Genomic DNA, 55644 nt, shown 5'->3' with positions numbered 1-55644 from the left:
GTACGCACGCACCATCTTCACGGCGGTATCAGCACACTCGGAACCGGAGTCGGTGAAGAACACGTGGTTCAGGTTACCCGGGGTCAGGTCGGTAATCTTTTCTGCCAGCTGGAAGGACAACGGATGACCGTATTGGAAGCCCGGCGAGTAGTCCAGCGTACCCAGCTGCTTGGAGACCGCTTCCTGGATTTCCTTGCGAGTGTGCCCGGCGCCGCAGGTCCACAGACCCGACAACGAGTCATACACCTTGCGCCCCTTGTCATCGGTCAACCAGCTGCCTTCGGCCGCCACGATCAGGCGCGGGTCACGATGGAAGTTACGGTTGGCGGTGTACGGCATCCAGTGCGCGTCCAGCTTCAGTTGGCTGGCCAGGGTGGACGGAGCGTTTTCGGGCATGTTCATGAGCAAAACCTCGCAAGGCGAAAGGCAGCGTAGGGATTTGAAAAGCGTTGTTGCAGCTAAATTGCCACGGGGATAAAGTCGGTGAAATCCAACTCTTCTAACCTTCAGTCAGGCCTTCACTAAACTATGAGCAGCCGTCGACCCGACCCTCTGGCCCAAGTCAGCGACTTCGATATCCGCCTGTTGCGCATCTTTCGCAGCGTGGTGGAGTGCGGTGGCTTCTCGGCGGCGGAAACCGTTCTGGGGATTGGTCGCTCGGCCATCAGCCAGCAAATGAGTGATCTTGAGCAACGCCTCGGCCTACGCCTGTGCCAACGCGGGCGCGCAGGTTTTTCCCTGACCGAGGAAGGGCGCGAGGTGTACCAGTCGGCGTTGCAGCTGCTCAGCGCCCTGGAAAGTTTCCGCACCGAGGTCAACGGCCTGCACCAACACTTGCGTGGCGAACTGATCATCGGCCTGACCGACAATCTGGTCACCCTACCCCACATGCGCATCACCCACGCGTTGGCACAGCTGAAGGAGCGCGGCCCGGACGTACAGATCCAGATCCGCATGATCGCCCCCAATGAAGTAGAACAAGGTGTGCTCGACGGCCGCCTGCACGTCGGCGTAGTCCCCCAGGCCAGCGCCCTGTCGGGGCTTGAATACCAGCCGCTGTACAGCGAACGCTCGCTGCTCTACTGCGCAGTCGGCCACCCGCTGTTTTACGCCGACGACAAGCAACTGGACGACGACCGCATCAACAGCCAGGACGCCATCGCCCCGACCTTCCGCCTGCCCGCCGATATCCAGGCGCACTACCAGGCACTCAACTGCACCGCCAGCGCCTCGGACCGCGAGGGCATGGCCTTCCTGATCCTGACCGGCCGCTACATCGGCTACCTGCCCGACCACTACGCCAGCCTGTGGGTACAACAAGGCCGACTGCGTGCGCTGAAACCGGCTACACGTTTTTACGATTTGAGCCTCGCTTCGGTCACGCGTAAGGGCCGCCGCCCTCATTTGGTGCTGGAAAGTTTTCTCGAAAGTCTGGCCGCAACGCGCTAACACGGGCCTTACAGAAAAACCTGAGCAACTGGACAGCTTTTTGCAAGGCAAGGGGATCTCGAACCATCAGCCATGAGCTCCCCACCATGCCGCCAGAATCCGAAAACCCCAGCGACCTGATCTACGGCCTCAACGATCGGCCCAAACCTTTGCCTGCATTGCTTGCCGCGTTGCAGCATGTATTGGCCGCGTTTGTCGGCATCATTACTCCACCGCTGATCATCGGTTCCACCCTCGGTCTCACCGCCCACCTGCCCTACCTGATCAGCATGGCGTTGATGGTTTCCGGTGTAGGCACATTCATCCAGGCGCGTAGGCCGTTTGGCATTGGTGCCGGGATGATTTGCCTGCAGGGCACCAGCTTCGCGTTTCTCGGCGCCGTATTGTCGGCCGGGTTTCTGGTCAAGCAACGCGGCGGCAGCCCGGAAGACATCCTGGCGATGATCTTTGGCGTGTGCTTCTTCGGTGCAGCCGTGCAGGTGGTGTTGAGCCGCTTTATCGGCCAACTGAGAAGAGTGATCACGCCCTTGGTCACCGGCATCGTCATCACGCTGATTGGCATCAGCCTGATCAAGGTCGGCATCACCGACTTGGGCGGTGGCTTCAACGCCCCGGACTTCGGCGCCCCGACCAACCTGGCACTCGGTGTGTTCGTGGTAATGACCATCATCCTGCTCAACCGCTCGAACACCCCATGGGTTCGCCTCAGCGCCATCATCATCGGCCTGGCATTGGGCAGCCTCGCCGCCTGGTTCAGCGGCAAACTGGTGCCCCAAGCCCTGCCTGACTTGCCGTTGATCAGCCTGCCCACACCGTTCCATTTCGGTTTCAACTTCGACTGGAGCGCTTTCCTGCCGGTGGCGCTGATTTATCTGATCAGCACCATCGAAACCGTCGGCGACCTTACCGCCAATTGCATGATCGCCCGCCAACCCATCAGCGGCCCTTCCTATATAAGCCGGCTCAAGGGCGGCGTGCTGGGGGACGGCATCAGTTGCATGATCGCCGCCACCTTCAGCGCCTTTCCCAACACGACCTTCGCCCAAAACAACGGGGTGATCCAACTGACGGGCGTCGCCAGCCGTTACGTTGGCCTGTACATCGGCGTGGTGCTGTTTTGCCTCGGGCTGTTTCCGCTGATTGGCGCGGTGCTGCAACAAATTCCCAAGCCGGTACTCGGTGGGGCAACCCTGGTGATGTTCGGCAGCGTCGCCGCCGCCGGCGTGCGCATCCTCGCCCAGGCCCCGCTGGACCGGCGCAGCATGCTGATCATCGCCACCTCGTTCGGCGTCGGCCTGGGAATCGCGGCCCAACCGAACCTGCTGCACCTGATGCCAACGCTGGTGCAGAACCTGTTCGACTCCGCCATCACCAGCGGCGGTCTGACCGCCATTGTGTTGTGCCTGTTACTGCCCGAACCCAAGGCCACCCCGGATGCCGCAAACCGGGCCCTGGAAAGCGACACTCTGGAGCCGCTTTGACGGTTTTATCGTATCGGGACTTGTCTGGGGCTTGAGGGTGGGTTATCTGTGCACACGTCGTATTCATCGATCTGCACGGAAACCTCCATGAGCCTCGAAGTTCCTGCCCACAGCAACCACGCCGGAAAACCTGCAAGCCGCATTCGGCAAAAGAACGAACAAGCGATTTTGCAGGCTGCCGAAGACGAGTTCGCCCGTCATGGCTACAAAGGCACCAGCATGAACACCATCGCGGCGAGTGCCGGGTTGCCGAAAGCCAACTTGCACTACTACTTCACCAACAAGCTGGGCCTGTACATTGCCGTACTCAGCAACATCCTCGAACTCTGGGACAGCACCTTCAACACCCTGACCGCCGAGGATGACCCCGCCGCAGCGCTGACCCGCTACATCCGCACCAAGATGGAATTCTCCCGCCGCCAGCCACAAGCCTCGCGGATCTTTGCGATGGAGATCATCAGTGGCGGCGAATGCCTGACCGAATATTTCAGCCAGGACTACCGCGCCTGGTTCAGCGGCCGTGCGGCGGTATTCCAGGCCTGGATCGACGCCGGCAAGATGGACCCCATCGACCCCGTGCACTTGATCTTCCTGCTGTGGGGCAGCACCCAGCACTACGCCGACTTTGCCACGCAAATCTGCCGCGTGACCGGGCGTACCAAGCTGACCAAGCAGGACATGGAAGAAGCTGGCACCAACCTTATCCACATCATTCTCAAAGGCTGTGGCATCAAGCCGGCCCTCTAAACGAAGTTACCCATGCCTTTCACGCTTACCGGCTTTTGCGAGTTTCGAGAAGAAATTCGCAAAAGCCGCTTCATTACCCTCGCCGCCCCCATCAGCAGCCCCAAGGACGCCCAGGCCTTCATCGACCAGCACAGCGACCTGAATGCCACGCACAACTGCTGGGCGTGGAAACTGGGGGATCAATACCGCAGTAACGATGATGGCGAGCCCGGCGGCACGGCCGGGCGCCCGATCCTGGCCGCGATTGAAGCGCAGGACTGCGACCAGGTCGTGGTGCTGGTGATCCGCTGGTACGGCGGCATCCAGCTGGGCACCGGCGGCCTGGCCCGGGCCTATGGCGGCGGCGCCAACAAGTGCCTGCAAGCGGCCGAACGCGTCGAGCTGATCAAACGTGTGCCACTGAGTTGCTCCTGTGGTTTTGCCGAGCTGCAGTTGGTGAAACTGCGAGTGGCCGAACTGGACGGGCTGGTGATGGAAGAAACCTTCACCGCCAATGGCGTCGACCTGCAACTGGCCCTCGGCGAAGCGCATATCGACACCTTGCAAACCCAGCTCGCCGACCTGAGCCGCGGGCGCATTCTACTGGAGCGCTGAAACTGCCCACATCTGCTGTGCACCCGCCTGTGGATAACCTGAGCACACTCGCCTGTAACCCTTCTGTCACAAGGGTTTCAGGCAGTTGTTCAGTTTTTGCTCAGCCCGCCACACTAAAGTATTAATCCGGCTCAAAAACAGTCAGTTAGGCGGGTTATGTCCTTTAGAACAAAGGGCTGCAGCGCTTATATCCACCGATCACGCTTGCGCACAATTACTGTGGAGCAACCTGTGGATAACCCGTGCAAGAGTGAGCCGGCGGCAGAGCCCACAACGCCCCGGCATAACTGAGCATTTTTTGATCAACTTGCCGCCCTGCGCACCGGCATCAACTGCGCCACCGCCCACAGCACTTCAAACACCACGACAATCACCAGCACTAAACTTGCGCCGTGGGCCAGCGCGTAAATCTGCCAAGTGGCAAATAACACCCGGCCGGCCGCGTCATAACGGCCAAATATCGCTTGCGGGTCGCGGATTCGCAGTACCGACCACACGCACACGATCGAGCCCATCAGGTTGGCCATCAACATATGCACAGGCGCGAACGGCGGCAGTTCGCCGGGCAGATTCAACGCCACCAAGGCGTTGTGCAGCAGAACAAAGGTCCAGGGGGTGACCAGCGCCGCGGTGACGATCAAGTCGTACCAGCCGCTGGCCCGAACCAGTTGACGGTATTGATGTGCAGTCCACATAGCAGCAAGCTCCTTCAATTCAAGAAGCCAGCACGCTAAAGCCTGGAGTATGCTCCAGGGTCAAGCCCCTTCGAGCCCTCTGCATGCGTATCGGCGAATTAGCCCAGGCCAGCCAGGTCAGCCGCGACACCCTGCGCTTCTACGAACAACGCGGGTTGATTGCCGCGCAACGCAGTGCCAACGGTTACCGTGACTATCCCGCCGACATGGTGCAGTTGGTGCTGTACATCAAGACCGCCCAGCGCCTGGGCTTCAGCCTGGGTGAAATCGGCAACAGCGTCGGCGCACTATGGCAAGCTCCAGACCCCGACAGCGCCGTGACCCAACTGCTGCAAGACAAGCTCAGCCTGATCGAAACCCGCATCGCCGAACTCGACCAACTGCGCCAGGAGTTGCAGCAAAGGCTCGGCCAGCGTTGTCCACTGAACCCGTGAACCTCCATCGTCAAAGGAAGCCATTCATGTCCACTTCAAAAACCGCACTGATTATCGGCGCCTCCCGGGGCCTGGGCCTTGGCCTGGCCAAGCAACTGCTGGCGGACGGCTGGGACGTGACCGCCACCGTACGCGATCCGCAAAAGGCCGATGCCTTGAAAGCCCTGGGCCCGGTGCAGATCGAAAAGCTCGACATGGATGACCAACAGGCCGTGATCGCCCTGAGCCAGCGCCTCAAGGAAAAAACCTTCGACCTGCTGTTCGTCAACGCCGGCGTCAAAGGCCCGGCCAATCAGGAACCGGGCCACGCCACCCTGGCAGAAGTCGGCCAACTGTTCTTCACCAACGCCGTGGCGCCGATCAACCTGGCCCAGCGTTTTGTCGGGCAGATCCGCCCGGATACCGGCGTGCTGGCCTTCATGAGCTCGATCCTCGGCAGCGTGACCATCCCCGACGGCTCGGACCTGGCCCTGTACAAAGCCAGCAAGGCCGCCCTCAACTCCATGACTAACAGTTTCGTTACCCAGTTGGGCGACCAGAAACTGACCGTACTGTCGTTGCACCCGGGCTGGGTGAAAACCGACATGGGCGGCGAAAACGCACACATCGATGTGCCTACCAGCGTGCGCGGCCTGATCGATCAGGTGAATGCCTACAGCGGCAAGGGCGGCCATCACTTTGTGGACTACAAAGGCGACACCATCGCCTGGTAAACAACCCGGGATCGTTATCGGCCGATTGCCGTCGATAACGATCCACACGTAAACTGCGCACCTCGCCCTTCCCGGCGACCCTGGATCAGCAGACAGGGCAACACTGAGCTGGCAAACCTGAACCCATCATTCAGAGGAGCCGGCCAATGCCTGCGACCCGTATCTGGTTAAAAAACCCCCTCGCGATTTTCACTGCCAATGGCCTCGACGCCCGTGGCGGCCTGGTGCTGCAAGACGGTGTGATCACCGAAGTGCTGGGCTGGGGCCAAGAACCCGCAGTGCCCTGTGGACAAGTATTTGATGCCCGCGAGCATGTTGTCCTTCCTGGACTCATCAACACCCATCATCACTTTTATCAAACCCTGACCCGCGCCTGGGCGCCGGTGGTGAACCAGCCGCTCTTTCCCTGGTTGAAAACCCTGTACCCGGTCTGGGCCCGACTCACCCCGGAAAAACTCGCCCTGGCGAGCAAAGTGGCCCTGGCTGAATTGCTGCTCTCAGGCTGCACCACAGCGGCAGACCATCACTACCTGTTCCCGGAGGGCCTGGAACATGCGATCGACGTACAAGTCGACAGCGTGCGCGAACTGGGCATGCGCGCCATGCTCACCCGCGGTTCCATGAGCCTGGGTGAAGCGGACGGCGGGCTGCCACCGCAGCAAACCGTGCAACAGGGCGAAGTGATTCTGGAAGACAGCCGCCGTCTGATCCGCCAGTACCACGAGCGCGGCGACGGCGCGCAAATCCAGATCGCCCTGGCGCCCTGCTCACCGTTTTCCGTCACCCCAGAAATCATGGAAGCCAGCGCCGAACTGGCCAACACCCTCGACGTGCGCCTGCACACCCACCTGGCAGAAACCCTCGACGAAGAAGACTTCTGCCTGCAGCGTTTCGGCTTGCGCACTGTGGATTACCTCGACAGCGTCGGCTGGCTCGGCCCGCGCACGTGGCTGGCCCATGGGATTCACTTCAACCCGGAAGAAATCGCGCGCCTCGGTGCGGCCGGAACGGGGATCTGCCATTGCCCGAGCTCCAATATGCGCCTGGCATCGGGGATTTGCCCCACCCTCGACCTGCTCGCCGCCGGCGCACCGATTGGCCTGGGCGTGGACGGTTCGGCGTCCAATGATGCGTCGAACATGATCCTGGAAACGCGCCAGGCCCTGTACATCCAGCGCCTGCGTTACGGGGCAGAGAAGATCACCCCGGAGCTGGTGCTGGGTTGGGCGACGAAAGGCTCGGCACAGTTACTCGGCCGCAGCGATATCGGCGAACTGGCCGTAGGCAAACAGGCTGACCTGGCGTTGTTCAAACTGGATGAGCTGCGCTTTTCCGGCAGCCACGATCCAATCTCCGCACTGCTGCTGTGCGGCGCCGACCGCGCGGATCGGGTGATGGTCGGCGGCAAATGGCGGGTGATCGACGGGCAGGTTGAGGGCCTTGATTTGAAAGGTTTGATTGCCGATCACAGCCAGGCGGCGCGCGCGCTGATCAGCGGGATCTAAGCCAAGCACAGATCAAATGTGGGAGCCGGGCTTGCCCGCGATGCAGGCGCCTCGGTCTTTCAGTTGCACCGAGGTGATGCTATCGCAGGCAAGCCAGCTCCCACATTTGATCAGAGGTGTACCCAGGATTGGTTACAGTCCAAGCAGCGACAGCATGATAAACGTCGCAAACAACACAAAATGGGTCATCCCTTCGATGGCATTGGTTTCGCCATCGTTGAGGTTGATCGCACTGACAATCAGCGTGATAAACACCATCACCGTCTGCACCGGCGTCATTGCCATCTGAAACGGTTGGCCGGTGTACAAGGCCATGGCTTCCATCACCGGCACTGTCAGGATCACCGTCGACAGCGACGCACCCAGCGCAATATTCACCACCGACTGCATGCGGTTGGCCAGCGCCGCGCGCAACGCAGTCAAAATCTCCGGCGCAGCGGAAATCGCCGCCACGATGATCGCCGTGATCACCGGCGGGGCACCCGTTCCTTCCAGGCCCAGGTCGAGGGTCTTGGACATCACCTCAGCCAACGCGCCAATCACGATCACGCCAAACACCAAAGTCCCGATGGAAAACGCCAGGCTGATCGGCGGCGACTCTTCTTCCGGCTGTTTCTTACGACGTTTTTCCGGGTAGCTGTAGCTGAAGAAATAACTGTGAGGCCCCACCTGCATCCGCAGGAACAACGTGTACAGCACCACCATCGCGCCAATGGTGAAGGCCGAGTAAATTTTCCAATCGGCCTCGGGGATGAATTCCGGCACCACCATCGACACGCCCATGGCGGTAAGAATCATCACGCTGTAGGTGCGTGCCGAATCGTCGTTGTAGGACTGTTCGCCATGCTTGATCCCGCCCATCAGCGCCGCCAGGCCGAGGATGCCGTTGATGTCGAGCATCACTGCGGAATAAATGGTGTCGCGCACCAGGGTCGGCGACGGCTCGTTACTCATCATGATCGCCAGGATCACCACTTCCACCAGCACGGCGGCGAGGGTCAGGATCATGGTGCCGTAGGGATCGCCAACCTTTTCCGCCAGTTGCTCGGCGTGATGGGCCACGCGCATCGAGGCCACGACGATAAAGCCGATCAGCGCGATGCCGCTGAGCAGCGCCACCATCTGCCCGCTGCCCAGCATCCAGTGCTCCAGCGGGTAAGCGGCGATGGCGGCAATCAGCGCCAGCAGCATGAATTTTTCTTGCTTGATAGATGTGAGCATTGCAGGCCTTTTGAACGCGGCGAATCCGTTATTGATGGGGTACAGACTGCACCGCGCCGCTAACGTTTCGTTACACCTTAGTTCACTCATCGCTTGCACGACGATCGCGGATGCTCACCGCTTGGTCAGGTTTTGCCGATTATTTCGGCGTGCGCCTGTAGAATGCCGCCATTGCACCTGATGAGAATTTATAAATGTACGATTGGCTCAACGCCCTGCCCAAGGCTGAATTGCACCTGCACCTGGAAGGCTCCCTGGAACCTGAGCTGCTGTTCGCCCTGGCCGAACGCAACAAAATCGCGCTGCCGTGGAACGACGTCGAAACCCTGCGCAAGGCCTACGCCTTCAACAACCTGCAAGAGTTTCTCGACCTGTACTACAAGGGTGCGGATGTACTGCGCACCTCCCAGGATTTCTACGACCTGACCTGGGCCTACCTGCTGCGCTGCAAGGCGCAGAACGTGATCCATACCGAACCGTTCTTCGACCCACAGACCCACACCGACCGTGGCGTCCCCTTCGAAGTGGTGCTCAATGGCATCGCTGCCGCGTTGAAAGACGGCGAGCAACAACTGGGCATCACCAGCGGTTTGATCTTGAGCTTCCTGCGCCACCTGAGCGAAGAAGAAGCCGAAAAAACCCTCGACCAGGCGCTGCCGTTCCGTGATGCGTTTGTTGCCGTGGGTCTGGACAGTTCGGAAATGGGTCACCCGCCGAGCAAGTTCCAACGCGTGTTCGACCGTGCCCGTCACGAAGGTTTCCTGACCGTCGCCCACGCCGGCGAAGAAGGCCCGCCGGAGTACATCTGGGAGGCCATCGACCTGCTGAAAATCCAGCGTATCGACCATGGTGTACGCGCCATTGAAGACGAACGCCTGATGCAGCGGATCATCGACGAGCAGATCCCGCTGACGGTGTGCCCGCTGTCCAACACCAAGCTGTGCGTGTTCGACGACATGTCCCAGCACAACATCCTCGACATGCTCGAGCGTGGGGTGAAGGTCACGGTGAACTCGGATGACCCGGCGTACTTCGGCGGTTATGTCACCGAGAACTTCCATGCGCTGTACACCTCCCTGGGCATGACCCAGGACCAGGCCAAACGCCTGGCGCAAAACAGCCTGGATGCACGGTTGGTCAAGCCTTAATCACCGACCGGTCTGGCGAGCCGGGCAATTTCCAGTTGCCCGGCTTCACTGACCTGCAGCGCCTGGGACTCATTGATCACACTGACCCAGTTCGACTGCAAACACAGCTGCAACAGCGCGACCCCCAACGCACCGCCCAGGTGCGGCTGCTGTTCGCTCCAATCAAAACAATCGCACACGATCGGCTGAGCCAGTGCCTGGGTAAAAATCCCCAGCGCTGCGAGTTTGCGTGCGCCAAGGGGCGTCACTTCCGTGCGCTGCTCTGCACGCTCGATCCACCCTGCCGCCATCATCCGTTGATACAACCCCGCCGCCAATTCACCACCGAGGTGCCCCTGGCAAAGCCTGGCCCGCCGTAAAGCCGCAGGCGCAATCAAGGACTGGGAATGAGCGGGCGTGCTGCGGGCGATTCTGGCCATGGTGGTACAGGCCAGGGCATCCACGGCGGCCCCTACGTCGGCAGCGGCCACACGGAAAAAGCGTTTACCGCTACGGGCTTCGACGCGCAGCAGGCCGCCGGCCGTCAATCGCGTCAGGTGAGCATTGGCCGAGGCCGGCGACAGCCCCGCCAGTAGAGCCAATTCATCGGAGGGTTTGGCCGAGCCATCCATCAACGCCCAGACCATCGCGGTACGTTTCGGGTCGGCCAGCAAAGTGGCGATCTGACTGATGCAAGGTGCCTGTTCCATGTGCTCATTCACTCCCTGTTGAATCATTCGTCTGCTGCGGTTCGCAGAAAAGTATAAGCGTGAAAACGCCCGGTTCCGTGCCGTCTTACAGCGCAACCAAGGACAGAGGCTGAAGGAAATTTCCCGATATTCCCGGAGTCAGGGTGTAGAGGCCGACCGCTCCGGCAACTGCGCAGTCAATGTCGCACAACGCGCAACGAGCATTTCCCGCAGAAGATTGATCGGCTTGCTCAGTTGCGCGCGATGGGCGCACAACAGGTTGAGCGGCGTGCGCTCGCCCCGCAGCTCCGGCAGGATCAGGCGCAGGCGCCCGGCCAACACATCAGAGCTCACATCCAGCCAGGATTTGTAGGCGATACCCACCCCGGCCACCGCCCAACGCCGCACCACATCGGCATCATCACTGAAGCGGTCGCCGGTCACGGTCAGGCTGACGTCGCGCTTGCCATCGTTGAAACCCCAATGGTCATGCACCCGGCTGCCGAGCATATACAGCAGGCAATTGTGTTGGGTGAGCTGTTCCAGATGGCGCGGTTCGCCATGCCGCGCCAGGTAGCTGGGGGCGGCGCAGAGCACACGGTAGTTGTCCGGGGCGATGGGCAGCGCGATCAGGCTGGAGTCTTCGGGCTCGCCGTAGCGCAGGGCGATGTCCACCGGCTGGCGGAACAGGTCGGCAATCCGGTCGCCCAACAGCAGGCGTACGCTCAGGTCGGGGTATTCGCGCTGGAACTCATCCAGCCAAGGCAACAGTTGATTACGCCCAAAGTCCGACGGCGCCGACAGTTGCAGCACCCCGCTGACCTGGTCCTGGCCACTGGCCAATAAGCGCCGGCCTTCATCCAGGCTGCTCAGGGCAGCTCGGGCGTATTCCAGAAAGCCTTCACCCTCGGCGGTCAGGCGCAGGCTGCGGGTGGAGCGCGCCAGCAAACGTGCGCCCAGTTGCTGCTCGATACGCTTCAACGCCGCGCTGGCCACCGCCGCCGACATGTCCATCACCCGTGCTGCAGCCGAAAGGCTGCCCAGGTCTGCCGCACGCACAAACAACTGCAAGTCATCAAAACGCAGCACCCTGACCGCCCATTATCAAAAAAACATTGAAAGAGACTGCTCTTTTAGCGGGTTTTATCTTCCAGAGAAATAGCCAATCATCTGTCCATCCCGTTCATCACGTGTCTGGAGTCGAATATGTCCGCTGCCTTTAACGTCATCGCCACGCTGATCGCCAAACCCGGCCAACAGGCCACCCTGGAAACCTTGCTGCGCGAACTGCTGGAACCCACCCGCATCGAAGCCGGCTGCCAGCAGTACGACCTGCACCAGGACCTGCAACACCCCGAGACCTTCTACATGCTCGAACGCTGGAGCGACGACGCCGCACTGGCCGATCACGACCAGAGCGCCCATATCCAGAATTTCCGCGCCAAGGCTGCCGACGTGCTCGAGCATTTCGAACTCAAGCGCCTGAAGTTTCTTGCCTGATCAACCGCCCCCTTTTTGGAAACCCTCATGAAAGCCATTGCCTACTACGCTGCATTGCCCATCAACGATCCAAAATCCCTGCAAGACATCGAACTGCCAGAACCGGTCGCCGGTCCTCGCGACCTGCTGGTGGAAGTCAAAGCCATCTCGGTGAACCCGGTGGACACCAAGGTGCGCCAGAACGTCGCCCCGGAAAACGGTGCCGCCAAAGTGCTGGGCTGGGACGTGGCCGGTGTGGTCAAGGCCGTGGGCAGTGAAGTGAGCCTGTTCAAGGTCGGTGACAAGGTGTTCTACGCCGGCTCCCTGGTACGTCCCGGTGGCAACAGCGAACTGCACACCGTGGATGAGCGCATCGTCGGCCATATGCCGAAAACCCTGGGTTTCGCCGACGCGGCCGCCCTGCCGCTGACCGCCATCACCGCCTGGGAGTTGCTGTTCGAACGCCTGCAAGTGCGTGAAGGCAAGACCGATGAAGGCCAGAGCCTGCTGATCGTCGGCGCATCGGGTGGTGTGGGATCGATCCTGACCCAACTGGCGAAACAGCTTACCGGCGTGAAAGTCATCGGCACCGCCTCCCGGCCTGAAACCCAAGCCTGGGCCAAGGACCTGGGTGCCGACCTGGTGATCGACCACAGCAAACCGCTGAGTGAAGAGCTGAAAAAGGCTGGCCATCCGCAGGTGAACTACGTCGCCAGCCTGACCCAGACCGACCAGCACCTGGACCAACTGGTGGAAGCGCTGATTCCCCAGGGCAAACTGGCGCTGATCGACGACCCCAAAGCGCTGGATATCAGCAAGCTCAAGCGCAAGAGCCTGTCGCTGCATTGGGAGTTCATGTACACCCGCTCGATGTTCGAGACCAGTGACATGATCGAGCAACACAACCTGCTCAATCGCGTCGCCGAACTGATCGACGCCGGTACCCTGAAAACCACGGTGGGCGAGCACTTTGGCGTGATCAACGCGGCCAACCTGCGCCGCGCCCACGAACTGCTGGAAAGCGGCAAGGCCAAGGGCAAGATCGTGCTGGAAGGGTTCTAACGAAAGGTTCTGTCAGTGTCGTCTGTTATTCATGTGAGTAATGGACGACACCGCTAGTCAGAGACTTGATCCTTGTCATATTTGTGAGCGTATTCGGGTTTATATTGGCCGCCTTTGCCACGCAATTTACGTGAGGAAGTCAGCAATGAAGATCCTGATAAAAGCGCTAGCAAGATCCGAAGGCAACAAATGGCAGGTCCGTCTCGACCAGAACGCCTTTACCTTCCGCAGTGAGGCCGAAGCCCGCGCGTTTGCCGACACCCTGCAAACCCGTATCCAGGCACCTCACCGATTCCCCGAAAGCCAGCAGCGTTCTGCTGGCTGACCCGCTCAGTCCGCCGCTTGCAGTGCCCGTTGGCGCTGCAGGCGCCGGGTCAGCATCGCGAACGTCACCGCAAGCACGCCACACAAGCTGATGACCATTGCCATCGGCATCGCCGTGCCGTCGTGCAACACGCCGACCAACGATGCAGCGCCTGCCGCCACACCAAACTGAATACAACCGAGCAACGCCGACGCGCTGCCCGCCCGTGCGCCCTGCCCGCTCATGGCGCAGGCCGACGTATTCGGCAGAATGCAGCCCAGGCTGGCGATGCAGATAAACAGCGGTACCAACAGTGGCCACAAGGCGTCAGTGCGCAAAGCAGTAATGGCCAGCAACGACAGGCCCGCCGCCAGGTAGACCCACACCGTGCGCGACAGCAGAAACGCGGGGCCGCGCGACGCCAGCAGGCGCGCATTGACCTGTGCCACCAGGATAAAGCCGGCGGCGTTGGAGCCGAAAACCCAGCCATAGTGCTCGGCGGGCACGCCATAGAGTTTGATAAAGACGAAAGGCGAGCCCGCGATGTAGGCAAACATGCCGGCAATCGAGATACCACCGGTCAAGGCGTAGCCCAGGTACACCCGGTCCGACAGCAACCGGCCGTACTGGCGCAACGCGCCCGACAGCGGCTGGCGCGGTTGGTGGGCGGGGAAACTTTCCGGCAGCCCGACCGCTACCGCGATGGCCGCCATCACGCTGAATGCCGTCAGCGCCAGGAAGATCGACTGCCAGCCCCAGATACCGACCATTACCCCACCCGCCAGCGGCGCGAGGATCGGCGCCAGCCCGGTAACCAGCATCAGTTGCGAAAACACCTTGGCCGAGCCTACCGCGTCACATTTATCGCTGACCACCGCCCGGGAGATCACCATGCCCGCGCAACCACCCAAGGCCTGGACGAAACGCGCGCCGATCAGCCATTCCAGGGAAGGCGCGTATGCACAGGCAAAGGAAGCCAGGGTAAACAGGGTGACACCGCTCAGCAGCGGCCCGCGTCGGCCAAAACGGTCCGCCAGCGGTCCATAGATCAACTGGCCGATCGCCAGGCCCGTGAAGTACACGGCCAAGGTCAGCTGAATATGTTTTTCGTCGGTGCCGAATGCCACGGCCATGGCCGGGAAACCCGGCAGGTAGAAGTCGATGGCCAGCGGCGCGAACGCGCTCAAGGCCCCCAGAATCAGGATTATACGAAGGTTCATCAGGCACCCAGGTGAGTCGGCAGCCCGACAGTCTAGCCGGGCATGGGTGCCTTGAACATTAAGTTAGCTCGCTAACTATCAGAAAATCAGGCGAGCTTGACGCTGTAGCCTTCCTCGCTGATCAGGTTGATCACTTCGGCCGGCGACAGCAGGCTGCTTTCCACGCCGACTTCTTTCGCCGCGAGGTCGACGCGCACGCTGGCGGCCGGGTCCTTATCCTGCACCGCCTGGGTAACCGAGCGAACGCAGTGGCCGCAGGTCATTCCTTCAACGCTGAATACTTGCATGACATGACTCCTTTGATGAGGTTGCCCGCAGTTTCGACCTTGCCACGATGGCAAGGTCAAGTTCTGAAAACATCGGCCGGGCTGGCATTCATCGGCGCCCTCGGCCAAGCTGCACCTATCCACGATGTGAACCTCGGAGAATTCGCCATGCGCTGGTCATTTTTTGGCCTTGTCAGCCTGATGGGCTTGTTTGCTGCTGTGCCACCGGCCAGCGCAGATGAAGATTATGCGGTGCTGATTATTTCCCGGGAGCGCCTGGAAGTGCCCACCAACTGCGAGATTGGCTTGTACATCCAGGACCAGTTGGCCGGGCGGCTGTTCCAGGAGCAGGCCACCTCCTTCAACTTGCCGGCCGGGAATGTGTCGTTGCGCCTGAAGTTGTTGCCGGGGCAATCCCAGGGTTGCTTGCCGGGCATGCTCGCGCCACCGGCGCAAAACATTACGTTGAAGGCCGGTGACGTGCGCAAGCTGCGTATCGCGCAAGGTCCGGACGGCATGTATCTGAAGCGAGCGGCACTGGAATACTAAGCCCCGAAAACCTGTAGGAGCGAGCTTGCTCGCGAAAAACGTTAACGATGACGCGTTCATCCTGGATAAACGCGGCGCCCTCAAGCTTTTCGCGAGCAAGCTCGCTCCTACAGTAAAAAGCGCCTTGACCTTCCCCACAGGTCAAGGTTGATCCTATGGGCAATCTCTCCTGGAGTACTGCCCATGAACGGATCCACCACCTTCGACCTGCCGATCAGCGGCATGACCTGCGCCAGCTGCGCCGGGCGGGTTGAACGGGCACTGGGCAAAGTGCCCGGGGTGCAAAGCGTCAGCGTCAACCTGGCCAACGAACGCGCCCACATCGAAGTGCTCGGCCAAATAGACCCCAGCGTCCTGATCGCCGCCGTCGACAAGGCCGGCTACACCGCCACCCTGCCCCAGAGCGAAACCGCCACCCAGGCCAGCCAGGAACAACGCCTGAGCCATGAGCGTTGGTCGCTGCTGCTGGCGATCCTGCTCGCCGCGCCGTTGGTGCTGCCGATGCTGGTGCAACCGTTCGGGCTGCACTGGATGCTTCCGGCCTGGGTTCAATTTGCCCTGGCCACCCCGGTGCAGTTCATTTTCGGCGCACGCTTCTATATCGCCGCCTGGAAAGCCGTACGCGCCGGAGCCGGCAATATGGACCTGTTGGTAGCCATCGGCACCAGCGCCGGTTACGGCCTGAGTCTCTATGAATGGCTCACGGCATCCGCCGGCACGATGCCCCATCTGTATTTCGAAGCTTCGGCCGTGGTGATCGCCCTGGTGCTGCTGGGCAAATACCTGGAAAGCCGCGCCAAGCGCCAGACCGCCAGTGCCATCCGCGCCCTGGAAGCCTTGCGTCCGGAGCGGGCGATCCAGGTGATCGACGGCCGCGAGCAGGACGTTGCCATCACCGCCCTCAAGCTGAATGACCTGGTGCTGGTCAAACCCGGCGAGCGCTTCCCGGTGGACGGCGAAGTGGTTGAAGGCCAAAGCCATGCCGACGAGGCGCTGATCAGCGGTGAAAGCCTGCCGGTGCCGAAGCAGCCGGGCGATGCCGTCACCGGCGGAGCCATCAACGGCGAAGGCCGGCTGCTGGTGCGCACCCTGGCCCTTGGCGCAGAGAGCGTACTGGCAAGAATTATCCGCCTGGTGGAAGACGCCCAGGCTGCCAAGGCTCCGATCCAGAAGCTGGTGGATAAAGTCAGCCAGGTGTTCGTGCCGGTGGTGCTGGTGCTGGCCTTGGCCACGCTGATCGGCTGGTGGCTGTATGGCGCACCGTTGGAAGTTGCGCTGATCAATGCCGTGACCGTGTTAGTCATCGCTTGCCCTTGCGCCCTTGGCCTCGCCACACCCACCGCCATCATGGCCGGTACCGGCGTCGCCGCCCGCCACGGCATCCTGATCAAGGACGCCGAAGCCCTGGAGCGCGCCCATGAAGTCAGCGCCGTGGTGTTTGACAAGACCGGCACCCTGACCTCCGGCGCACCGAAAATTGCGCACTTGGCCGCCGTCGATGGCAACGAAGCGGCCCTGCTGCAACAGGCCGGTGCGCTGCAACGCGGCAGTGAACATCCGCTGGCCAAGGCGGTGCTGGACGCCTGTGCCGAACAGGGCCTGAACGTGGCCGATGTCAGCGCCAGCCAGTCCCTCACCGGGCGCGGTATCGCAGGCACTCTCGACGGTCGGCAACTGGCGCTGGGCAACCGTCGCCTGCTGGAGGAAACCGGCTTGAGCACCGGTGATCTCGCCGACTCGGCCAGCGCCTGGGAGGCCGAAGGCCGCACCTTGTCCTGGCTGATCGAGCAAGGCCCGCAGCCTCGCGTACTGGGTTTGTTCGCCTTCGGTGACACGCTCAAACCGGGCGCCCTGCAAGCAATACAAGCACTCAAGGCGCGGCACATCAGCAGCCACCTGCTGACCGGCGACAACCGTGGCAGCGCCCGAGTGGTCGCCGAAGCCTTGGGCATCGACGACGTGCACGCCGAGGTGTTGCCTGCGGACAAGGCGGCTACCGTCGCCGAGCTGAAAAAGACCGGCGTGGTCGCGATGGTCGGCGACGGCATCAACGACGCCCCGGCCCTGGCTGCCGCGGACATCGGCATCGCCATGGGTGGCGGCACCGACGTGGCCATGCACGCCGCCGGGATCACCCTGATGCGCGGCGACCCACGGCTGGTGCCCGCCGCCCTGGAAATCAGCCGCAAGACCTATGCGAAAATTCGACAGAACCTGTTCTGGGCCTTTGTGTATAACTTGATCGGCATTCCGCTGGCCGCGTTCGGCCTGCTCAACCCGGTAATGGCCGGCGCGGCCATGGCCCTGTCCAGCGTCAGCGTGGTGAGTAATGCGCTGCTGTTGAAAACCTGGAAACCCAAGGATCTGGAGGACGAACGTCCATGAACATCGGCCAAGCAGCACGCCAAAGTGGCCTGAGCGCCAAGATGATTCGTTACTACGAGTCCATCGGCTTGTTGAAAGCCGCCCATCGCACCGACAGCGGCTACCGCATATATAGCGCCGATGATTTGCACACCCTGGCGTTTATCAAGCGTTCGCGGGATTTGGGATTCTCCCTTGAGGAGGTTGGCAAGTTGCTGACCCTCTGGCAAGACCGGGGCCGTGCGAGTGCCGACGTCAAGGCATTGGCCCGCCAGCATATCGATGAGCTGAACCAGAAGATCCGCGAGTTGGGGCAGTTGCGCGATACGTTGCAGGACCTAGTGGAACACTGCCAGGGCGATCATCGGCCGGATTGCCCGATTCTCAAGGAATTGGCGTCGGGCAGTTGTTGCGCCTGACCAGACTTTACTGACTGCACAAAACAAGTGTGGGAGCTGGCTTGCCTGCGATGCAGGCACCTCGGTCTGTCAGCCAAACCGAGGTGATGCTATCGCAGGCAAGCCAGCTCCCACATGGACCGGGATCCTTCCCGGCTATTGGATCACTGCATCCAGGGCGGCGGTGGAGGCTCTTCCGACGCCTTGCTCGGTGGCGCATCGTCTGCCGCACGGATCGCCTGGCGACGCTCTTCATCGAGCCGTGCCGCTTCGATCTCGCGGATAACACCGCCCACGTCAGCCAACTCTTCCGGCTCGTCGAACTCGCCGGTCAAGACGCTGGCCGGGTGCAGAGTGCCGGCTTCGTACAGCGCCCACATCTCCTTGGCGTACTTGGTCTTCTTCAACTCCGGGGCAAAGCGCCCGAAGTAGGAAGCCATGTTGCCCACATCCCGTTCCAGCATGGTGAACGCGTGGTTGTTGCCCGCCGCATCCACCGCCTGGGGCAGGTCGATGATCACCGGGCCCGTCGGCGTCAGCAGCACGTTGAACTCGGAAAGGTCACCGTGCACCAGGCCGGTACACAACATCAGCACGATCTGGGTAATCAGGAAGGCGTGGTATTCGCGGGCCTGGTCCGGCTCCAGCGTCACGTCGTTCAGACGTGGCGCCGCGTCGCCGTATTCATCGGCCACCAGCTCCATCAGCAGCACGCCTTCAAGGAAGTCGTACGGCTTGGGCACGCGAACGCCCGCACCGGCCAGACGAAACAGCGCCGCTACCTCGGCGTTCTGCCAGGCATCTTCGGTTTCTTTCTTGCCGAACTTGGAGCCCTTGGCCATGGCCCGGGCCTGACGGCTGTTGCGGACCTTGCGGCCTTCCTGGTATTCGGACGCCTGACGAAAACTTCGTTTATTCGCCTCCTTGTAGACCTTGGCGCAACGTAACTCGTTGCCGCAGCGCACCACGTAAACAGCTGCTTCTTTACCACTCATGAGTGGGCGCAGCACCTCGTCGACCAGACCGTCCTCGATCAGGGGTTCAATGCGTTTAGGAGTCTTCATCAGCTTTTATTGTGGGTCCTTTATTACCAAACACGCGTATGGCACTCGTTATACGGCAATCCTCTCGCCTCGGGGAGAGGGTACCGACCTTTGACCGCTTAAGAATGCATCCAATATGCCAGATTAATCTGCAATCCCCTGTAGGAGCGAGCGTGCTCGCGAAAAACCCGAGGACGCCGCGTCGATTCAGCATGCCCGCATCATCGTTAACGACCTTCGCGAGCAAGCTCGCGCCTACAGGGGTTGTTGTTCATCCATAGTGTAATTCAGCGCTCAATAATCGCGGTGACGCCCTGGCCCCCGGCGGCGCAGATCGAGATCAGGCCCCGGCCCTTGCCGGCTGCGTCCAACAACTTGGCCAGGTTGGCGACGATCCGCCCGCCAGTGGCGGCAAACGGATGACCGGCGGCCAATGAGCTGCCTTTGACGTTCAAGCGGCTGCGGTCGATGGAGCCCAGCGGTGCGTCCAGCCCCAGGCGGGTCTTGCAGTATTCCGGATCTTCCCAGGCCTTCAGCGTGCACAACACTTGGGCAGCGAAGGCTTCATGGATCTCGTAGTAATCGAAGTCCTGCAGCGTCAGGCCATTCCTGGCCAGCAAACGTGGCACCGCATACACCGGCGCCATCAGCAGGCCTTCGGCGCCGTTGACGAAATCTACCGCCGCCGCTTCGCCATCGCGCAAATAGGCGAGGATCGGCAAGCCGCGCTCCTTGGCCCAGGCTTCACTGCCCAGCAGCACCAACGAGGCGCCGTCGGTCAGCGGCGTCGAATTGCCAGCGGTGAGGGTGCCCTTTTCGCTGCGCTCGAAGGCCGGCTTGAGGCTGGCGAGCTTTTCCAGGGTCAGGTCGGGGCGCAGGTTGTTGTCGCGGGTCAGGCCGAGAAAGGGCGTGAGCAGATCGTTGTGCCAGCCCTCGGCGTAAGACGCGGCCATTTTCTGGTGGCTTTCCAATGCCAGTTGATCCTGCTCGGCGCGGGGGATCTGCCAGGTCTGCGCCATCAATTCGCAATGCTGGCCCATGGACAACCCGGTGCGCGGTTCGCCGTTGCGCGGCAGTTCCGGCTTGAGGTGATGGGGACGAAGTTGTAACAGGACTTTTAATTTATCCGCTATGGATTTGCTGCGATTGGCTTGCAGCAGGATTTTGCGCAGCCCCTCGTTCACCCCGATGGGCGCATCGGACGTGGTGTCTACGCCGCCAGCAATCCCGCACTCGATCTGCCCCAGGGCAATCTTGTTCGCCACCAGCAACGCGGCTTCCAGCCCTGTGCCACAGGCCTGCTGGATATCGTAGGCCGGCGTCTGCGGCGACAGGCGCGAGCCCAGCACACACTCGCGGGTCAGGTTGAAGTCCCGGGAATGCTTGAGCACCGCCCCGGCGGCCACCTCGCCAATGCGCAGGCCGTGCAGGTTGTAGCGTTCGATCAGGCCTTCCAGGGCGGCGGTCAGCATCGCCTGGTTGCTCGCCGTGGCGTAAGGGCCGTTGGAGCGGGCGAAGGGGATGCGGTTACCGCCAATGATCGCTACACGGCGCAATTGAGTCATGGAAAGCTCCCTTGAGGTTATGGGGTGAATCTCTGAGCCTAGCCTAGGCTCAATCGAACGACTTTCACCTATTGATGGTCCACCGTTTGAACCCCAGCACTCGGAGAGCGTTCCATGTCTGACCGTTATATCGACTTCGCCAACTCCAGCCTCGGCCATCGCCTGGTCGCCGCCATTGGCCTGCCGTCACCGGTGCGCCTGGAACGCTGGCAGGCCGGACGCCTGCGCCCGGTGGAGGGTGCACTGCTGATCGGCGGCGGCCCGCTGGCAACAAAAATCCTGCCATTCGCCAATAAGCTGACCGACGCTATCTATAGCTACGGCACCGAACCGTCGACGGCAACCACCTGGATTCCCGGCCACGGGCCCAAGCTCAAGGCCGTGGTGTTCGACGCCAGCCAGTTGCAGCACACCGATCAACTCAAGCAGTTGCGGGAATTCTTTCAGCCGTTGATGAAGAACCTCGACCACAGCGCGCACCTTGTGATCCTTGGCCGCGCCCCGGAAAGCCTCAGCGACCCATTTGCCGCCAGCGCCCAGCGCGCCCTTGAAGGTTTCAGCCGCTCGTTGGCGAAAGAACTGCGCAGCGGCGGCGTCCTGCAGTTGCTGTATGTGGGCGACGGCGCCGAAGACCAGCTGGAAGGTGCACTGCGGTTCTTCCTATCACCCAAAAGCGCGTATATCTCCGGACAAGTGATTCGTTTGAATGCCTGCCCGACCCAGGTCGAGGATTGGACCCGACCGCTGGCCGGGCGCAAGGCATTGGTGACCGGTGCGGCCCGCGGCATTGGCGCCTCGATTGCCGAAACCCTGGCCCGCGACGGTGCCGAGGTGATTGTGCTGGACGTGCCCCAAGCCAAGGCCGACCTCGATGCCCTGGCCGCGCGCCTGGGCGCCCGCAGCATCGCCCTGGATATCTGCGCCGAAGACGCCGCCACGCAGTTGATCGAACACCTGCCGGACGGCCTCGACATCGTGGTGCACAACGCCGGCATCACCCGCGATAAAACCCTGGCCAACATGACCCCGGAATACTGGGACGCCGTATTGGCAGTCAACCTCAACGCGCCGCAAGTGCTGACCAAGGCGCTGCTGGACAGCGGCACCCTGCACGACAATGGCCGCGTGGTGCTGCTGGCGTCCATCAGCGGTATCGCCGGCAATCGCGGGCAGACCAACTACGCCGCGAGCAAGGCCGGGCTGATCGGCCTGGCACAGGCGTGGGCGCCGTTGCTGGGGGAACGCGGGATCAGCATCAATGCCGTGGCCCCAGGTTTCATCGAAACCCAGATGACCGCACATATTCCCTTCGCCTTGCGCGAGGCCGGGCGGCGTATGAGTTCGCTGGGCCAGGGCGGGCTGCCCCAGGACGTCGCCGAAGCGGTGGCCTGGCTCGGTCAACCGGGCTCGGGCGCAGTCAGCGGGCAAGCGTTGCGGGTGTGTGGGCAAAGTCTATTGGGAGCGTAAGCATGCAGTGGCACACATTAGGCAGCACCCCGTTTCTGCCGCCGCTGTATTGGCGTGCGGCGCTCAAGCGCAAGATCACCGGCACCACGCTGCCCGAGCAAGGGTTGCGCTGCCGGGTCAGCGTTAACCCCAAGGATGTGGACGCCTATCGCAAGGTCTGCGGGTTTGCCCAGAGCCCGGTGCTGCCGGCCACTTATCCCCATATCCTGGCGTTCGGCCTGCAGATGCAATTGCTCACCGACAAGGCGTTTCCATTCCCGCTGCTGGGGTTGATCCACCTGAGCAACCGGATCCGCATCCTGCGCCCATTGGGTGGTGTGAGCGACCTGACGGTTGGTGTCTACGCGCAGAATTTGCAACCCCATGCCAAGGGCGCGACCTTCGATATCGTGACCACGGTCGAGGATTCACTGGGGCTGCTGTGGGAAGCCGAAAGCCGAATGCTCTGTCGCGGCGTGAAACTCGATGGCGCTGCGGCGGACAACACCCTGCAAGCGCCCACCAACGTAAGCGAGCTGACCCGCTGGAAAGCCCCCGCCGACATCGGGCGCCGTTACGCCCGGGTGTCCGGCGACTACAACCCGATTCACTTGAGCGCCCTCACTGCCAAGTTATTTGGCTTCCCTCAGGCCATCGCCCATGGGTTGTGGAACAAGGCACGCGCACTGGCCGCGCTGAGCGAGCATTTGCCTGCGGCCAATATCGAAATAGACGTCGAGTTTAAAAAACCGGTGCGTTTGCCCAGCGAGGTAACTTTATTGACAAGTGCTGCGGGCTCAAGTGGTGAGTTTCAACTAAAGGGTGCTGGGGATATTGAACACATGGCCGGGCGTTGGCGGCCAATCTCCTGATAAATTGTATATATACATCCTAAGTTATAGCGGGCTATCGATAGCCCGCTATCTTTATTAACCCTATGATTTTAAACACTTCGCAACTTCTACATCCTCCCCCACTACACCCTTGGTATTAGTCGCTAAGCAGACTAACTCTATCTGTATATAAATCGTTAATACCAAGTTGAGCATTGCGAGATAACGCACCCGGGTCTGTTATAGCCACAACGGACGAATGTATCGCTGCCCCTAGAAACAGCGAACTTCGATAACAGCAAAGGCTGTACCTGGTGCAAGGAAATCAATCATGAAAACTCAAGTCGTGTTGTGGAAAGCAAGTACCGCGCTGGCCCTGGTTCTGGCAGTAAGCCTCGGAGGCTGCAGCAGCGGTGGTGGTGGTCATCACAGCAGCGTCGCCGCGTCCTCTCCGGATGCCGGCGCCGGATCAGGTGGTGGCACTGGCGGTGGTACAGATGGCGGCACTGGCGGTGGTACCGGCGGAGGCACTGATGGCGGTACTGGAGGTGGTACCGGCGGTGGTACTGATGGCGGTACTGGAGGTGGTACCGGCGGCGGTACTGGAGGTGGTACCGGCGGCGGCACAGGTGGTGGCACTGGCGGAGGTACAGGTGGCGGCACTGGCGGTGGCACCGGTGGCGGCACTGGCGGCGGTACAGGCGGTGGCACAGGTGGCGGTACCGGCGGCGGTACAGGTTCGACCACTCCGCTGGTCACCGGCCAGGTAGTTGGCGCTGTCGGCGGTGTCGTCGGCAACGTCGGCACTGCAGTGGGCGACCTGGGTTCAACCCTCACCACTGTCCCCATTGTCGGCACCACTGCTGGCGGGCTCGTCACCGCGACAGGCACTGCCGTCAACAGCATCGGCACCGGCCTGACCGACGGCCTGGGCACACTGGGTACCAATAGCAATGCCTTGGGCACCACTGTTGCCGGTGTCGCCAACGGCGTGGCCGACCTGGGCACCGGCGTTTCCAACACCGGCAAATCCCTGGGCACTACGTTGGGCGGCATTCCCGTGGTCGGTGGCTTGACCGGCGGCGTAGGCGGTGCGGCTGGTGGCCTGGTCGATAACGTCGGCCAAACCGTGACCATGCTCGGCGACACCTTGAGCACGGCCAGCACCACCGGACCACTGGGCGGTTTGACCAATACGCTCGGCAAAAGCGTACTGGTGCCCGTCGTCTCTCTGGTGGAAAACACCACAGGTAACCTGGGCAACAAGACAGGCCTGGGCAACCCGGTGGGTGGTTTGATCGATAAAGTGGGCGCCACTGTCACCGGCCTGGGTGGCCAGGTAGCCAGCGCCGGCGGTGCAGGCAACCCTGTCGGGACACTCGTCGGTGGCGTATTGACTGGCGTCGGCACCACCGTTGATAAGTCGAGTGGCTACGTCAATCCGGCAACCACGACTCCGCAATCGGGTCTGCCTGAACTGGTCGGTGGCCTCGTCGCCAACGTCGGCAACGGCCTGAATATTGGCAACACCAATGGCACTGTCAGTGCTGCGGGCGTAACCGGTGGTGCCGTGGGCAACACCGTCGCGTCCGTCGGCACGCTGATTGGCGGCAACGGCGTAGCCAACACCGGCGCCACGGCTCCGGTCGCGGGTCTGGCGACCACTGTCGGCGCCGCACTGAACCCAGTGACGACGAGCGTTGCCGGGCTGACCCAAAACATCGGCACCACCACCGGTGTCGGTGCACCGGTGAACGGCCTGGTGACCCAAGTCGGCGGCGCAGTCAGCGGCCTGGGCACCAACCTGACGGCAGCCAATGCCAACCCGATCACCAACGCCGTAGGCGGTACGCTGAATGCAGTCGGTAACACGGTCGGCTCGGTGGGAGGCTTGGTCACCGGCGGCACCGGCGGTAGCGGTGGTGGTCTGCTCGGCGGCTTGAACGTAGGTGCCAGCGCTTCTGCAGGAGGCACTGCAGGGGGCACTGCAAACACCAACACCGGTGGTGGCCTGGGCGGTTTGCTCGGCGGGCTGACCGGCAAAAAATAGAATTGCACCTGGCCATTAGACGGCCTCCCCTCCAGCGCCTACGCTTGGTTGAGACGAGAGATCCCAATGAGTCTCTCGTCTTTTTTATTGGCCAGTGAAGGCCTCCCGAACCGCGCCCCAGAGCCCGGCGGGGACTCGCGAAACGCTGCTGCAGTTTGACCATGGAGTGTCCTATGCGCGCCTTGACGCCTTTGTTTCTACTCACCCTGATTGCTGCCAGTGTCCACGCCGAGACCCTGCCCAGCTTCCTCAACAGCAACGACACCATTCGCAACCTGCCGGTGCCCAATCTACCCGCCGACGCCTATCGTCCGGTCACGCCGCAGACCCAGTTGCCCGAGCCGGCCGCTACCCAGAACAAGCCGCTGTTGATGGACACCAAAGTGACCATCCGCAAGCTGCAAATCGATGGCGGCACGATCTACCCACTCAAGGATGTGGCCCAGGTTTTCGAACCGCTGATTGGCCATGAAACGACCCTCGCCCACCTGATCGAAGCCACCCGCGGCATCACCCGCCGCTATCAGCAGGACGGCTATCTGCTGTCCTACGCCTACCTGCCTGATCAGCGCTTCGAAAACGGCCTGGTGCACGTGGTACTGGTGGAAGGCTACATCAAGGATTACAACGTGCAGGGCGACATCGGCTCAGTCTCGGCCTACGTCGACAAACTGGCGGCCAAGCTGCTGGGCGAGCGCCCGTTGACCCGCAAGACCTTCGAGCGCTACACCACGCTGATGGGGCGTATTCCGGGTGTGACGCTGCAGGCGCAAGTACCGCCGCCGGGCACTACCGATGGCGGCACGCACATGCAAATCCAGGCCTCGCGCAAACCCTTCACCAGCAGCATGAGCATGACCGACGACAGCCGTGGTGGCCTGCAAGCCCTGATCACCGGCACCAGCAACTCCCAGACCTCCATGGGTGAGCAACTGAGCCTCAGCGGCCTGTTCCCGCCTGGCGAAGACAAGGAGCACTACTACCGCCTGGGCTACAGCCAGTTCGTCAACGCCGAGGGCACCCAACTGGTGGTGAACGCCGAACGCTACCGCGCCGACCCGCGCAGTAACGTGCAACTGGACGGCGGTTTTGAACTCAAGCCACATCAGGAAATCGACCGCTACTCCGTTGGCCTGAGCCATCCACTGATCGCCTCCCCCACCGAGTCGCTGACCCTGGGCACGCGGCTCTATGCCGTAGACCAAACCACGCGTTATCAACTGGTGGGTTTCCCCCTACGCTTCGACCTGGAAACCAACCTGCGCGCCCTGGCTTTTGAGGGCGACTGGCGCAAGTCCGACACGCGCCAACTGCGCATCCTCAGCGCCGGCCTGTACCAGGGCATCGACGGCCTGGGCGCCAAGACCCGCAGCGACTTCGAAGGCATAAAACCGGACATCGACTTCTTCCGCCTGCGCCTCTCGGGCGTACAGAGCGACAAGTTCTTCGACAACTGGCAAGGCGTCGCCTCGGCGGCCGTTTACTGGAGCAACGACACCCTGCCCGACAGCGAACGCGCGACATTCGGCGGGCAGAATTTCGGGCGTGGCTACCCCGACGACCAGGGCTCGGGCGACAAGGGTTGGGGCGTGGCGTATGAGGTCAACTACAGCTTCAACCGCAGCGGCGAATGGGTAAAAATCCTGCAGCCGTATGTGGTGCTCGACAAGGCCAAGACCTGGTTCAACGAGCTGCCGGTCAAGGCCAACAACATGTCATCGGCGGCGGTGGGCCTGCGTTTCGGGGACAACAAGTACTACAACATTGCGCTGGAAGCGGCCAAGCCGATGTCGGACATTGCCCTGGACAGTTTTAATCGGCGCCCACGGTATACGCTGAGTTTCAGCTACCAACTCTGACCCCTATTTACTGTAGGAGCGAGCTTGCTCGCGAAGAGCGTCCAGACAACGCGGGGAACCAGACTGCCCGCGTTATCGTTGACGTTTTTCGCGAGCAAGCCCGCTCCCACACAAGCTCGTTCCTACATCAATCTGATCTTGGGGATGGGGAAAAGGTTGTTGAGGGTGTCGATCAAGCGCACCAGATAGATCGGCTTACGGAACAGGTCCAGTACCTGCAAACGCAGCATATCGCTGACATCATCCATCTCGGCATGGCCAGACATGACGATCACCGGCAGGTGCTGGCGAGCGGTGTGTTCGCGCAGGCGCTTGATCAAGGAAATACCACTCTCCTCGGGCATGCGCAGGTCGGTGATTACGAGGGCGATATCGGGGTGCAGGGTCAGCTCTTGCAAAGCGAAGGTGACCGAGGTGGCGGTGAAACAGACAAAACCCTCGTTCTCCAGCGATTCCGCCAGTTCAATGAGGGCGTCCTCTTCGTCATCCACCAAAAGGATTTGTTGCCGGGGAGACAAAGAGGAGTTCATGGGGAAATGCCTGAAATTAAGGATTCACTCAGTGTAGCCCTTGGAACGTTTGCCGCTGACAGTCTGCTCAGGTGGAGGTGATGCTCGCAGAGAGCACGTTAAACAACGCCTTGGCGCGCTCGCTGATCGGGCTCATGAAGATCCCGATCACCGCCGCACACATGGCCGCCACTATGGCGTATTCAATCCCTGATGCACCTTCCCTTGCAGAAACGAACGACTGCATTTTCACGACAATGTTCAGGACGTTATTTGCAAACATTCAAGGTCTCCCGGGAAGGGCAATCGTTCTAAAGGGACGCTCGAATCAAGTACCAATACCATTCTTGATGCTGGTAAAGATGGACGTGACCTTCGTGCTGATCGGCGACATGAAAATCCCGATCACTGCCGCGCACATCGCTGCGACAATCGCATATTCAATACCGGAGGCTCCCTCTTTTCCGTAGGACAAAATCTGGATTTTGACAAAAACTCGGCGAATGGCATCAAGGAACATAGTGACTTCTCCTTTGCGCTCAAGGCGCTGGTGTAGCAGTGCTGCAACATGATTCCGGTGTGCCACTAGAGCATTGTCAACAAACGCCATACCAACAACTGTAAGAACGGATTAATTACAAAGTATTAGCCATCTCCTGACGCCAGAAATCCGCCTGTTTTACCTGATATCGGAGATATTTTCCGGCGCAGTAATGGCATTTTGTCCTAGTTGAACTACCTTCAAATAGCGAAATAGTTGAGATTAAAAGCGACCTGTTTGCGTAGGAACTCGAAGGAAGTAGCAGTGGGTGCAGCGGGATAGGGAGAGCCATCATGAACAGTCGCATCAGCTTGATCCTGGCCGGGTTGCTATTAGTAGGTGCGCTCATTGCTGGCTATTGGGGCCTGGTGCTGAGCCGTCCCGCGCCTGTCGCACCCACCGTGGCCCAACCACCCTCGACCGTCGTGCAAACCATGGCTGCCGCTGAAGACCAGACGCGCCAGACGGTGGTCGTTCTGGCCCACGATGTACCCGCCTTTGTCGCACTCACAGACGCCGACCTGGTGCTGGAAAAACTGCGCACGCCTCCCGCTGGCAGCCTGACCTCATTCGATCAGGCCGTGGGCAGAAAACCGTGGCGGCCACTCACGGCCGGCACCTGGTTGACCGAGGAAAGCTTCAACTCGGGCAGCAACCTGTCGCGGATGATTCGTCCTGACGAGCGCGCACTCGCGGTGGCCGTGGATGAAGTGAGCGGTGCCGGCGGTCAACTGAGCCCAGGGGATTATGTCGACGTCCTGCTGTTTCTGCGCCAGGAATCCAGCAACCCGCAACCGTCAGCCCAAGTCGTCATACCCGCATTGCGCCTGCTGGGCATCGGTGACCAACTGGGGCTGACCAACGACGGCAAGCCCGGCTCGCCACCGCCGGCCAATGACGAAGAAAAGCTCAGGCAGCAACAGAGTCGCGCCAGCGCACGCATCGTGACCCTGGCGGTACCGGAGCAACTGCTGAGTCGGCTGATGCTCGCCGCACAATCCGGCGTGCTGCGCCTGGCGGTACGCAGTGCCGACGAGCAACTGCTGAGCCATTACTGGAGCGGAGAACGTGATTCCGCGGCGAACCTCGACAACGCCAAGCGCGATCTCTATCAGTTCAATCAACTGGCGCTCAGTACTGCCCCCATCAACGGCTTCAACCCATCGGCAGGGAGTGGCGCGATACGGCGCTCGGGGGTCGAAGTCATACGCGGCAATCAGGTTACTCAACAAACGCCCTGACAGAGCTAAGGATGCCTTGAATGAGCAGTCGTTCCGTGCCGTTTTTTCCACGCGTGTTCTGGGCCATTTTCACCCTGAGCCTGCCCGTCGAGCTGGCCTTCGCAGCCCCGGGCAACTGTGCCAGCCTGGGTCAATTGCCAGCGGTGCTGGAGGTCGGTGAAGGCGTCCAGCAGGCCATCCAGTCTCCGGTGGCGATCACGCGCCTGGCCATTGGCGACCCCAAGATTGCCGATGTGCATGTCAACGGCAGTCAATCGTTCCTGCTCACGGGCATGGCTCCCGGCGCGACCAGCCTGATGGTGTGGACCGGTTGTTCCACAAGCCCGCGCCAGAGCATGGTGTTTGTTCAAGGCAAGGCCACCTCGGCACTGACCAGCCTGGCCCTGTCGCCCTCCGACGACCCTACACTGCCCAGCCAGGTGCAAACCGATATCCGCTTTGTCGAGGTCAGCCGCACCAAACTCAAAGAGGCCAGCACCTCGATCTTTGGCGGCACGCGCAATTTCCTGTTCGGCAGCCCCGGCACGGGCGCAGGCACCCTGCCGCTGGATAACGGCAGCTTCAATATCGGCTTCGGCAGCGGCCGGTTCGGGGCGCTGATCAACGCTCTGGAACGCAGTGGCTTTGCCTATACCCTGGCCCGCCCCAGCCTGGTCGCCATGAGCGGGCAAAGCGCGACATTCCTGGCCGGTGGTGAAGTGCCCATCCCAGTGCCCAGCACCGGCAGCGACACCATCTCCATCGAGTACAAGGAGTTTGGCATTCGCCTGACGCTGACCCCCACTGTCATCGACCGTAATCGCATCTCCCTCAAGGTCGCGCCGGAAGTCAGCGAACTGGACTACTCCAACGCCGTGCAAATCGAAGGGATCTCCGTGCCGGCACTGACCGTGCGCCGCACCGACACCAGCGTGTCCCTGGCCGATGGGGAAAGCTTCGTCATCAGTGGCCTGATCAGCACCAATAACCGTTCCACCATCAGCAAGTTTCCCGGCCTTGGCGACATCCCGGTGCTCGGCGCGTTCTTCCGGGATTCCAATATCAGCCGCGAAGAAAAAGAGCTGCTGATGATCGTCACCCCGCACCTGGTGCAGCCACTGACAGCGAACGCCCAACTGCCGTCCTTGCCCGGAGAGAAACTGCGCAGCTACGACCCGAACTGGTACCGCCTGTTCTTCCTGGAAAACGGTAATTTCGACCGCCGCACAGGACTGTCCCAATGAGTGAAAGCCTGAGCCAGACTTTTTTGGCAATCACCCGCAATACCACGGATCTGGAATGGCTTCAGGGTGCACTCGCGCCCCTTGGGCAAGTAGTCGGCGCCGGCGGTGGCAGCCTCGACGAGTTGTTGGCGCTGGTGGATGTCACCTTTGCCAACCTGGTGTTTATCGGCCTCGACCGCGAGCACGTGACCACCCAATGTGCCTTGATCGAAGGCGCTCTGGAAGCCAAGCCGATGCTGGCGATCGTTGCCTTGGGCGACGGCATGGACAATCAACTGGTACTCAATGCGATGCGGGCCGGTGCGCGGGATTTCGTCGCTTATGGCTCACGCTCCAGCGAGGTCGCCGGCCTGGTTCGCCGCTTGAGTAAACGCTTGCCGGCCGTCGCCCCCAATACCCACCTGGGCGGCCTCACCGTGCTCTACGGTACCCAGGGCAACGCCGACGGGGCGCTGATCGCCAGCCACCTGGCGCTCGTGGTGCAAAAAAGCGGACAACACACATTATTGCTCGACCTGGGCCTGCCTCGCGCCGACAGCCTGGCCCTGCTGGGGCTGGAAAGTTCTTTTCATTTCGGCGACGCCCTGCGCCACTTGCGGCGCCTGGACGCAACGCTGATCAACAGCGCCTTCACCGCAGCCGAAGCCGGCCTGCGCATCCTCGCTTACCACGACAACGACGAGCCGCTGGAGCGTACCAGTGCCGCAGAGCTGTACATGCTGCTCAGCGCCCTGCGTCAGCATTTCCAGCACATCGTGGTCAACCTCACCGGCCAGCCGGACAGTGAAGCGTTACGCACCTTTGTCAGCCATTGCGACAAACTGCTGTGGTGTACCGATCAGAGCGTGCCCGACTGCCGTCGCAATCTGGCGGTACTGAACCTGTGGCGGGAAAAAGGCATGAAGCTGGAGCACGCCCGCTTGCTGGTGGACCGATACCTGAAAGGGGCCGCCCCCGACGCCGACGCTTTGAGCAAAAGCTTCGGGCTGGAGATCATCGCCGTGCTGGCCCTGAGCCCGGAGATTCGCCTGAGCGCAAAGAACCAGGCACAGACCCTGTTTGCGCTGGCCCCGCGCGAGCCCCTGACCCAAGCGTTGCGCACCCTGGGCGAGCGCCTGGCGAAGCGCTCCGAAGGCCTGGAAAAACCCTCCACCAACTGGCTCAACCGCCTACTGGGGACCAAATGAGCAGCGAAAAACTGTTCGGCGTTCCCGGGCGTGGCGGCGTCGGCAATACCGATCACGATGGCCTGAAACTGGTGCTGCACCGTTACATCATCGATGCCATCGAAGAGTCGGGGAAAAACCTGCTGGAAGGCACCCGGCAATCCCTGGCCCAGTTTGTGATCGACAAGGTCGCCGAATACATCACGCGCATGCACCTGGCGATTTCCCGCTACGAAATGGAGCGCCTGGCCGAAGAAATCGTCGATGAGCTGACCGGTTTCGGACCGCTGGAGGTCCTGCTGCGCGACCCCTCCGTTACCGAGATTCTGGTCAACGGCCCGCACCGGGTATTTGTCGAGCGCGACGGCCTGCTGCACCAGAGCGATTTGCGTTTCATCGATGACCACCATGTGGAGCGAGTCATGCAACGCATCCTCGCCCCATTGGGTCGGCGCCTGGACGAGTCGTCGCCAATGGTCGATGCGCGCCTGCCCGACGGCAGCCGGGTCAATGCGATCATTCCACCGATTGCGCTGGACGGGCCTTGCCTGTCGATTCGAAAGTTTCGCAAGGACATGCTCAAGAGCAGCGACCTGGTGGCGATGCAGACCATCGACCAATCGATCTTCGAGTTCTTCCAGGAGGCCGTCGGCAAGCGCTGCAACATCCTCATCAGCGGCGGTACCGGCACCGGTAAAACCACACTGCTCAACATTCTCAGCCAGTTGATCAACCCCCATGAGCGGCTGGTCACCATCGAAGATGTGGCCGAACTGCAACTGGGCCATCCCCACGTTGTGCGCCTGGAAACCCGCCCGCCCAACGCCGAAGGCCATGGTGAGGTGAAAGCCAGCGACCTGATTCGCAACGCCCTGCGGATGCGTCCCGACCGGATCATCCTTGGCGAGATTCGCGGTGTCGAAGTGCTCGACGTGTTGACCGCCATGAACACCGGCCACGATGGTTCGATGAGTACGGTGCACGCCAACAACGCCCAGGACGCATTACTGCGCCTGGAAACCCTGGTGGGCCTGACCGGGCGAGTGGTGGCAGAAAAAACCCTGCGCCAAATGATCTGCGCCGCCCTGGATGTGGTGATTCAACTGACGCGCCTGCCTGATGGCCGTCGCTGTGTCAGCGAAGTGGTGGAAGTGGTGGGCGTGCGCGATGACGTGTATGTCACCAACACCCTGTTTCGACACGACAAGCGCAACAGCTTCCTGCGCGAAGCGCTCAACCCGGCCGGCGATAAGCTGCGCCGTGAAAGCCACCTGCCGTTGTAGGAGGCCAATGCGATGATCCTCCCGATTGTGCTCGCGGTCGTTTCCCTGAGCCTACTGCTGCTGGCACTGCACCTGATGCGCAGCGGTTTGCGCAAGGCGCAGACCGATCGGGTGCTGGAGCGCTTGGCCGAAGGGCAGCCACATGCCCCGGCCGAAAGAAGCGCGGTCACCCGACTGGAGCGTACGTTCATCCGCGCGGGCCTGGGCAGGCCGACGGAACGCCTCGGTTTGTGGCTGACGCTATGGGCGGTGGGTGTATTACTGGGCGTGCTTGCGGCCGAATGGCTCGGCTTGCTGGCGATGCTCGTGGTGCCGCCGCTGGCCCTGCGGCTTTACATCGCTTTGCGCTATCAACGGCGATTGCGCCGGATGATCGAGCAATTGCCGCAACTGCTCGATCACGCGGTGCGTAGCCTCAAGTCAGGGCGCACCCTGGCGGATGCGGTGCTGGGCGGTATCGATGCCAGCGAAGACCCGCTGAAGAAGTCCATGGGCCGGATCAAGCGTAACGTTCAACTGGGCGTCAGCCTGCCCGAAGCCGCTGAGGATTTTGCCGAGTTTTACGAACAGGATGAGTTACGTCTGTTTGCCATCGGCCTGAAGGTCAACCATCGCTATGGCGGCAACGCGAGCGAGTTGCTGGAAAACCTGATCAAAATGATTCGCGAGCGGGACCAAGGCGCTCGCCAACTCCGGGCAATGACCGGGGAAACCCGCGTCACGGCTGTGGTGCTGGCGCTATTACCGGTCAGCGTGGCCGGTTACTTCCTGCTGACGAACCCCACCTACCTGGTAGGCATGTGGGCAGACACCAGTGGCCGGCACATGCTGCTGGGCGCGTTTGCCATGCAGATCATCGGTTGCGTGGCGCTGTGGCGCATGCTGAGGAGCGTCTGACATGGTCCTGCTGATCAGTGCATTACTGTTTCTGGCTGCGCTGTTGCTGGTGCTCGCCAACGTGTTGGGCCAGCGCCGCCAGGACCGCCTGGTTACCCAGCGGCTACAGGGCCAAACCGGCCGTGAGGACCGCCTGGGTCAGTGGTTGCGTCAGCTGGGCAGCACGCGACTCGGCCAGCGCACCATCAGCCTCGATAACGAAACCCAGACCCTGCTCAACCGCATCGGCTGGAGAAAGGCCAGCCAGCGCTCCATGTTCGCTGCTTGCCAGGTTGGCGCGCCCTTGCTGTTGCTGGGCCTGACCCTGCTGGTGCAAAGCCTGTTATTTCCCGAGGCCGAGCCGAAATGGCTCGCGCCGTTCCTGGGCCTGGCCATCGGCTACCTGATACCCAAGCGGGTTCTGGCATCCCTGTCCAAACGCCGGCAGGAACAAATCGCGCGCGAAGTGTCGACCTTTATTCCGCTGCTGCGCATTTTGTTTGAGTCGGGCATGGCAGTGGAGCAGACGCTGCGAGTCATGACCAATGAAGCGCAGAAGCTGCTGCCGGTGCTCACCGCAGAATTACGCCTGGTGCTGGTTCGAGTCGACTCCGGCCTGGAGTTGGGAGAGGAGCTGAGCAAAGCCAGCCAACTGTTGAGCGTCGACGAGTTCACCGACACCTGTTCGATTCTCCAGCAACTGCTGCACCAGGGCGGCGGGGCAATGAAGTCATTGCTGGCCCTCAAGCTGTTGCTGGATGACCGACGCCTGACCCGGATGCAGGAATACATTTCCAAGATGTCGGCCAAGATGTCCGTCGTGATGATGGTCTTCCTGTTTCCGGCATTGCTGATCGTTTTGGCCGGCCCCGGCTTTATCGCGATATCGAAGGCCATGGGGCCTTGAGAGGACATGCCATGAAGACACTGATGATCGCGTGCAGCCTGTTGCTGTTGGGCGGCTGCGCCACTAACGGGCAGATGCCGTGGGCGGGAATGGGTACGCCCGGCAGTTGTGCCAAACCCGGGGCCGACCAGGAACTGTCACTGAACCTGGCCGACGAAATGGCCAACGACGGCAAACTCCACGCCAGCCTGGCCAACCTGCAAAACCTGCCGGAAACCCTGCCTCAGGTACGCCAGCGCAAAGCCAAGGTTTACCGCTTGCTGGGACGCAGCGAAGCCGAACCGCTGTACCGCAGCCTGCTCGGCACCTGCATGGCCGCCGAAGGTGAACATGGCCTCGGCCAACTGGCGGCGGCCAAGGGTGACAACGGTCAAGCCATGGCGCACTTGCAACGCGCGGCCACGCTGTCGCCCACCGATGAAAAGATCCGCAACGACCTGGGCGTTGTGTACCTCAATCAACTGCGCCTGGAAGACGCGCGCTTTGAATTCCTCACGGCTATCGAACTCAAGCAAAGTGATCAACTGGCGGCGGTCAACCTGGTGACGTTGCTGATCTACCAGGACAACTGGGGGCAAGCGGCGCAACTGGTCAGCCGCATGGGCCTGAGCCCGGAACAGGTGACTGACGCCCAAGCGCGGGCACAGCAACTCAAGGCACCCGTATCAATGGCCAAACCGGCAAAAGATCAGGTCGCGGCCGTCAGCGACGTTCCGCAGACGCCGGTCAAATAGGCCCTTCAGGGAGTAAACCAGATGAAACTCAAACTGCTCGCCAACCTGCTGTTAGCCGGCCTGCCACTGAGCGCGCTGGCCATCGAACCGGGGCCTTCTTCGCCCTATCAACAACAGACCGAGGGCTGGCTGCAGATGCAAGTCAGCGGTGAACGGGCATCCGCCCACCCGCAAAAGGCCGCACCCGCTGAACGCGAGCAGGCCATGCAACGTTTACTGGAAAGTTACAAGCATCCTATCCCCGAGTATTTCGACCAGAAACAGGGCGGCAATACCCCCGGTGGCAACAGCAACTAGTGAGCAGTGACGCGCTGGCGGGCCGTCGAATTACTCGGCGATAACGCCAGCGCCAATTGGGTGCGGTTGTGCATATGGGTCAGGCGCAGCACCTGAGACACGTAGAGTTTCACGGTGTTTTCAGTGATGCCCAGCTCACAGGCAATCTGATAGTTGGTCTGGCCCTTGCCTACCAACCTTGCGACGTCCAACTGGCGCGGGGACAACTGATTGAAGATCGCCGGTATTTCAATACTGTCAGTCTCGCTGACTTCGCCCTCGGCTTCATTCGACAGGGTCGATTGCGGGCTGCTGCGCACCTTGTCGAGGTCATGATAAAGATCGTCGATGGACGCCGAGAGAAACTGCAGCTTCTGGTTCAGATGCCCCAGGTCGAGGTTTTTCTGGCGGTCTTGCAGCGCCACGACCTGGCGTTGCAACCCTTCAAGCAGCTCGCTCAAATTGATCGGCTTCTGGTAGTAATCGGCAATCCCGGCGCGCAGGGCCTTGATGACGTCCTGCTTGTCGGCACGCCCGGTCAACATGATGGCTTCAAACACCCGCTGCTTGCCGGCCAGGCGTTGCAGAGCCTGGACCAGTTCGATGCCATCCATCTCCGGCATGTGCAGATCGCACAGCACCAGGCCGATCTCGGTATCGTCACGAAAACGCTCGATAGCCTGCTGGCTGGAGTTGCAAGGGACACAGCGGTAACCGCTGCTTTCAAGAAATTCGCAAAGCTCTTCCACGATCAGGGGCTGATCATCGACAACGAGCACTTTCACTTCAGATATAAGCTTGTTCACGCGCTACTCCATGCCTGGGCAAGCCAAAGACCGACCGATCCATTCCGACGACTTTCCTATACAGCCTATCCATAAACGTAGACGTACTTTCCTACTATGTACATAGCGATACCCTACCTGGCGACTAATGGGATCCAAATCCAGGTCAGGCAGAAACCGATCAATAAAAACGGCACGAACGGCTGCTTGGCCGAGCGCGTCGGATGCAGGTACTGCAAGGTGTTCCTAAGCCCCTGATTCATCAGCGGCCATAGCCTGGGGGCCAGCAGCAGCCAAGCCGCGCTGGCGAGGCCTGCGCCGATAAAGGTGCCCAATACGTAGAGGTGGTTGGACGCCAGCGCCAATGCCGCGATCAACTTAACGTCACCGGCCCCCAGGCGGCCCAGTGCATAACCTGGCAGGGTAAAGAGCAGCGCCAGGGCAAACGCCCAGCCGCCTTCGGCAGCCGGCGCGCCGAGCCAGGTGGTGCCACTCCAGAGCAGATAAACCAGCGCCAGCAGGCCAGCTCCGAGGGTCAAGCGATTGGAGATCTGACGTACACGAATATCTTGCACAGCGCACAGCGCCAACCAAATGAATAGGACGAGGCTTTGAATCACGTAAAAAAAATCCCTTTTTGCGGAATGATTCTATGCTGATATCAGGTAGTAGCAGTCAGGGTAGACGCAGTCATGAAATATGGCCTCCCCGGAAAACAAAAAGGTGCCGCCGCGCTTGAGTTCGCGATGGTCTTCATGATTTTTTTTGGCGTGTTTTATGGCCTCGTCAGCTACAGCCTGCCGTTGCTGCTGATGCAGTCTTTCACGCAGGCCGCCGCTGAGGGCGTCAGGCGCAGTGTCGCGCTGGACCCTTCCACCGCCAACTACGCCGATGCGATTACCGCCCGTGCCACCGCGGCGGCCCAGGCCCAACTGGGCTGGATCCCCCCCTCGTTCAATTTTCTGCCCTCCTACGTGACGGCCACCTACACCCCGCTCGGCTTGCTGACGGTGAAAATCAACTACCCCTCGGCGAACCTCAAAAACGTGCTGCCGTTTCTGGTGTTACCCGGCATTGGTACGGTGCCCAGCCTGCCCACCACGCTTTCTGCCCAATCGAGCCTGCAATTTTGACATCCGGGGACAACCTCTTGGGGCGGCTGCTAGGGCGCAGCAATCATCTGGCGACGGACGCGCCGGCAACGATGCCCACGAACGCCGCGTTGCTGATGTACCTGGACGCCCAAGGCCATGTTCTGGAGGTGCACGGCGCCCTTCGACATCGCCTGCAACACCCGCCAGCGCTACAGCAACAGCCGCCACCCCTGTTGGACTACCTGTGTGCAAAGAGCGCCCTGGCGATCGAAGGCGCCCCCGGCGACTGGCAGGGGCAAAGCCTGGACCTGGACTTCAAGGGGCTCGCCGGCCAGGTCTTGCATACCCGTGGCTGGATTCAACCCGAGGGCAAAGGCTGGCTTCTGCAATTGCTGGACATCGGTGACCTGGTTGACCAGCGCCACCTCACACTCGCGCGCGAACATCATCAGCGGATAAGCGATCAGATCAGCGAGCAACTGCGGGTATGCAGCCTGACGCGCCTGCCTGAGGTGCTCGGTGACGTGCTGCAAACCATCGCTCAGTCCTGGCACGTCCCCTGTGTCGCAATCGCGGTGCTGGATGAGCAGGACCAGGGCTGGAGGATTCAAGGCCACTACGCGTCACACGACGCACCGGCGCTCTGGAGCCAAGGCCAGGCTCTGGGCACCAGCCTCGACAGCCTGGGCGGTACGGCCCCGGTGAGTCTCAACGTAAACCGGGGCCATAGCGATCATCCAAGGCTGCAAGGGCTATTTGGCAATGCGGATGGTTTTCTGGTGCCTTACCGGGACGGCCATGGCGTAGGAGCCTGGCTGCTGTGCGGTTTTTATAGCCGCCAGGAACCCAACAGCGACCGTGACTGGTTACAACTGACCGCCGCCCTCGCCGCGCCGCTGCTGGGCCGCCTGCGCGAACAGCGTCATCAGCAGCAACTGGATCGCCTTGAAGCACTGCAAGGACTGCTCGGCACCGGCTGGTGGGAGCTGCCTCCACACAGCGAAGAGATTGAGCTAGCCCCTCAACTGCTGCATACCCTGAGCCAAGGCGAGGTCACCACACGGCTATCGCTGCCGATGTGGCTCAAGCTGATTCACCCCGCCGACCGGGAAGAACTCGCCAGCCGCCTGCAAGACCTCAAGACCCTGGGCAAGCCGCTCTCGAGCAGCGTTCGCCTGCAACGTGCCGACCCGGCGCAAAATCCCATCTGGTATCGCGTACAGGGGCAAGCGCTGGGCTCGGGGGAGCAGAGTCGACTGGTGGGCTTCATGCTCGACATCAGCGACATAAAAAACCAGGAACAACAGGCCGCCGCCGCCCACGCACGACTGGACAACCTGATCGCCAGTTCCCCTGCCGTGATCTATGTACAGCGTTACGTCGAGGGCACCCTGCAACCCGTGTTCTTCAGCGACAGCCTGCTGCCGTTGCTCGGCCGTACGCTGGCCGACTTCACCCCCGCGTCCCTCAACCAATGGATCCACCCCGAAGACCGCGACCTCTACTTCGACCGTACCCGCCACCTGCTGCGCGAAGGCCACGTGAGCTGCCGTTACCGGGTGCTCGACAGACAAGGCAACTACCACTGGCTGCTGGATGAAGCCCGGCTGCTGCGCGACGACCTGGGGTTGCCCGTGGAAGCCGTGGGCCTGTGGCTCGACGTCACTGAGTCGACGCTGGCGGCGCAACGGGTCAAGGACAGCGAGGAACGCTACCGGATCCTGGTGGAGGACTCCCCGGCCATGATCTGTCGCTACCGTCCGGACCTGACCCTGACCTTCGGCAATACGCCCCTGGCCAACTACATGGAATGCCGGCCTGAACACCTGCCGGGGATGAACCTCAGCCAGTGGTTGTCCGAAGAACAGCGCGAGGCATTTGTGCAGCGCATCCAGCAACTGACCCCGGAGTTCCCCGTGAGCACTTCCGAAATCAGCCTGCAACTGCCGGGGCGTACCCATGCCTGGTGGGTGTGGTCGGACCGGGGCGTGTTCGACGAACAGGGCCAGTTACAGGAAGTGCAAGCCGTAGGCCGGGACAACACCGAAGTGCGCCGCTCCCAGCAGCAACTGACCCAAAGCGCCAAAATGGCCACCCTCGGCGAAATGGCCACCGGCCTGGCTCACGAGATCAACCAGCCGTTGAATGTGATGCGCATGGCCATCGTCAACGTGCTCAAGCGCTTGAGCAACGGTGATGCACAGATCGACTACCTGACGGAAAAACTCCAGCGCATCGACTCCCAGGTCCAGCGGGCGGCCCGCGTGGTGGACCATATGCGCGTGTTCGGCCGCCGTTCGGAAGTCGAACAGCAGCCCTTCAACCCGGCGCAGGCCGTGGAAGGCACCTTGTCGTTGCTCAGTGAGGGCATGCGCGGCAAAGGCGTGGACCTGCGTATTGCGCCGCTGGACGTTACGGTGCAAGTCAAAGGCTACGTCGACCAGCTGGAACAGGTGCTGATCAACCTGATGGTCAACGCCCGCGATGCCCTGCTGAGCAAACGCGAGCACAACCACGACCTGCAGCCGTGGATCTCGGTGCAGATCGAGCACGACAGCCGCCACGTACGCATCTGGGTGGAAGACAACGGCGGCGGGATCGACCCGCGCTTGCTGGAGCGGATTTTCGAACCGTTTTTCACCACCAAGCCGATTGGCGTGGGCACCGGCCTGGGATTGTCGGTGAGCTACGGCATTGTCGAAAACATGGGCGGCCGGTTGAGCGTCGCCAACAGTGAACATGGGGCGAAGTTTTGTGTGGAGTTGCCGCTGGTGAGCGAGGCCTAGATCACGAGGTAAGCCTGGCCTGAGTGGCAGCTGAGGTTGGCGCCCACCCCGACCTGGTTGAGGTCGATTCCCAGCCCCAGCAAGAGTGTGTTTACCACCGAGTTAAGCAGGGGTATCAACGTTGCATTCAGCACATTGAGCAGCGCAGTGGTAACACCACTCAAAATTGACCCAAGCCCCCCGATCACGTTGCCCAACAGATTCTCGTTACCGGGAGTCGGCCCGTACATGTTCAGGTTAAGCCCCGGCACCAGTCCATTTACCGGGTCCGTCAAGCCACTGACAATATTGGTGGTGCTGTAGCTGTAGTAATACGGCGGCTGCGAGATCTCCGGCAAATTGGGCGACGTGTAGGTGTGAGGAACGCCGGAGGCACCGCCTACCTGAATATTGGCCGACAACCCCAAACCGCCACCGACCGAAGGCGTGTTTGAACAAAACACGATCAACGTGCAGGTGCGGGTGCCAATATCCACGACCTTCAAGGGCGCCACCACCACCGTGGGGGGCGTGGGGCCGGGGCCAAAAACGCTGCTGGAGTCAATCTTGCCCATCCTCAGGTTCACCAAGGAGGTATTAGTGGCAGTGGTCAGGCTTTTATTGGTAGGGCTGGGGCACGTGTAGCCCGTGACCCAACTGCTGGCACTGGCGGCATCCAGCTCGATATCGATACCCACCGGTGGCGGCAACACTTGAATAAACGGGGACGTGCACGAGACCGCGCAAGTCAACGAGTTGATGACGCCAACCAAGTTGAGATTGAGTAACGCCGTGAGGGTGCCCAGCAACGGCGAAACCAGCCCGGTGACTGCGTTTGTGAGGGTAGAGACCGTATTGAGTACCGGCAAATTAACCGACAGCTTCGTGCGTAACTGGCCGGTTTGTACGTAAATCCGGTTCGGGCCGAAGCGAGTGTCTTGCCCCGCTGCCGTAGCGCGGGCCGGGTTACCGATGGCCGACATTTGCGGCGGCTGTAACACCTGAACACTGGCAGTGATTTGCGCAACCCCGGGCAGGTTGATGGGAAAACTGGCCACCAGGCCGTTTTTCTTGTTGGCCAGTTGTACGAAACCTTGAATCAGGTCAAACACCCGCATGTTGACCGCCAGGGCGGCGACATTGCTGCCACTCTCGATCGACAGGACATTGCCCAGCACCACTTGGGTCGCCCCCGCCGCTATTTTCAGGGCTTGCAGGCTGACGATGGTCGCGGTGCCCGTCAACGTATGGGTGGGGTCCAGCACATTGATTGCCGATTGAATCAACTGGCCAACCGAGATCGTGTTACCCAACACTTCGGTATAGCCGCCGGCGGTCAGTCCCAGGTCAAGCTTCAACTGGTCCAGGTAACTCAGCAGCGAGATATTGGTGTTGATCAGACCGTTCCAGCCCGCTACCGAAATGTTCAACGCACCGCCCAACAAGCCGCCGGTCAGGCCGTTAAGCATTGGCGCGTTGGTCGAATCCACGACCAGGGCCGTGCTGCGAATGGTCAATGCCGCCAGTGGTGGCCCCAATGCCGCAACGGCCGTCGCGCTGACGGTCGTCTGTGTCGCCATGGGTACGCCGTTGAGCAGGTTCCATAGGCCGCCGGCGACGCTGGTCGTCACGGTCTCGGAAGCCACCACCTGGATCGCCTCATTTTTCGTGGCGTCGGCGCTGAATACCCGAAGATTGCTCGCATTGGTCACCAGGGTGCCGCAGGTGACGGTGAGTGCACGGGTGTTCGCGACAACCGTGAAGCCATTACGTGTCGCGTTCTGAGTGGCGTAATCGTTGGCGGTGGTACCGGTCGCACATTGCCCGCCGCGATTGGCCGACTCCAGCGCCGCCGTATCCGCGATGGACTGCAACTTGCGCTTTTCCAGATACAGCCGGCTGCTGTCGATGACCACCAACAGAAACACCAGCGCCATGCCCAGGGTCAGGGCCGCCATCAGCCCAATCGCACCACGCTGCCTTGCATGCCCGGCCAGGCGGCCGGAACGAAGTCGGGGAGACATCGAGCACTCCTTTGCCGGCACACTGCCGAGCGCTTACTCTCCTGTGTTGCTTGGGAGTGTAGACAACAGCGGCGGGGGCTGCAGGCCAGTCGCCATGGGCAGGCGACTGGCGGAGGGCGGATTAACGAATCAATGCGGCGGGTAGTTGGACAGCACCTTCGTCACCGTCGCGCGAATAGCTGCGCTGCGGTCTTGTGGCTCGGGGGAACTGGCGAGGATTTGCTCATCGCTGCCGCGCCACACGAGTTTGCCGTCCTTGCCGTCCAGCAGATCAATCTGGATGGTGGCCACCTTGTAGGTGATGTTGCGGGTTTCGTTGTACATCGGCGCGCCCCAGTAACCATTCCACGGGCCGCCCCAGGCGCCGCCGTAGTTGGTGGTGACTTGTTGCTGGCGGTCTTCGACGATCAGGTAGGTCTGCACATTCAGGTCAGCCTTGGTACCCGGCGCCGCAGGGCGCAGGCCACGCTGGTCGAGCTGCTCGCCCACGGCCTGGCGGATGCGCTGCTCAGTGAGGTCACTCTTGATCCGCGGGTCATCCGGGCGGTATTGCAACGCCGGCTCTTTCCAGCTCCAGCTGCGGTACGCGCCAAAGTCCCGGCTGGCGTCGAAATCATGGTTGACCTGGCTGGTCTGGCACCCCCCCAGCAACACAACAACAGCAAGTGCAGCAATACGACGAAGCATGGTTGTTCTCCAAAAGACGATCCGGCCTGAGATGAGAATAGCTGCTAACTGGGTGGGTAGGCAGTCATTGCCTTTTGCATCGCCTCACGCAGGGAGTCGGCGCGTTCGCTGAGGCTGCCCTGGCTCGTGGTTTCGGCGCTGGTGCTCCATACCGGCTGGCGGGTGCGCGCGTCGAACAGGCTGATGCGCGCCACGGCCACCGTCACTTCATAAGTGCGTACCACCGGCACACTGTTGTACATGCCGTAGCCGTTGCCGTAGCGGTTATAGCCGCCGTAACCGTAGCCATAGTCGTCCTGGACCTGGCGCAGGCGTTTTTCCAGGCGCACATCGGCGCTTACCAGCAGGTCGGGGGTGCGGTTGTCATGCAAGGGCCGCAGGCCGCGCTGGTCGAGGGCGCCGCTGACGGCCTCGGCAATCTGCGCCGAATCGGCCCAGGCCGAGCCCGCCGGCAGTTGGTTGTTGAGCCAGGCCCAACTGCGGTAGGCGCCATAGTCGCGCACCGGCGCCGGGTAGGCGCTGGCATCAAAGGTGTTGGCCGCCTGGGCGGGCGCCGGCGGCATCGGGGCGGATGCCGCCACATACGGGTTGTTGCTCTGGCAACCCGCCAGGCCCAGGCCCAGCAGGATCAGTCCAAGACAGCGCTTCATTTCGACCTCCGCAGACTGGGCCGCTTAAACCGGACGGCAGATCCAGTGCAAATAACGCCCAAGTCCGGCAAAGCTTGGGTGACGACGGTGTGCGAGCTCCATCTCCAACAAATCCTGCAACTCGGCGCGGGCCTGGAATTCCACCGGCATATAGTCGTGGAACACCCGCACGCCACTTTGGGTTTCGACCTGCCACAGGCCCTCTAGTTGCGTCGCCAATTCCCGTGGATCGAGGGGCTGTTGTGGCGTGAGGCTCTGCTTTTCGCCGGCCATGTCGTTCTTGCGCATTTTGCGGAAGTGGCCTTTGAGCAGGTTGCGGTAAATCAAGGCATCGCGGTTATAGAAGGCCAGCGACAGCCAGCCACCGGGCGCGGTCAACTGGTGCAGCACTGGCAGAATCGCATGGGGTTCGGCCAGCCATTCCAGCACGGCGTGGCACAGCACCAGGTCGTAGGGCTCGGTGAGTTGGCCCAGCAGGTCCTGCCAGGGTGCTTGAATGAAGGTGGCGGTCTGCCCCGCTTCGGCGAAACGCTGGCGGGCGCCTTCGAGCATCGGCTCGGCGGGTTCGGCCAGGGTTACGTCGTGGCCGCGCTCGGCCAGCCACAGCGACATATGCCCCAGCCCTGCGCCGATATCCAGCACCCGCAGCGGGCGATCCGGCAACGCTTCAATCAGATCGGCTTGCAGCACCGCCAGGCGAATCGCGCCCTTGGCACCGCCGTAGATCTTCTCGGCGAAACGGGTGGCCAACTGGTCGAAATGACGGTCGCTCATTTGGCAAACCGCCGTTCGCTGTCGGCCAGCTTGGCCTGTACCACCTGATCCATGTCCAACCCCAATTCGCTGCACAACAGCAGCAGATACAGCACAATGTCACCCACTTCCTGGCCGGCATGGGCGAGTTTGTCGGCGGGTAACTCGCGCGACTGGTCTTCGCTCAACCATTGGAAAATCTCCACCAGCTCGGCCATTTCGACGCTGGCAGCCATCGCCAGGTTCTTGGGGCTGTGGAACTGCTTCCAGTCGTTGGTATCGCGGATGCGGTGCAGGCGTTCGGTGAGGTGGTCGAGATTCATGGGGCGCTCCTGAAGGTGTATAGCTTCGGGCGCAAGCCGCGCGAAGGCAAGTGAATCCCTGTAACGCGTAAACCTCTATGCTAGAAGGGAACTAGGGTCAGGTAATAACGACCAAAGCCTCAGCTACGCCCACCTTTTCATCAGGACACACACATGCAGGTAGAAAGCTTTTTCGAATGGCTGGGCCAGGCGCTCGGTTCCGTCATCCGCTTTATCGTCGACGGGCTCAGTGGATTGTTCAATGCGCTGACCCACGCGGGCGGGAATTTTATCGATGGGCTGTCGCGCACGCTGGGCATGGACACCTCGATCATCAGCATCCTCACCCTGATCATCGGCCTGATGCTGCTGTACTCGGCGGTGCGCGCATTTATGCGGGCGTCGATCATCATGGGGATTATCTGGTTGATGCTGGGGTTGTGGCTGTTGAGCTGGGTGGTGCGTTAATAAAGGGCCAGCAGGGTAAATCCCTTTAATTTGAGGGACGTTTCCGAGACAATCTTTCGACCTTGTGCCTGCCAGGACCGGTGGCTAGTCTTCGCTCCTTCACTGCATATCAGTGATCGGGTTTAGTCGCCCGGAATTAGTGAGCGCAAGTTGTCGCCATGCTTCATGGCGGCTGTGCGCAGGGCACCTTCGGGTGCGCCGGGTTCCACTAGCCGGTCGACTAACCTGCGTACAGCCGCCACCCTCGTTTAGTCGCGCGGGTGTCAGCTCCTTACCTACTAGTGGAGTTACACCATGCACAAGCTTGTTCCCGACCCACCCAGCGACCTCCTCAACGACCGCGCCGCTTTCAATCGCGCCCTCGAACATTACCTGCCATCCCAAGGCTTCCACACCATCAACGAAGACCTGAGCTTCGAAGATTCCCTGCTCTACACCGCCAGCCTGCTGAGCAGCGCCTCGGCGACTGCGCTTGATTGCGGCGAGCTGCTGGAGAGTCCACAGCGAGCGAAGATCCTGGCGGTTTGGCACTTGCTGGAAATTGCCAAGACCACCGTCGACCGCTCCATCGAATGCCTGCACCCCCGCAAAACCTGACACTACGCGGTCAAAACTGTGGGAGCGGGCTTGCTCGCGAAGGCGGTGGATCAGCCAATACATCCGGCGACTGACACACCGCTTTCGCGAGCAAGCCCGCTCCCACATTGGCCCTGCGGCGCAGCTAATGGACAGTTACACTACCGCTCCCCAAAGGAGCCCGCATGACTTCCCTGCTAACCGACTGGCGCGACCGCCCCACCCACCGCCGCGTGTGGGCCCTCGCCGCGCCGATGATTTTGTCGAACATCTCCGTGCCGCTGGTGGCGCTGGTGGACAGCATGGTCATCGGCCACCTGCCCCACGCCCACCAACTCGGCGCCGTGGCCGTTGGCGCCAGCCTGTACACCTTCCTCGCCTGGGCCATGGGCTTCCTGCGTATGGGCTCCACCGGGTTTGCCGCCCAGGCTGCCGGGCGCGGTGATGGGGCCGCGCTGCGGCAGATTCTGTTGCAAGGACTACTGCTGGCGCTGGGCCTGGCGATGTTGCTCGGCAGCATCGGCATCCCATTAAGCGGCCTGGTGCTGGACTGGATGCAGCCCTCCCCCGAGCTGAACCAGCTGACCCGCGAATTCTTCCACACCCGCCTCTTCGGCCTGCCCGCCGCCCTGGCCAGCTACGCGCTGGTGGGCTGGTTCCTCGGCACTCAGAACGCCCGCGCACCGCTGGCGATTCTGCTGACCACCAACCTCGTCAACATCGCCCTCAACCTGTGGTTCGTGCTGGGCCTGGATTGGGGCGTGGTCGGCTCGGCCCGCGCCTCGGTGATCGCCGAATGGACCGGCGCCCTCCTCGGCCTGGCCCTCACCCAAAAAGCCCTGCGGGCCTACCCCGGCCATATCGCCTGGGCCGCGCTCAAACTGTGGCAAAGCTGGCGCCCGCTGCTGGCGGTGAACCGCGATATCTTCATCCGCAGCCTGGCCCTGCAATCGGTGTTTTTCATGATTACCGTGCAAGGCGCTCGCTTGGGTGATGCGACGGTGGCGGCGAACGCGCTGCTGCTTAACGGTTTGTTGCTGACGGCTCACGCCCTGGACGGATTGGCCCACGCGGTGGAGGCGTTATGCGGCCACGCCATTGGCGCCCACGACCGCCAGGCCCTGCGCCGTTCGCTGGTGGTGGCCTGTGGTTGGTCGCTGCTGGCCAGCGTCGGTTTCGCGATCCTGTTCGCCGTGTTCGGCCACCTGTTTATCGCCATGCAAACCGACATCCCGAGCGTGCGCGAAACCGCCGACATCTACCTGCCCTACCTCGCCGTGCTGCCGTTGATCGCCGTGTGGAGCTACCTGCTGGACGGCCTGTTCATCGGCGCCACCCGCGCCCGGGAAATGCGCAACGGCATGCTGCTGACGGTGGTGATTGTGCTGCCCTTCGCCTGGGCCTTGCAGGGCCTTGGCAATCACGGCTTGTGGATAACCTTCCTGCTGTTCATGGCCCTGCGCAGCCTCACGCTGTGGGCAATTGCCTGGCGCCTGAACAAGCAGGACCGCTGGCTTACTGGCCCGGCGTGAACGTGATAAATGCCGTGACCCGGTCCAACACGGGCGCCAGCCAGCGCAGCGGCCGGGACATGGACGCCACCAATGTGGCGTGGCTGGTCTTGGTGAAGTAGAACTCCTCCACCGGCACGCCCGCCGCCCGCAGCTTGTTCGCCAACCCGCCAGTATTGCGCTTGGGGTTGACCAGGTTGTCGTCCACCGAGGCAATCAACAGGCTCGGCGGCGCGTCATGGCTGACGTGGTTGACGGGTTGGGAATCGGGCGGCGAATCCGGGTAGAAGAACACCGGGCGCACATCACGGTTTTCAATCGGCAGGAAATCATACGGCCCGGCGAGGCCGATCCAGCCTTTGAAGATTGACGGCGACAGGCCGACCCCGGCCAGCCACTGCGGGTCCAGCGCCAGCATTGCCGCGTTATAGGCACCGGAGCTGTGGCCCATCACATACAGCTTGCGGGGATCGCCGCCGTACTCGGCACTGTGCTGATGCGCCCAGGCCACCGCTTGGGCGCCGTCCTGCAAAAACAGTGGATAACGCACTTGCGGGTATAGCCGGTAATCGGCGATCACCACCACGATTCCACGGGAGGCCAATGCTTCGCCGACAAACCCGTAGTCATCCTTGGAACCGCTGTTCCAGCTGCCGCCATAGAAAAACACCACGACGGGCGCGTCGGGCACAGCGGTGACGGGGCGGTAGATATCGAGTTTCTGGCGGGGGTCATCGCCGTAGGCGATGGAAGATGTTTTGGTGAAGGTGCTGGTGGGGGTGAGTGCGTTGAGCACTTTGATCGGGGAGCAGGCTGCGAGCAGCGTCGCGATGGCCAGGGTGAACACTTGCAGGAGTTTGCTCGACATCGTTCAGGCCCTATAAGGAGGGTACTGCCAAAACGCTGATCAAATGTGGGAGCTGGCTTGCCTGCGATGGCGGTGGGTCAGCTAGCCCATTGGCTGCCTGACACTCCGTCATCGCGGGCAAGCCCGGCTCCCACATTAGAGCCGGGTCTCCCTTGAAGTCGGTGTCCTTACGAGGACAGGTACGACGAACGCGTCAAACCAAGACGCAGCGCATCCAGGAACTGAGTCCGCTCCGCCGCCGTGATCTTCGCGCTGGCGCACTTGTCACGGTAGTGAGTCATCAACTCCTCCGGCGACAAGTGCACGTAGCGCAGCATGTCTTCGATGGTGTCGTGGGTCTCGATCCCGGCGCTGTACACCGAACCGTCTTCGCGCTGGTAGATGTTCACCGAGTCGGTGTCACCGAACAGGTTGTGCATGTCGCCGAGAATTTCCTGGTAGGCACCCACCAGGAAGATCCCCAGCAGGTAGTCCTCACCTTCTTTCACAGCGTGCACCGGCAGGCTGGTCTCGATGCTCTGCTCGTCGACGTATTGCTTGATCTTGCCGTCGGAGTCGCAGGTCAGGTCCTGCAGCACCGCACGGCGCAGCGGCTCTTCGTCGAGGCGATGCAGCGGCAGGATCGGCAGCACCTGGCCGATCGCCCAGGTGTCCGGCAGACTCTGGAAGACCGAGAAGTTGCAGATGTACTTGTCGGCCAGCTTGTCGTTGAGTTCGTCCAGCACCTGGCGGTGGGAACGCTGGCGGGCTTTCAGCGAGTCGTGCAGGCGGCGGCAGACGGCGAAGTAGCATTGTTCAGCCAAGGCCTTCTCGGCCAGGGTGATCTTGCCGTCGGCGTACTGAGTGGCCACGTCGCTCATGTAGTGAGTGGCGCGCCAGTAGGTTTCGGTGACCATTTCAATGTCGGTAGGGCCCAGCAGGTCCACCAGCCATTGCACGGTTTCCGGCAGGCTTTCCTTGTTCTCGATCAGCGGCACGTCGTCGTTGTGCTTCTCGACGTCGGTAACTTGCACCACCAGCATGGCGTGGTGGGCGGTCAGGGAACGGCCGCTCTCGGAGAAGATGTTCGGGTGCGGCAGGCTCTGGGCGTCGCAGAACTCCTTGAGCATGCCCACGACCACGCCGGCGTAGTCGTCCATGTCGTAGTTGATGGAGCTGGCGTTACGCGAGTGGGTACCGTCGTAGTCCACACCCAGGCCGCCGCCCACGTCGATGTGGTCTACCGGCAGGCCGAGGTTGCGCAGTTCGCCGTAGTAACGAATGGCTTCCTTGAACCCGTGCTGGTAGTCGGCCAGGTTGGCGATCTGCGAACCCATGTGGAAGTGCAGCAGGCGGATGCCCTGGTCCAGGCCCGCCGCGCGGAAGCGCTCGACCACCGACAGCAGTTGCGCCGCCGACAGACCGAATTTGGATTTCTCGCCGCCGGTGTCTGCCCACTTGCTCGACGCCAGGGACGACAGGCGCACCCGCAGGCCCACCTGTGGCTTGACCTTGAGGTTGGCGGCTTCTTCGATCACCAGGCCGACTTCGGATTCTTTCTCGATCACGATGAACACGTTGTGGCCGAGCTTCTGGCCCATCAGCGCGAGGCGGATGAACTCACGGTCTTTGTAACCGTTGCAGACGATGGTGCCGCCTTTCGGCGCCAGGGCCAGCACGGCCAGCAGCTCAGGCTTGGAGCCGGCTTCCAGGCCGATGGACACGTCCTGGGTGGCGATGATGTTCTCGATCACCGCTTCCTGCTGGTTCACCTTGATCGGGTACAGCGCGGTGTATTTGCTCTGGTATTCCAGGCGCTCGATATTGGAGTCGAACGCGCCGGTCAGCTGGCGCACGCGGTCTTGCAGGATGTCGGGGAAGCGCACCAGCAACGGCAGGGACAGGCCGCTTTTGCGCAGCTCGTCTACTTGCTCGTACAGGTCGACAGGCGTGCTGTTCGGGCCGTTCGGACGGACTTCAACGCGACCGGCATCATTGATCGCGAAATACCCGGCCCCCCAATGGCGAATCCCGTAAACACTGCGGCTGTCCGCAACTGTCCATTGGCTGCCATCGTCTTTGCGTGTGCGTCGTACGGACATCGAAGTCCCCTATAAATGAAGTCGAAGTGCACCGGCCTGATCAGAGGCTGGCGCAGTCTAAAGAATGAAAATGACGATTTGCCTGTGAGAGGGGTAGACCCCACTTGCAGGACAGAGTTTAGACACCGGTCAGGAACAGGCTCTGTGAAAACCATGGAGACGACAGTTCGCGTTCAGCAAGCGGGTCATCGGGGTGGTTTTCACAGAGGCTGCTAGCCGCCGGATTTCTTCGCCTTGTAACCCAGCTTGATCAGCTCGGCCAACAGCAACTCGACGTGGTCGCCCTGAATCTCGATGATGCCGTCTTTCAAGGCACCCCCGGTGCCACAGCGCTTTTTCAGCGTCGTGGCCAACGCCTTCAGGGCGTCTTCGGCCAGGGGCACGCCGGTGATGGTGGTCACCGTCTTGCCGCCACGGCCCTTGCTCTCGCGACGTACGCGGGCAATACCATCGCCTTCGGGAATCAGGGTTGTTTTGCAGGTACACGCGTCCACGGGCTGGCGACAGTCCGGGCAGTGTCGACCTGCGTCGGTGGAAAATACCAGGCCACCAAGGGCGGCGAAGGATGCGGCTTTTTTGGCCACCGGCAATCCTCTTGGGAGGACAAAGACTGATCGATGGGATCATCGACCGCGAAGCCCCACTCAGGCAGGGGCAGCGCTACTGAACCGCCGATATTCAAACCACTGCAGGAGCGAGCTTGCTCGCGAAGGTCGTCAACGATAACGCGGGCCTTCAGACAGCACGCGTCGTGCTTACGTTTTTCGCGAGCAAGCTCGCTCCTACAGGTTGGAACAACAGCGGTTCAGCTTGAAAAGTCGCGCAGTGTAACGGCAAAAAGGCCCCTTGCTAAGAGCCAAATGGCGCCAATTTATGCAACTTTAGCGACGCAGGGCCAAATAACGACGCAGCCCTTCCTGTGCATCCGGGCAATAGGGCTTTTGTTCGGCCTCCTGCAACACCGTCGCCAGTGGCAGAAAGCGCGCTTCCATGACTTCTTCCGGCTGGATCCGCAGGGGCCCGTCCCATACGGCGGAGAACGAGGTGCACCAGAGCCGGCTGTCGCCGTCTTCGAAGTAGAAGTGGTCGTGCGGGGTCAATTCGACGCCGCTTACTCCCAGCTCCTCTTCCAGCTCCCGGGCCGCCGACTCGGCGTAAGACTCATGGGCCGCCACCATCCCGCCCGCCGCCGTGTCCCAGAACCCCGGGTACATGGCTTTGCTCAGGGTGCGCCTATGCACACACAGCTCACCGGCCGAATTGAACAGGAAGATAAAGGTGCAGCGCCCGATCAGCCCGCGCTGGCGCAGGTCGGAGCGCACCAGGCTGCCGAGCAGGTTGTCCTGCTCGTCGACCCAGGCAATCAGTTCGGCGTCGGAGGCCGCGCGGTGCGCCGCCTCCCTGGTGGAAGCGTCCATCATCAACCTTGGTTAAGCAGCTGACGCAAGTCGATCACTGCAGCGTTGGCCCGGGAAATGTAGTTGGCCATGACCAGCGAATGGTTGGCGAGGACGCCAAAACCACTGCCGTTAAGAATCATCGGGCTCCATACCGGTTCCTGCGAGGCTTCCAGCTCACGAATGATCTGGCGCACGCTGACGGTGGCGTTCTTCTTGGCCAGCACGTCGGCGAAGTCGACTTCGATGGCGCGCAGCAGGTGGGACAAGGCCCAGGCCTGGCCGCGGGCTTCGTAGAACACGTTGTCGATCTGCATCCATGGGGTTTCCACCACTTCTTCGTCGACCTGCGGCACTTCACCCGGCGCCAGCGCTTCGGTTTTCAGCGCGGTGTTGAGCTTGACCCGGCCCACGCTGGCCGACAGCCGTTGCGACAGCGAACCCAAACGGGTCGCCACATCACCCAGCCAGTTGTTCAGGTTGTCGGCACGGGCATAGAACAGCGCGCCGCGCTGATTCGGGTCGGACAAACGCGCTTCGTAGCGGCTCAGGGAATTTATGCCTTCCTGGTATTCCGACTCGCTGGACGGCAGCACCCAGCTCTTGTTGTCGAAGTTGAAGCGCGGTTCGGCCTTGGCCAGGTCCGCGTCTTCCGCCGACTGCGACTGGGAACGAGCGAAGTCTTTGCGCAAGGCACGGGTCAGGTCGCGCACCTGCACCAACACGCCGTATTCCCAGCTCGGCATGTTGTCCATCCACAGGCCCGGCGGGAAACGGTCGTTGGAAATGTAGCCACCCGGCTTGTTCAGCAAGGTGCCCACCACGGTCTTGAGGGTTTCGACGGTAGTGAAACCCACCACCATCTGCTTGCCATCCTTCTCGGCGGCAATCTGCGCGTTCTGCTGAACCGGGAACAATGCAGGCTCTTCGCTCCAGTACCAACCCAGGGCACCGGTGACCAACAGATACAACGCAACCAGCGAGAGCAACGCACGGCTCATCAGCAGGTTACGGAAATAGCTGCGAGGGGCCGACTTGGTTTCAGGGGCCGGGCCCTTTGCACTGCCTGCGCGGTTTTTCCAGTCCAGCATGGCGATATCCTTTCAATCACTTGAGTTCAATAGCTACGACCACAACCCTACCCCATCGTGCCGAGCATTGCGGCGCTTTTAGTCGGGGTGGCGCAAGTGCGCGGCTCGACTATAAAGGATGCACGCTGTTTACGCCCGCGCGACTGCCTGGTCGGTAAATGAATATCCAGGACCTCGCAGTTAATTGACGTATGACACTCGTGCAACAGAAAAGAGGTGCTAGCATAGAGCCATCAGTTCGACCTCAGCATGCAGCCTAACTAGTAGTCAGGATATGACCGAGCCAGAAGACCCCAGCCGTGAGCGTCTCAAGCACCATTTTGCCCAGCGGGTAATTCATCAGGCACGTCAAATTCTTGAGATCTGGCAGCGCCTGCAACGCAGCGAATGGTCGACCGCCGACTTGACCGAACTCGGCGAGGCCAACCTGCGCCTGCTGCGTTTCGCCGAACGCTTCGAGCAGCCGGAGCACGGCCAACTGGCGCACCAGATCAACGCTTCACTCAAGGCGGTGGACGATAACCGCGGCCGCCTGAGCAGCCACCTGATCACCGAACTCAATCGCCTGATGCAGCGCCTGTCCCGCACCGGCCTGCGCCAGGGCGACCACTTGGAACAAACCCTCCTGCCGCCGATGCGCAAGCCGATCTACGTGATGCTGGCCGACCACGACCGTGCCGAGCGCCTGGCCAAGCAGCTGGAGTTTTTCGGTTTGAGCGCACAGTCCCTCGACAGCGTGGCGGCCTTTCGCTCATCGATGGCCGAGCGTTTGCCGGCGGCCATCGTGATGGATGTGGATTTCTGCGGTACCGGCCTTGGCCTGAAGCTTGCCGCCGAAGCCCAGGAAGGCCTGGAGCAAAAGCTGCCGCTGCTGTTTTTCAGCCTGCACGAAACCGACACCCCCACCCGCCTAGCCGCCGTGCGCGCCGGCGGCCAGGAGTTCCTCACCGGAACCCTGGAGGCGTCGAGCCTGCTGGAAAAAATCGAAGTGCTGACCTGCGTCGCCCAGTACGAACCTTACAAAGTGCTGATCATCGACGATTCGCGGGCCCAGGCGATGCACACCGAGCGCCTGCTCAACAGCGCCGGCATCGTCACCCGCACGCTGATCGAACCGATCCAGGCCATGGCCGAGCTGGCGGATTTCCAGCCCGACCTGATCATCCTCGACATGTATATGCCGGCCTGCACCGGTACCGAACTGGCCAAGGTGATCCGCCACAATGACCGCTACGTCAGCGTGCCGATCATCTACCTCTCGGCCGAAGACGACCTGGACAAGCAACTGGACGCCATGAGCGAAGGCGGCGACGACTTCCTCACCAAGCCGATCAAACCCCGACACCTGATCACCACCGTGCGCAACCGTGCGGCGCGGGCGCGCAACCTCAAGGCGCGGATGGTGCGCGACAGCCTCACCGGGCTGTACAACCACACCCACATCCTGCAATTGCTCGAAGACTGCAGCTTCCGCGCACGCCGCGAGAGCAAGCCGCTGAGCTTTGCGATGCTCGACATCGACCACTTCAAGCGGGTCAACGACAGCCACGGCCACCCCATGGGCGACCGGGTGATCAAGAGCCTCGCGCTGTTTCTCAAGCAGCGCCTGCGCAAGACCGACTATATAGGCCGTTACGGCGGTGAAGAATTTGCCATCGTGATGCCCGACACCGATCTTGACTCCGCCTGCAAAGTGCTCGACGAAATCCGTGGGCGTTTTGCCGAGATTCACTACCCCGCTCAGCCCCAGGATTTGTGGTGCACCTTCAGCGCCGGCGTGGTGGAGCTGTGTGATGGTTCCGACAGCCTGATGATGGCGGCCCAGGCCGACGAGGCGCTGTACCGCGCCAAGGATGCAGGGCGTAACCGGGTGATCTCGGCGCGCGCATCAAAGCAAAGTGCCACCTTTTCACCGGAATCCACCGAATCCGTCATAACTCTGTAATGGAAACGCAATAACTTCAGGCACTTACTTCTGCTGTCGGTTGAAACCACGCATGCGCCTGAAGCTGCTGACGAATCTGAACACCCTCCTTCTGGTCGCCGTTTGCCTGGCCCTGGGCGCGACGCTCTGGTGGTCGCAACGCGCCCTGGAGCGGCCTTATCTGTTGATGGAGCGCTACCTGGGCCTGTCGCAGACCTTCCAGAACCAGGCCGCGCGCAATATCGACGATTACCTCGCCAGCGGCGACGCCCTGCGCCTGAGCAGCGCCAGCCAGAGCCTGGAAAACCTGTTGCAGCATCTGGATGAACTGCCGGCAGAGCTGGCGCAAAACCTGCGCCCCAGCCTGGTAGACCTGGATACCTTCAGCAAGACCGACCTGCTGGCCGCCGGCAAGCTGGCGGGCGACCCGCAAGCCTTGCTGCTGCAAGCCGAACGCGAGCTCGGCGCCAATCTGGAGCAATTGAATCAGTACGCCAGCGGCGTCACTTCCCCCGACGCCGCACGTTATCTGCCGCCCTTGCTCGCCGCGTCCCAGCACCTGGCCAAACTCTCCCTGGCCCGGGACAAGCTGGTGAGCAGCGGGCGCAGCGAACTGGCCGACGATGTGGAGCGCGAAGTCAGCAATATCCGCAGCCAGGCTGACCTGCTGGGGCAACTGCCATTGCTGGGGGTGACCGCCAGCAGCGAGTCCAATACCGACGACTTCTCGGCCATGATGGGCCTGGAAAACGCTGAAAAAACCGTGGCCCAGGACACCGGCGTCGACCTCAAACGCGAACTCAACAACCTGCTGACCCG

56 protein-coding genes (1 of these 56 only partly in view) are annotated in these 55644 nt (G+C 61.5%); 32 read left to right on the top strand and 24 right to left on the bottom strand.

From position 1 onward, the window contains the following. A protein-coding gene (locus tag ACUN0G_RS02510) for an aspartate aminotransferase family protein (RefSeq protein ID WP_445572616.1) crosses the window boundary here: on the bottom strand, positions 1-402 show its 5' portion. The gene continues 948 nt to the left of window position 1, outside the view; only the first 402 of its 1350 coding nucleotides appear in the window; its start codon is at positions 400-402; the stop codon falls past the left edge of the window. A gap of 126 nt (positions 403-528) precedes the next feature. On the opposite strand from ACUN0G_RS02510, the gene ACUN0G_RS02505 reads away from it, so the two are divergent. From ACUN0G_RS02505 to ACUN0G_RS02490, 4 genes are all read left to right on the top strand, one after another. Then, the gene (locus ACUN0G_RS02505; RefSeq protein ID WP_258343567.1) at positions 529-1449 is read left to right on the top strand and encodes a LysR family transcriptional regulator; all 921 of its coding nucleotides are present in this window, start codon (positions 529-531) and stop codon (positions 1447-1449) included. Positions 1450-1535: 86 nt separating this feature from the next. Beyond that, positions 1536-2930, top strand: a complete 1395-nt coding sequence (locus ACUN0G_RS02500; RefSeq protein WP_445572615.1) for a uracil-xanthine permease family protein — start codon at positions 1536-1538, stop codon at positions 2928-2930. An 87-nt stretch (positions 2931-3017) separates the two neighbouring features. Further along, positions 3018-3677, top strand: a complete 660-nt coding sequence (locus ACUN0G_RS02495; RefSeq protein WP_258343565.1) for a TetR/AcrR family transcriptional regulator — start codon at positions 3018-3020, stop codon at positions 3675-3677. Positions 3678-3689: 12 nt separating this feature from the next. Continuing rightward, positions 3690-4271, top strand: a complete 582-nt coding sequence (locus tag ACUN0G_RS02490) for an IMPACT family protein (RefSeq protein ID WP_445572614.1) — start codon at positions 3690-3692, stop codon at positions 4269-4271. A 302-nt stretch (positions 4272-4573) separates the two neighbouring features. Here ACUN0G_RS02490 and ACUN0G_RS02485 read toward each other — a convergent pair whose 3' ends face one another. Continuing rightward, positions 4574-4966, bottom strand: a complete 393-nt coding sequence (locus tag ACUN0G_RS02485) for a hypothetical protein (RefSeq protein ID WP_421552395.1) — start codon at positions 4964-4966, stop codon at positions 4574-4576. A gap of 83 nt (positions 4967-5049) precedes the next feature. Between ACUN0G_RS02485 and ACUN0G_RS02480 the strand changes: the two genes are divergently transcribed. From ACUN0G_RS02480 to ACUN0G_RS02470, 3 genes are all read left to right on the top strand, one after another. Next, the gene (locus ACUN0G_RS02480) at positions 5050-5400 is read left to right on the top strand and encodes a MerR family transcriptional regulator (protein WP_258343562.1); all 351 of its coding nucleotides are present in this window, start codon (positions 5050-5052) and stop codon (positions 5398-5400) included. Positions 5401-5426: 26 nt separating this feature from the next. Beyond that, the gene (locus ACUN0G_RS02475; RefSeq protein ID WP_445572613.1) at positions 5427-6113 is read left to right on the top strand and encodes an SDR family oxidoreductase; all 687 of its coding nucleotides are present in this window, start codon (positions 5427-5429) and stop codon (positions 6111-6113) included. Positions 6114-6259: 146 nt separating this feature from the next. Beyond that, positions 6260-7618 (top strand): 8-oxoguanine deaminase, encoded by a 1359-nt coding sequence (locus ACUN0G_RS02470; protein ID WP_445572612.1) that lies wholly within the window; start codon positions 6260-6262, stop codon positions 7616-7618. 132 nt (positions 7619-7750) lie between these two features. Here the strand turns inward: ACUN0G_RS02470 and ACUN0G_RS02465 are convergent, their stop codons facing one another. After that, positions 7751-8839, bottom strand: a complete 1089-nt coding sequence (locus ACUN0G_RS02465; RefSeq protein WP_258343558.1) for a calcium:proton antiporter — start codon at positions 8837-8839, stop codon at positions 7751-7753. Positions 8840-9033: 194 nt separating this feature from the next. On the opposite strand from ACUN0G_RS02465, the gene ACUN0G_RS02460 reads away from it, so the two are divergent. Continuing rightward, positions 9034-9987, top strand: a complete 954-nt coding sequence (locus ACUN0G_RS02460; RefSeq protein ID WP_008430770.1) for an adenosine deaminase — start codon at positions 9034-9036, stop codon at positions 9985-9987. Here ACUN0G_RS02460 and ACUN0G_RS02455 read toward each other — a convergent pair. Both ACUN0G_RS02455 and ACUN0G_RS02450 read right to left on the bottom strand, forming a co-directional pair. Then, positions 9984-10676 (bottom strand): ArsR/SmtB family transcription factor, encoded by a 693-nt coding sequence (locus ACUN0G_RS02455; protein WP_258343556.1) that lies wholly within the window; start codon positions 10674-10676, stop codon positions 9984-9986. The two genes, ACUN0G_RS02460 and ACUN0G_RS02455, sit on opposite strands and share 4 nt — an antisense overlap. Before the next feature lie 138 nt (positions 10677-10814). Continuing rightward, entirely contained in the window at positions 10815-11744 is a 930-nt protein-coding gene (locus ACUN0G_RS02450) for a LysR family transcriptional regulator (RefSeq protein WP_063033286.1), read from the bottom strand. 117 nt (positions 11745-11861) lie between these two features. On the opposite strand from ACUN0G_RS02450, the gene ACUN0G_RS02445 reads away from it, so the two are divergent. The 3 genes from ACUN0G_RS02445 (at position 11862) to ACUN0G_RS02435 (ending at position 13521) form a co-directional block, all read left to right on the top strand. After that, positions 11862-12155, top strand: a complete 294-nt coding sequence (locus ACUN0G_RS02445) for a putative quinol monooxygenase (protein WP_177025961.1) — start codon at positions 11862-11864, stop codon at positions 12153-12155. 27 nt (positions 12156-12182) lie between these two features. Next, a complete protein-coding gene (locus ACUN0G_RS02440) occupies positions 12183-13196 on the top strand; it encodes a zinc-binding alcohol dehydrogenase family protein (RefSeq protein WP_421525283.1) in 1014 nt (337 codons plus the stop codon). Positions 13197-13341: 145 nt separating this feature from the next. Beyond that, positions 13342-13521 (top strand): hypothetical protein, encoded by a 180-nt coding sequence (locus ACUN0G_RS02435; protein ID WP_003211153.1) that lies wholly within the window; start codon positions 13342-13344, stop codon positions 13519-13521. Positions 13522-13526: 5 nt separating this feature from the next. On the opposite strand, the gene ACUN0G_RS02430 is transcribed toward ACUN0G_RS02435, so the two are convergent. After that, the gene (locus ACUN0G_RS02430; RefSeq protein WP_063033290.1) at positions 13527-14720 is read right to left on the bottom strand and encodes a multidrug effflux MFS transporter; all 1194 of its coding nucleotides are present in this window, start codon (positions 14718-14720) and stop codon (positions 13527-13529) included. An 86-nt stretch (positions 14721-14806) separates the two neighbouring features. Beyond that, positions 14807-15007 (bottom strand): heavy-metal-associated domain-containing protein, encoded by a 201-nt coding sequence (locus ACUN0G_RS02425; RefSeq protein WP_063033291.1) that lies wholly within the window; start codon positions 15005-15007, stop codon positions 14807-14809. Between the two features lie 147 nt (positions 15008-15154). Between ACUN0G_RS02425 and ACUN0G_RS02420 the strand changes: the two genes are divergently transcribed. From ACUN0G_RS02420 to cueR, 3 genes are all read left to right on the top strand, one after another. After that, positions 15155-15535 (top strand): hypothetical protein, encoded by a 381-nt coding sequence (locus tag ACUN0G_RS02420; RefSeq protein ID WP_421525284.1) that lies wholly within the window; start codon positions 15155-15157, stop codon positions 15533-15535. A 183-nt stretch (positions 15536-15718) separates the two neighbouring features. Further along, positions 15719-17920, top strand: coding sequence for a heavy metal translocating P-type ATPase (locus ACUN0G_RS02415; RefSeq protein ID WP_445572611.1), 2202 nt, complete (start codon positions 15719-15721; stop codon positions 17918-17920). Continuing rightward, complete coding sequence (gene cueR, locus ACUN0G_RS02410) at positions 17917-18318, top strand: Cu(I)-responsive transcriptional regulator (RefSeq protein ID WP_177070053.1); 402 nt, start codon at positions 17917-17919, stop codon at positions 18316-18318. The genes ACUN0G_RS02415 and cueR overlap by 4 nt, the downstream gene beginning before the upstream one ends. Positions 18319-18461: 143 nt before the next feature. On the opposite strand, the gene ACUN0G_RS02405 is transcribed toward cueR, so the two are convergent. Together ACUN0G_RS02405 and ACUN0G_RS02400 are read right to left on the bottom strand one after the other, a co-directional pair. Then, positions 18462-19361 (bottom strand): PA4780 family RIO1-like protein kinase, encoded by a 900-nt coding sequence (locus ACUN0G_RS02405; RefSeq protein ID WP_017478460.1) that lies wholly within the window; start codon positions 19359-19361, stop codon positions 18462-18464. A 266-nt stretch (positions 19362-19627) separates the two neighbouring features. After that, a complete protein-coding gene (locus ACUN0G_RS02400; RefSeq protein WP_445572610.1) occupies positions 19628-20905 on the bottom strand; it encodes an acetyl-CoA C-acetyltransferase in 1278 nt (425 codons plus the stop codon). A 114-nt stretch (positions 20906-21019) separates the two neighbouring features. Between ACUN0G_RS02400 and ACUN0G_RS02395 the strand changes: the two genes are divergently transcribed. From ACUN0G_RS02395 to ACUN0G_RS02380, 4 genes are all read left to right on the top strand, one after another. Next, a complete protein-coding gene (locus ACUN0G_RS02395; RefSeq protein WP_445572609.1) occupies positions 21020-22372 on the top strand; it encodes a 3-oxoacyl-ACP reductase in 1353 nt (450 codons plus the stop codon). A gap of 2 nt (positions 22373-22374) precedes the next feature. Continuing rightward, on the top strand, positions 22375-23223 hold the full coding sequence (locus ACUN0G_RS02390; protein ID WP_445572608.1) for a MaoC family dehydratase: 849 nt from the start codon (positions 22375-22377) through the stop codon (positions 23221-23223). A 292-nt stretch (positions 23224-23515) separates the two neighbouring features. Beyond that, on the top strand, positions 23516-25234 hold the full coding sequence (locus ACUN0G_RS02385) for a collagen-like triple helix repeat-containing protein (protein ID WP_445572607.1): 1719 nt from the start codon (positions 23516-23518) through the stop codon (positions 25232-25234). A gap of 173 nt (positions 25235-25407) precedes the next feature. Beyond that, entirely contained in the window at positions 25408-27093 is a 1686-nt protein-coding gene (locus ACUN0G_RS02380) for a ShlB/FhaC/HecB family hemolysin secretion/activation protein (RefSeq protein ID WP_258343546.1), read from the top strand. Positions 27094-27215: 122 nt separating this feature from the next. On the opposite strand, the gene ACUN0G_RS02375 is transcribed toward ACUN0G_RS02380, so the two are convergent. The 3 genes from ACUN0G_RS02375 to ACUN0G_RS02365 all read right to left on the bottom strand — a co-directional run bounded on the left by ACUN0G_RS02375 (position 27216) and on the right by ACUN0G_RS02365 (position 28122). Continuing rightward, a complete protein-coding gene (locus ACUN0G_RS02375) occupies positions 27216-27623 on the bottom strand; it encodes a response regulator (protein ID WP_167664888.1) in 408 nt (135 codons plus the stop codon). A gap of 67 nt (positions 27624-27690) precedes the next feature. Continuing rightward, entirely contained in the window at positions 27691-27885 is a 195-nt protein-coding gene (locus ACUN0G_RS02370) for a Flp family type IVb pilin (RefSeq protein WP_445572606.1), read from the bottom strand. Positions 27886-27930: 45 nt separating this feature from the next. Beyond that, a complete protein-coding gene (locus ACUN0G_RS02365) occupies positions 27931-28122 on the bottom strand; it encodes a Flp family type IVb pilin (RefSeq protein WP_258343544.1) in 192 nt (63 codons plus the stop codon). A gap of 314 nt (positions 28123-28436) precedes the next feature. Here ACUN0G_RS02365 and cpaB point away from each other — a divergent pair, with 314 nt between their 5' ends. From cpaB to ACUN0G_RS02325, 8 genes are read left to right on the top strand one after another with little or no spacing between them, the layout of a single operon-like run. After that, entirely contained in the window at positions 28437-29384 is a 948-nt protein-coding gene (cpaB, locus tag ACUN0G_RS02360; RefSeq protein ID WP_258343543.1) for a Flp pilus assembly protein CpaB, read from the top strand. A 20-nt stretch (positions 29385-29404) separates the two neighbouring features. Next, positions 29405-30607, top strand: a complete 1203-nt coding sequence (locus tag ACUN0G_RS02355; RefSeq protein ID WP_445572605.1) for a type II and III secretion system protein family protein — start codon at positions 29405-29407, stop codon at positions 30605-30607. After that, positions 30604-31794 carry a pilus assembly protein gene (locus ACUN0G_RS02350; protein ID WP_445572604.1) on the top strand — a complete coding sequence of 397 codons (1191 nt, stop codon included), beginning with the start codon at positions 30604-30606 and terminating at the stop codon, positions 31792-31794. The genes ACUN0G_RS02355 and ACUN0G_RS02350 overlap by 4 nt, the downstream gene beginning before the upstream one ends. Further along, positions 31791-33056: a CpaF family protein gene (locus tag ACUN0G_RS02345; RefSeq protein WP_258343539.1), complete on the top strand. Its 1266-nt coding sequence runs from the start codon at positions 31791-31793 to the stop codon at positions 33054-33056. The genes ACUN0G_RS02350 and ACUN0G_RS02345 overlap by 4 nt, the downstream gene beginning before the upstream one ends. A gap of 12 nt (positions 33057-33068) precedes the next feature. Continuing rightward, positions 33069-33953 (top strand): type II secretion system F family protein, encoded by an 885-nt coding sequence (locus ACUN0G_RS02340; RefSeq protein WP_421552404.1) that lies wholly within the window; start codon positions 33069-33071, stop codon positions 33951-33953. A gap of 1 nt (position 33954) precedes the next feature. After that, entirely contained in the window at positions 33955-34839 is an 885-nt protein-coding gene (locus tag ACUN0G_RS02335; RefSeq protein WP_445572603.1) for a type II secretion system F family protein, read from the top strand. Positions 34840-34850: 11 nt separating this feature from the next. Continuing rightward, positions 34851-35573, top strand: coding sequence for a tetratricopeptide repeat protein (locus ACUN0G_RS02330; protein WP_445572602.1), 723 nt, complete (start codon positions 34851-34853; stop codon positions 35571-35573). Positions 35574-35594: 21 nt separating this feature from the next. After that, entirely contained in the window at positions 35595-35870 is a 276-nt protein-coding gene (locus tag ACUN0G_RS02325; protein ID WP_421525298.1) for a DUF3613 domain-containing protein, read from the top strand. Here the strand turns inward: ACUN0G_RS02325 and ACUN0G_RS02320 are convergent. Beyond that, positions 35867-36655: a response regulator transcription factor gene (locus tag ACUN0G_RS02320; protein ID WP_258343531.1), complete on the bottom strand. Its 789-nt coding sequence runs from the start codon at positions 36653-36655 to the stop codon at positions 35867-35869. The genes ACUN0G_RS02325 and ACUN0G_RS02320 overlap by 4 nt on opposite strands. Before the next feature lie 113 nt (positions 36656-36768). Further along, the gene (locus ACUN0G_RS02315) at positions 36769-37254 is read right to left on the bottom strand and encodes a prepilin peptidase (protein ID WP_258343530.1); all 486 of its coding nucleotides are present in this window, start codon (positions 37252-37254) and stop codon (positions 36769-36771) included. A 72-nt stretch (positions 37255-37326) separates the two neighbouring features. Here ACUN0G_RS02315 and ACUN0G_RS02310 point away from each other — a divergent pair, with 72 nt between their 5' ends. Then, the gene (locus ACUN0G_RS02310; RefSeq protein WP_445572601.1) at positions 37327-37767 is read left to right on the top strand and encodes a TadE/TadG family type IV pilus assembly protein; all 441 of its coding nucleotides are present in this window, start codon (positions 37327-37329) and stop codon (positions 37765-37767) included. Beyond that, positions 37764-40514: a PAS domain-containing protein gene (locus tag ACUN0G_RS02305; protein WP_445572600.1), complete on the top strand. Its 2751-nt coding sequence runs from the start codon at positions 37764-37766 to the stop codon at positions 40512-40514. Before ACUN0G_RS02310 ends, ACUN0G_RS02305 begins: the two co-directional genes overlap by 4 nt. On the opposite strand, the gene ACUN0G_RS02300 is transcribed toward ACUN0G_RS02305, so the two are convergent. The 5 genes from ACUN0G_RS02300 to ACUN0G_RS02280 form a co-directional block, all read right to left on the bottom strand. Then, complete coding sequence (locus ACUN0G_RS02300; RefSeq protein ID WP_445572599.1) at positions 40511-42517, bottom strand: pilus assembly protein TadG-related protein; 2007 nt, start codon at positions 42515-42517, stop codon at positions 40511-40513. The two genes, ACUN0G_RS02305 and ACUN0G_RS02300, sit on opposite strands and share 4 nt — an antisense overlap. Positions 42518-42646: 129 nt before the next feature. Next, positions 42647-43204 (bottom strand): DUF4136 domain-containing protein, encoded by a 558-nt coding sequence (locus ACUN0G_RS02295; protein WP_003212927.1) that lies wholly within the window; start codon positions 43202-43204, stop codon positions 42647-42649. Between the two features lie 44 nt (positions 43205-43248). Continuing rightward, complete coding sequence (locus ACUN0G_RS02290) at positions 43249-43854, bottom strand: DUF4136 domain-containing protein (protein WP_258343525.1); 606 nt, start codon at positions 43852-43854, stop codon at positions 43249-43251. A gap of 24 nt (positions 43855-43878) precedes the next feature. Then, entirely contained in the window at positions 43879-44628 is a 750-nt protein-coding gene (locus ACUN0G_RS02285) for a methyltransferase domain-containing protein (RefSeq protein ID WP_076017967.1), read from the bottom strand. Continuing rightward, positions 44625-44930: a MazG-like family protein gene (locus tag ACUN0G_RS02280; RefSeq protein ID WP_008439012.1), complete on the bottom strand. Its 306-nt coding sequence runs from the start codon at positions 44928-44930 to the stop codon at positions 44625-44627. The genes ACUN0G_RS02285 and ACUN0G_RS02280 overlap by 4 nt, the downstream gene beginning before the upstream one ends. Positions 44931-45083: 153 nt before the next feature. On the opposite strand from ACUN0G_RS02280, the gene ACUN0G_RS02275 reads away from it, so the two are divergent. The 3 genes from ACUN0G_RS02275 (at position 45084) to ACUN0G_RS02265 (ending at position 47485) form a co-directional block, all read left to right on the top strand. Further along, positions 45084-45377 carry a hypothetical protein gene (locus ACUN0G_RS02275; protein ID WP_076017968.1) on the top strand — a complete coding sequence of 98 codons (294 nt, stop codon included), beginning with the start codon at positions 45084-45086 and terminating at the stop codon, positions 45375-45377. 294 nt (positions 45378-45671) lie between these two features. After that, a complete protein-coding gene (locus tag ACUN0G_RS02270) occupies positions 45672-45974 on the top strand; it encodes a DUF6124 family protein (RefSeq protein ID WP_023659366.1) in 303 nt (100 codons plus the stop codon). Positions 45975-46138: 164 nt separating this feature from the next. Further along, positions 46139-47485, top strand: a complete 1347-nt coding sequence (locus ACUN0G_RS02265) for an MATE family efflux transporter (RefSeq protein ID WP_177041421.1) — start codon at positions 46139-46141, stop codon at positions 47483-47485. Here the strand turns inward: ACUN0G_RS02265 and ACUN0G_RS02260 are convergent. The 5 genes from ACUN0G_RS02260 to ACUN0G_RS02240 all read right to left on the bottom strand — a co-directional run bounded on the left by ACUN0G_RS02260 (position 47469) and on the right by ACUN0G_RS02240 (position 52901). Then, complete coding sequence (locus ACUN0G_RS02260) at positions 47469-48332, bottom strand: alpha/beta hydrolase (protein WP_445572598.1); 864 nt, start codon at positions 48330-48332, stop codon at positions 47469-47471. The genes ACUN0G_RS02265 and ACUN0G_RS02260 overlap by 17 nt on opposite strands. 167 nt (positions 48333-48499) lie before the next feature. Continuing rightward, positions 48500-50413 (bottom strand): arginine decarboxylase, encoded by a 1914-nt coding sequence (speA, locus tag ACUN0G_RS02255; RefSeq protein ID WP_421525302.1) that lies wholly within the window; start codon positions 50411-50413, stop codon positions 48500-48502. 212 nt (positions 50414-50625) lie between these two features. Further along, positions 50626-50997: a translation initiation factor Sui1 gene (locus tag ACUN0G_RS02250; RefSeq protein WP_177070029.1), complete on the bottom strand. Its 372-nt coding sequence runs from the start codon at positions 50995-50997 to the stop codon at positions 50626-50628. A gap of 297 nt (positions 50998-51294) precedes the next feature. After that, on the bottom strand, positions 51295-51831 hold the full coding sequence (locus ACUN0G_RS02245; RefSeq protein WP_076017974.1) for an NUDIX hydrolase: 537 nt from the start codon (positions 51829-51831) through the stop codon (positions 51295-51297). 2 nt (positions 51832-51833) lie between these two features. Then, the gene (locus ACUN0G_RS02240) at positions 51834-52901 is read right to left on the bottom strand and encodes a DUF2333 family protein (RefSeq protein WP_177025945.1); all 1068 of its coding nucleotides are present in this window, start codon (positions 52899-52901) and stop codon (positions 51834-51836) included. Positions 52902-53175: 274 nt separating this feature from the next. Between ACUN0G_RS02240 and ACUN0G_RS02235 the strand changes: the two genes are divergently transcribed. Then, entirely contained in the window at positions 53176-54846 is a 1671-nt protein-coding gene (locus tag ACUN0G_RS02235) for a diguanylate cyclase (RefSeq protein WP_421525304.1), read from the top strand. Positions 54847-55644: the final 798 nt, after the last annotated feature.

The sequence above is a fragment of the Pseudomonas sp. 32A genome (assembly GCF_052682255.1).
The sequence above is the reverse complement of the archived record's forward strand: the minus strand, read 5'-3'. Positions and strand labels throughout refer to the sequence as shown.

What these genes read in the sequence shown, in the direction of transcription:
- ACUN0G_RS02505 (WP_258343567.1), top strand. Translation starts at nt 529, where the DNA reads ATGAGCAGCCGTCGACCCGACCCTCTGGCCCAAGTCAGCGACTTCGAT.
- ACUN0G_RS02500 (WP_445572615.1), top strand. Translation starts at nt 1,536, where the DNA reads ATGCCGCCAGAATCCGAAAACCCCAGCGACCTGATCTACGGCCTCAAC.
- ACUN0G_RS02495 (WP_258343565.1), top strand. Translation starts at nt 3,018, where the DNA reads ATGAGCCTCGAAGTTCCTGCCCACAGCAACCACGCCGGAAAACCTGCA.
- ACUN0G_RS02490 (WP_445572614.1), top strand. Translation starts at nt 3,690, where the DNA reads ATGCCTTTCACGCTTACCGGCTTTTGCGAGTTTCGAGAAGAAATTCGC.
- ACUN0G_RS02485 (WP_421552395.1), bottom strand. Translation starts at nt 4,966, where the DNA reads ATGTGGACTGCACATCAATACCGTCAACTGGTTCGGGCCAGCGGCTGG.
- ACUN0G_RS02480 (WP_258343562.1), top strand. Translation starts at nt 5,050, where the DNA reads ATGCGTATCGGCGAATTAGCCCAGGCCAGCCAGGTCAGCCGCGACACC.
- ACUN0G_RS02475 (WP_445572613.1), top strand. Translation starts at nt 5,427, where the DNA reads ATGTCCACTTCAAAAACCGCACTGATTATCGGCGCCTCCCGGGGCCTG.
- ACUN0G_RS02470 (WP_445572612.1), top strand. Translation starts at nt 6,260, where the DNA reads ATGCCTGCGACCCGTATCTGGTTAAAAAACCCCCTCGCGATTTTCACT.
- ACUN0G_RS02465 (WP_258343558.1), bottom strand. Translation starts at nt 8,839, where the DNA reads ATGCTCACATCTATCAAGCAAGAAAAATTCATGCTGCTGGCGCTGATT.
- ACUN0G_RS02460 (WP_008430770.1), top strand. Translation starts at nt 9,034, where the DNA reads ATGTACGATTGGCTCAACGCCCTGCCCAAGGCTGAATTGCACCTGCAC.
- ACUN0G_RS02455 (WP_258343556.1), bottom strand. Translation starts at nt 10,676, where the DNA reads ATGGAACAGGCACCTTGCATCAGTCAGATCGCCACTTTGCTGGCCGAC.
- ACUN0G_RS02445 (WP_177025961.1), top strand. Translation starts at nt 11,862, where the DNA reads ATGTCCGCTGCCTTTAACGTCATCGCCACGCTGATCGCCAAACCCGGC.
- ACUN0G_RS02440 (WP_421525283.1), top strand. Translation starts at nt 12,183, where the DNA reads ATGAAAGCCATTGCCTACTACGCTGCATTGCCCATCAACGATCCAAAA.
- ACUN0G_RS02435 (WP_003211153.1), top strand. Translation starts at nt 13,342, where the DNA reads ATGAAGATCCTGATAAAAGCGCTAGCAAGATCCGAAGGCAACAAATGG.
- ACUN0G_RS02430 (WP_063033290.1), bottom strand. Translation starts at nt 14,720, where the DNA reads ATGAACCTTCGTATAATCCTGATTCTGGGGGCCTTGAGCGCGTTCGCG.
- ACUN0G_RS02425 (WP_063033291.1), bottom strand. Translation starts at nt 15,007, where the DNA reads ATGCAAGTATTCAGCGTTGAAGGAATGACCTGCGGCCACTGCGTTCGC.
- ACUN0G_RS02420 (WP_421525284.1), top strand. Translation starts at nt 15,155, where the DNA reads ATGCGCTGGTCATTTTTTGGCCTTGTCAGCCTGATGGGCTTGTTTGCT.
- ACUN0G_RS02415 (WP_445572611.1), top strand. Translation starts at nt 15,719, where the DNA reads ATGAACGGATCCACCACCTTCGACCTGCCGATCAGCGGCATGACCTGC.
- cueR (WP_177070053.1), top strand. Translation starts at nt 17,917, where the DNA reads ATGAACATCGGCCAAGCAGCACGCCAAAGTGGCCTGAGCGCCAAGATG.
- ACUN0G_RS02405 (WP_017478460.1), bottom strand. Translation starts at nt 19,361, where the DNA reads ATGAAGACTCCTAAACGCATTGAACCCCTGATCGAGGACGGTCTGGTC.
- ACUN0G_RS02400 (WP_445572610.1), bottom strand. Translation starts at nt 20,905, where the DNA reads ATGACTCAATTGCGCCGTGTAGCGATCATTGGCGGTAACCGCATCCCC.
- ACUN0G_RS02395 (WP_445572609.1), top strand. Translation starts at nt 21,020, where the DNA reads ATGTCTGACCGTTATATCGACTTCGCCAACTCCAGCCTCGGCCATCGC.
- ACUN0G_RS02390 (WP_445572608.1), top strand. Translation starts at nt 22,375, where the DNA reads ATGCAGTGGCACACATTAGGCAGCACCCCGTTTCTGCCGCCGCTGTAT.
- ACUN0G_RS02385 (WP_445572607.1), top strand. Translation starts at nt 23,516, where the DNA reads ATGAAAACTCAAGTCGTGTTGTGGAAAGCAAGTACCGCGCTGGCCCTG.
- ACUN0G_RS02380 (WP_258343546.1), top strand. Translation starts at nt 25,408, where the DNA reads ATGCGCGCCTTGACGCCTTTGTTTCTACTCACCCTGATTGCTGCCAGT.
- ACUN0G_RS02375 (WP_167664888.1), bottom strand. Translation starts at nt 27,623, where the DNA reads ATGAACTCCTCTTTGTCTCCCCGGCAACAAATCCTTTTGGTGGATGAC.
- ACUN0G_RS02370 (WP_445572606.1), bottom strand. Translation starts at nt 27,885, where the DNA reads ATGTTTGCAAATAACGTCCTGAACATTGTCGTGAAAATGCAGTCGTTC.
- ACUN0G_RS02365 (WP_258343544.1), bottom strand. Translation starts at nt 28,122, where the DNA reads ATGTTCCTTGATGCCATTCGCCGAGTTTTTGTCAAAATCCAGATTTTG.
- cpaB (WP_258343543.1), top strand. Translation starts at nt 28,437, where the DNA reads ATGAACAGTCGCATCAGCTTGATCCTGGCCGGGTTGCTATTAGTAGGT.
- ACUN0G_RS02355 (WP_445572605.1), top strand. Translation starts at nt 29,405, where the DNA reads ATGAGCAGTCGTTCCGTGCCGTTTTTTCCACGCGTGTTCTGGGCCATT.
- ACUN0G_RS02350 (WP_445572604.1), top strand. Translation starts at nt 30,604, where the DNA reads ATGAGTGAAAGCCTGAGCCAGACTTTTTTGGCAATCACCCGCAATACC.
- ACUN0G_RS02345 (WP_258343539.1), top strand. Translation starts at nt 31,791, where the DNA reads ATGAGCAGCGAAAAACTGTTCGGCGTTCCCGGGCGTGGCGGCGTCGGC.
- ACUN0G_RS02340 (WP_421552404.1), top strand. Translation starts at nt 33,069, where the DNA reads ATGATCCTCCCGATTGTGCTCGCGGTCGTTTCCCTGAGCCTACTGCTG.
- ACUN0G_RS02335 (WP_445572603.1), top strand. Translation starts at nt 33,955, where the DNA reads ATGGTCCTGCTGATCAGTGCATTACTGTTTCTGGCTGCGCTGTTGCTG.
- ACUN0G_RS02330 (WP_445572602.1), top strand. Translation starts at nt 34,851, where the DNA reads ATGAAGACACTGATGATCGCGTGCAGCCTGTTGCTGTTGGGCGGCTGC.
- ACUN0G_RS02325 (WP_421525298.1), top strand. Translation starts at nt 35,595, where the DNA reads ATGAAACTCAAACTGCTCGCCAACCTGCTGTTAGCCGGCCTGCCACTG.
- ACUN0G_RS02310 (WP_445572601.1), top strand. Translation starts at nt 37,327, where the DNA reads ATGAAATATGGCCTCCCCGGAAAACAAAAAGGTGCCGCCGCGCTTGAG.
- ACUN0G_RS02300 (WP_445572599.1), bottom strand. Translation starts at nt 42,517, where the DNA reads ATGTCTCCCCGACTTCGTTCCGGCCGCCTGGCCGGGCATGCAAGGCAG.
- ACUN0G_RS02295 (WP_003212927.1), bottom strand. Translation starts at nt 43,204, where the DNA reads ATGCTTCGTCGTATTGCTGCACTTGCTGTTGTTGTGTTGCTGGGGGGG.
- ACUN0G_RS02290 (WP_258343525.1), bottom strand. Translation starts at nt 43,854, where the DNA reads ATGAAGCGCTGTCTTGGACTGATCCTGCTGGGCCTGGGCCTGGCGGGT.
- ACUN0G_RS02285 (WP_076017967.1), bottom strand. Translation starts at nt 44,628, where the DNA reads ATGAGCGACCGTCATTTCGACCAGTTGGCCACCCGTTTCGCCGAGAAG.
- ACUN0G_RS02280 (WP_008439012.1), bottom strand. Translation starts at nt 44,930, where the DNA reads ATGAATCTCGACCACCTCACCGAACGCCTGCACCGCATCCGCGATACC.
- ACUN0G_RS02275 (WP_076017968.1), top strand. Translation starts at nt 45,084, where the DNA reads ATGCAGGTAGAAAGCTTTTTCGAATGGCTGGGCCAGGCGCTCGGTTCC.
- ACUN0G_RS02270 (WP_023659366.1), top strand. Translation starts at nt 45,672, where the DNA reads ATGCACAAGCTTGTTCCCGACCCACCCAGCGACCTCCTCAACGACCGC.
- ACUN0G_RS02265 (WP_177041421.1), top strand. Translation starts at nt 46,139, where the DNA reads ATGACTTCCCTGCTAACCGACTGGCGCGACCGCCCCACCCACCGCCGC.
- ACUN0G_RS02260 (WP_445572598.1), bottom strand. Translation starts at nt 48,332, where the DNA reads ATGTCGAGCAAACTCCTGCAAGTGTTCACCCTGGCCATCGCGACGCTG.
- speA (WP_421525302.1), bottom strand. Translation starts at nt 50,413, where the DNA reads ATGTCCGTACGACGCACACGCAAAGACGATGGCAGCCAATGGACAGTT.
- ACUN0G_RS02245 (WP_076017974.1), bottom strand. Translation starts at nt 51,831, where the DNA reads ATGGACGCTTCCACCAGGGAGGCGGCGCACCGCGCGGCCTCCGACGCC.
- ACUN0G_RS02240 (WP_177025945.1), bottom strand. Translation starts at nt 52,901, where the DNA reads ATGCTGGACTGGAAAAACCGCGCAGGCAGTGCAAAGGGCCCGGCCCCT.
- ACUN0G_RS02235 (WP_421525304.1), top strand. Translation starts at nt 53,176, where the DNA reads ATGACCGAGCCAGAAGACCCCAGCCGTGAGCGTCTCAAGCACCATTTT.